Source organism: Pseudomonas synxantha, from assembly GCF_900105675.1.
In the GTDB taxonomy this organism is placed as follows: domain Bacteria; phylum Pseudomonadota; class Gammaproteobacteria; order Pseudomonadales; family Pseudomonadaceae; genus Aquipseudomonas; species Aquipseudomonas synxantha.
Genome location: NZ_LT629786.1, coordinates 6393659 through 6450956 on the forward strand (window position 1 = coordinate 6393659; position 57298 = coordinate 6450956).

Below are 57298 nucleotides of genomic sequence, written 5' to 3' on the forward strand. Positions count from 1 at the left end.
CCGCCGAAACGCCTGCGCCTGCCAGCAAGGGCGACAGCGCCAGTGGCCAGTTGGAAACCGTCACCGTGACCGCCAGGCGGCGCACCGAAAGTGCCCAGGCCGTGCCGACGCCCATGAGTGTGGTTGGCGGCCAGGCGCTGGAGACCCAGCGGGTGTACCGGATCCAGGATTTGCAGCAACTGGTGCCCAGCGTCAACGTCGCTTATATGCATGCGCGTCAGTCCAGCGTGTCGATCCGCGGCCTGGGCAACAACCCGGCCAGCGATGGCCTGGAAGGCAGCGTGGGGCTGTATATCGACAACGTCTACCTCGGGCGCCCGGGCATGGCGGTGTTCGACCTGATGGACATCGAGCAGCTTGAAGTCCTGCGCGGCCCCCAGGGCACTTTGTTCGGCAAGAACACCACCGCCGGGGTGATCAATATCAGCACCCGCGCACCGAGCTTTACCCCCGAACGCAGCATTGAAACTTCCTTGGGCGAGGACGGTTATTTCCAGACCAAGGGCACGATTTCAGGCCCACTCAGCGATGACCTGGCGGGGCGTTTCTCGGCCTATCGCACGCGCAGCGACGGCGATATCAAGAACGAACACGACGGCCATGACCTGAATGGCGGCTCGCGCCAGGGCTTTCGCGGGCAATTGCTGTACAAGCCCAACGAGGCCTTCAACCTGCGCTGGATCGGTGACTACAACGAAGAAGATTCCAGCGCCGGCACCCGCGTGTTGTACAGCACCGGGCCGACCATCAATGGCACCAACCTGTATCAAGCCCGGGCCAATGCGGCGGGGGCTATCCTGGTGGATGGCACCCATCGCAAGGTCAACCTGGACAACGACCAGCACGTCACCGTGTTCCAGGGTGGCACCTCGCTGGAAGCCAACTGGACGCTGCCGAGTGACTTCACGCTGACCTCGGTGAGTGCCTACCGCTGGTGGAATTTCACCCCGCGCAATGATGACGGTCTCAACGTACCGGCGTCTTACAACGCCGGGGTGTCGGTGGAAGACAAGCAGTGGTCCCAGGAATTTCGCCTGGCATCGCCTACGGGGGGCTTCTTTGATTACGTGCTCGGCGCCTACTACTTCGGTTCCGACCTGGATAACAAGTCCTTCGCCTATTACGGACCCAAGGCCGACATCTGGAATGGCACGCCAACTGGCGCGTTGAACAATGTCAGCAGCATCGGCAACGGGCATATCCGCACCGACAGTTTTGCGCTGTTCGCCCAAGGCACCTGGCACCTGACCGAGCAGCTGGATTTTACCGCTGGCCTGCGCGGCACCTATGAGGAAAAAAGCGCCTGGGTCACGCGCAATGCCCCGGTGGGCGGCGCCGCCGTGACCGGCGGTGCGGCCACGGCGCGGCGTGGGCGTACCGGGGCCTATGACTCCGGCGACCTGACTCAGTACAGCACCACCCCGTCGGGGCTGCTGAACCTCAGTTATCACTTCAATGAAAGCTTGCTGGGCTACGCAACGCTGTCCCATGGTGAGAAGTCCGGCGGGGTCAACCTGGCGGTGGGGTCTGCCCCGACGGCCGGGGCCGACTCGCTGCTGATCGGCACCGAGCGCGCCAACAATGCCGAGCTGGGTTTCAAGAGCACCTTGTGGGACCGCCGTCTGCAACTCAACGCCAACCTGTTCTGGACCCAGGTCAACGGCTACCAGACAAACGCCTACGATCAGGACAACCGCGTGCAGTACCTGACCAACGCCGGCTCTGTACGCTCGCGGGGCGTGGAAGTGGAAAGCACCCTGGTGCCGATCAAGGGCCTGACCCTGAATATCAACGGCTCGTTCAATGACGTGAGTTACCTGTCATACAAGGATGCGCCATGCCCGCCGGAAGTCAGCCTGCGCCCGGGTGCGCCGGCGTCCTGCGACTTGAGCGGCCATCAGGTGGTGGGGGCGTCAAAGTGGATCGCCAATGCCAACGGCGAGTACAAGTGGAACCTGGCCAACGGCTTCGAACCCTACGTCACTGCCAGCTATGCGTTCCGCTCCAAAGCGGTGGGTACGGTGGAAGATTCCGACTACGGGCAGATCCCGGCCTATGCGGTGGTCAACTTATCAACCGGCCTGCGCGGCAACTATGACCAAGGGCAGTGGGATGTGTCGCTGTGGCTGAAAAACGCCTTCGACAAGACCTACTACACCACGCTGTGGACCGGCGGTAACGGCGGCTATGAAGGTTTGCTGGGCACGCCGCGCACCCTAGGCGTGACTGGGCGCTACGACTTCTAGGTCAGTGCGATAGGTGGCCGGGCTGAACACCCGTGTCACCAGCAGCATCGCCACCACCGTCACGGTCAACACCACCCAGGCGCTGATAAACGTGCCGGTGAGTTCGCGCAGCCAACCGGTCAGCCATGGCGAAATCGCATTGATCAAAAAGCCCACGCCTTGCACGAACGCCGCCAGTTGCCCGGCTTGGCGAGGGTCGCGATGGTGGTCGAGGGTCAGCAGCAGGCTCAGGGCAAAACACGCACCCAGGCCAAAGCCGATCAGCGCCACCCACAAATGCGGGAATTGCTGCGGCGCCATCAGCAGGCCGAGGTAGCCGACAGTTTGCGCCAGCAGGCTGATGCCCAGCAGTGGGCGCCGGTCGATGCCGCGTTGCGCCAGCACCGGCATCAGCAGTGCGGCAATTACCTGGAAGATGGTCATGAAGGCCAGCAACGAACCGCTTGGCAGCACACCCCAGCCCAGTTGCTGATAGTAGGCGGGCAGCCACGCCACCATGCTCATGTAGCCGCAGTTAACCAGGCCGAAATACAGCGCCAGCAGCCAGGCGCGACGGTTGCGCAAGCCCTCGAACGCGGGCGCCTGCTGCAGATTTCTGGCGGCGCCCAGCGGCAGCCAGGCCCACAACAGCAACGCCCCCAGCGCCGGTAGGAGCCACACGCCAAGGCCTGCCTGCCATTGCTGGAAATGCGTGGCCACCACCGGGCTGAGCAGCGCCGCCAGCCCACCGCCGGCCATCAGCGAGGCCGAATACACGCCCATCGCCACCGGCACGCGGTGATGGAATTCGCGCTTGATCATGGCCGGCACCAACGCCTGGATCAGTGCCACCCCCGCGCCGCCGAGCAAGGCGGTGACCAGCAGCGCCGACGCCTGGCCCATCAGCCAGCGCGCCAGGCACGCCAGCAGAATCATCATCAAGCCCAGGGCGATGCCGCGACGTTCGCCCAAGCGGGCTTCCACGCGCACGCCCACCAATGCCACCAGGCCCATGCATATCACCGGCAGGCTGGTGAGCAGGGCGCTGCTCTGGAAGCTCAAGCCGGTGGCCTGGCGAATCTCGCCGAGCAAGGGGCTGATGGAACTGAGGATGGGGCGCAGGTTCAAGCCGAGCACCACCAGCAGGCCCCAGCCAGCGAGGGATTTATTCAGGGTCATGCAAGGTTTTCCACTGGTGATACAGCGCGGTCATGCTGGCGTCGGGCAGGTGCTGAATGGGCAGGCGTTGCGACTCAATGGGCAGGCCGACCTGTTGGCTGATAGCCGCAGTGGACAGGCCGAACGGTTCGGCCATGGCGTTGCTGGCGGCAAACACCACGCGCTCCACACCGCACAGGTACATGGCGCTCAGGCACATTGGGCAAGGCTGACCGCTGGCGTAGATCACGCAGCCGTCCAGGCGTGCGCCGAGTTGCCGGCTGGCGGTGCGGATCGCCAGCAGTTCGGCGTGGGCGGTGGGGTCTTGGGTCAGGTGGATCTCATTCACGGCTTCTACCAACACCTTACCGTGGCGCGTGAGCACCGCGCCGAAGGGCCGGCCGCCCTGGACAACATTGGCGCGGGCCAGAGCAATGGCGCGTTGCAGGTGTGATTGATCGTTGGTCATGCAAGCCCCCGAGTTTGCTGAAAAATGAAGTATGGTCAGCCGACGGGGTATGCTGAAATTAAATATAAACATGCCAATCAGTGGCAAACGTAATGGTGATGCCTGTGTTCGATCCCGTGTTGTTGCGCAGCTTTGTCGCCGTGGTGGACTGCGGCAATTTCACCCGCGCCGCCGAGCGCCTGCATTTGACCCAGTCCACCGTCAGCCAGCAGATCCGCCGCCTGGAAGACGCGGTGGCGTGCCAGTTGCTGGACCGCGACCAGCGCCACGTGGTGGCCACCGCCGAGGGCGAGCGCTTGCTCGCGTATGCGCGCCGTATCCTGGCACTGCACGAAGAAGCTGCCGACGTGTTGATCAACCAGCAGAGCGACGGTGTGCTGCGCCTCGGTGTGCCGGAGGATTTTGCCGCCGAGCGCCTGATGCCGCTGCTCTCGGCGTTTGTCGTGGCCTATCCACGGGTGCGATTGGAGGTCACCAGTGGCCTCGGCCCGGAATTGCAGCGCCAGTACCGGGGTGGGGAGTTCGATGTGTTGTTGGTCAAGCAGATGGGCGACAGCGACGACTGTGTGGCGTCGTGGCCGGAACCCTTGTATTGGGTCGACAGCCTGAGCACGCCGGCGCTAGGCCGCGACCCACTGCCGCTGGTGGCCTTTCCAGTGGGCGGCCTATACCGCAATGACATGCTCCATCATCTCGAGCGCTGCGGTTGGCGCTGGCGTATCGGCTACTCCAGCGCCAGTCTGGCCAGCGTGTGTTCGGCGGTGGCGGCAGGCCTGGGCATCAGCCTGTTGCCGGAGCGGGTGCTGCAACCCGGCCATCGCATCCTCGGCGCCGAGAGTGGCTTGCCCGCCGTTCACGGTGTGCGGCTGGCGCTGTATGGCCGCAGTGGCCTGGGTGCGGCGGGGCAAACGTTGTTGACTCAATTGCTGGCGTTGTGTGCTGGAAACCCGCACTGAACCATACCTTTGCTGAATATTTTGCATGCCTTCAAAGCATTGGAAAACAATGGCTTGGCGCCAGGCCACAGCGCGCGTGGGTTCGGCGTTGAAGGGTGTTTCGTTTATTCAATTTAGATCTATGTATAACTTTAAAGATTACTTTAAGAGATAAGCGTCTGGCGTCGATGATTCAGCCCTCGACGGCCGCTCCTGCAGGTCCGTCGGTTGTTCAAAACCGTAGGGAGTGAATCAATGGGCAATGTCCAGACCGCCGCCAGTGCACACGAGGCGCAATGGCGCCAGGCACCGAGTGGTGAGTTGGTCGACCTTGGCCGACCGCACCGCGCGCCGTTGGGGCAATTGCGCCTGCAGAAGACACCGAAGCGTTTCTCGAGCCGTCGTGAAGGGCTTTTGCTCGGGTTACTGGTGTTGGCGCTGCACGGCGCGGTGATCTATTGGGTGAGCCAGAAACCTACCCCGGTGCTGCCGATTGTGCCGCCGGAAATTCCGCCGATGACCATTGAGTTTTCCCAGCCGGCGCCGCCGGTGGTTGAGCCGCCACCGCCCGTACCACCACCCCCGCCGCCACCCGTGGTCGAGCCACCGCCGCCGGTCGTGGATGAATTGGCGGCCAAACCGGCGCCGCCCAAACCGGTTCCAAAACCCAAGCCCAAGCCGGTGCCTAAACCAGAGCCCAAGCCGCTACCCAAGGTCGTCGAACAGCCACCTGCACCGCCTACGCCAGCGCCACCTGCTGCGCCCGTACCAGCGGCACCAGCCCCGGTAACGCCCGCGTCGGCCAACGCCGCGTACCTGAAGAACCCGGCGCCGGAGTACCCGTCACTGGCTCAGCGGCGCGGCTGGGAAGGCACGGTGTTGTTGCGGGTGCATGTGTTGGCCAGTGGCAAGCCGGGTGAGATCCAGGTGCAGAAAAGCAGTGGTCGCCAGCAACTGGATGACGCCGCATTGGCGGCCGTGAAGCGCTGGAGTTTCGTGCCGGCCAAGCAGGGCGATGTGGCCCAGGACGGCTGGGTCAGCGTACCGATCGATTTCAAGATTCATTAATTATTCGGCTGCGGTGTGCATGCGCCGCGACCTGCACAGAGGGAAAACATCATGGCATTAGCATCTCCACTTGAATCCATCGAAAGCGCGGTGATCTGGCTGCTGGTGGCCTTTTCGGTTGCCACCTGGGGTTTGGCCTTATTGAAGGGTGTGCAGTTCGGTCGCCTCAAGGCCCAGGATCGCAAGTTCCACAAACAGTTCTGGGCGGCGTCGAGCCTCGACTCGGCCGCTGAACTGGCCGAGACCCAACCGGGTGCGGCCGCTCGCGTAGCCCAGGCCGGTTATGCCGCCATCCAGGTGGGCGACTCCACCCACGCTGCGGATTTAAGCCAGGCGATCAACCATCAGGACCGCCTTGAACGCGCGCTGCGCCAGCAAATCGTACGTGAACGTCGCTCCCTGGAAACCGGTCTGGCGGTGGTCGCCAGTATCGGCAGCACCTCGCCGTTTATCGGCCTGTTCGGCACCGTATGGGGGATCATGGAAGCCCTGAAGGGCATCAGCGCTGCCGGGTCCGCCAGCCTGGAAACAGTGGCGGGCCCTATAGGCGCCGCGCTGGTGGCGACCGGCGTGGGGATCGCCGTCGCCGTGCCTGCGGTGCTGGTCTACAACTATTTCCTGCGCCGCCTGAAGCTGACGGCGGCAGACCTGGATGACTTTGCCCACGACTTCTACAGCCTGGCGCAGAAGCACTCGTTCCGCGTGCTGCTGCATCCGGCATTGACCAAGGCCAGCGCCGCCAGCCCGCAGAAAGTCAAGGAGGCGTCCTGAGATGGCCTTCTCCACGCAAGACAGTGATGAGGTGCTGAGCGAGATCAACGTCACGCCGCTGGTGGACGTGATGCTGGTGCTGCTGGTGGTGTTTATCGTCACCGCGCCGCTGTTGACCAATTCGATCCCGATCAACCTGCCCAAGACCCAGGCCGTGGCGCCGGTGGAGCAGAAAGACCCGCTGGTGGTGAGCATCGACGGCGCCGGCAAACTGTTTATCAACAAGCACGAAATCCAGCCGGACCTGCTGGAATTCAACCTGCAGGCGGCCAAGGCCAAGGACCCCGATGTGCGCGTGCAATTGCAGGCTGACGATGGGGTGAACTACGGCGAAGTGGCACGCGCCATGGCATCGATTGAGCGCGCGGGGATTACCAAGCTGTCGGTGATTACCGCTCGTTAGTTTCAACCCGCCGCGACAGTTTTTTGGGCCGTTTCCTTGGCAGGGTGCGGCCTTTTTTTTGCCTGAAATTTAACCTCTGCCGCCAAATCCTAATTTCAATCTCCTAAAGAGTTGAGTTTTTGGTTATTAATAAATAGCTTCTTATTCCTTAACGAATATATCCCCCGTCCCTATACTGACCAGCAACGTTAAACGCTGCAGGAGGGCACACCCATGCACAGCGAGTCGATTCGTTACCTGATCGTGCCGGGCTGGCAAGGATCGCCAGAGGATCATTGGCAAACCCATTGGCAGCACAGCCTGCCCAATAGCGCCCGCGTGGAGCAGGCTGATTGGCTGACGCCGCGCCGCGAGGACTGGGTAGCCGCACTGGCCGAGGCGATTGCCGCCGACAGCACGCCGGTGATTCTGATCGCCCATAGCCTGGGTTGCATCACCGTCGCGCACTGGGCGGCTACTGCGCCGGTGCATTGCCTGGGTCAAGTGCGCGGCGCGTTGTTGGTGGCGCCGGCGGATGTCGAACGCCCGGCCTGTGCTCCCGCTTTGCGTAACTTTGCGCCAATTCCCACCGACCTGCTGCCGTTTCCCAGCCAGGTGGTCAGCTCCGACAATGACAGCGCCGTCAGCGCCCCCCGGGCCCTGGAGCTGGCGCGCCAGTGGGGCGCCGAGGCCGGCATTTTGTCCGGCGCCGGGCATATCAATGTGAAGTCCGGCCACCGTCGATGGGAGCAAGGTTTCGCTTATCTCTATCGCCTGCAAAACCGCCTCGAGCATCATGCTCGGCGCAGTGCCTGATATTTTTTCAACGCCCCGTCCCTGAGTGGATTGGGGGCGGGAGCCTGCCATGAGTCAAGAAACCTTCGGCCAGCCGCTGCTGACCTTTCCCGACGCCGAAAAAAGCCCGCTGAGCATCCGCGCCAAGGCGCTGGTATTTGTCGACCCACGCTCACGTCAATTGCGTGAAGAGCTGGAAAGCCTCGCCCCGCGTGCCTTGCCCGTGTTGATTCGCGGTGAAACCGGTAGCGGTAAGGAGCTGCTGGCGCGACACATCCACCGTGGCAGTGATCGCACCGGCTTGTTTGTCTCGGTCAATTGCGGCGCGATCAGCCCGACTTACGCCGACGCCGAATTGTTCGGCTACACCGCCGGTAGCTACAGTGGTGCCGCCAGCAGCCGCGCTGGCTGGTTCGGCTCGGCCAATGGCGGCACCTTGTACCTGGATGAGATTGGCGACTTGCCGCTGCCGATCCAGGTGAAATTGCTCGCGGCCCTGGAAAACCACGAAGTCACCCGCGTCGGCGCCCATCAGCCAAGCCCGGTGGATGTACGCCTGGTGGCTGCCACCAGCATCGACCTGGCCCAGGCGGTGGCGGTGGGTAAATTTCATGAGCGCCTGTTTCATTACTTGAGCGAAGGCCAGTTGGAGCTGCCGGCGTTGCGTGAGCGGGTAGGGGATATTTTGTCCCTGGCCGAATATTTCCTTGGTATCTACAGCCAGCGCCTGGATCTGCCGGTGCCGCTGATCAGCGATGCCGCCCAACGTGTGCTGGAACACCACGCGTGGCCGGGCAATACCCGTGAACTGGAAAACGTCATTCACTTTGCCTTGCTGGTGAGCAGCGGTGATGAAATCCTGCCCGAGCATTTGAACTTGCCGGTGACGGGTTCACCGCTGGAGCAGGTGCGGCGGATCTATGCCAGTGCCAGCCCAGCCGAGCAGGCATTACTGCGTAAATTCCTAAATGAACAAAATGGAATATCAACGTGAATAAAAGATATTGTTCGGGAATAAAAAATCTAGGTATTGTCCCTCCCACGCCGCGATAGCACTTCGCTGGCACCCCACATAAAAACGGTCGTTATAAAAGGACACTGCATGAAAAAGGTTCTGTTGTTTACCGCACTGGCGGCTGCCCTGACTGCCGGCTTCGCCCAGGCCAACGAGAAACTGGTGGTGGCCGCCACGCCGATCCCCCATGCGGAGATCCTCGAGCTGATCAAGCCGACCCTGGCCAAAGAAGGCGTGGACCTGGAAATCAAAGTCTTTACCGACTACGTACAGCCCAATACGCAGGTTGCCGAAAAACGCCTGGATGCCAACTACTTCCAGACCCTGCCGTACCTGGAAAACTTCAACAAGGGCAAAGGCACCAACCTGGTCACCGTAGTCGGTGTGCATGTTGAACCCATCGGTGGTTACTCGAAAAAGATCAAGAAAATTGAAGATCTGAAAGACGGCGCCACCGTTGCCATCCCCAACGAAGGCTCCAACAGTGGCCGTGCCCTGCTGCTGCTGCAAAAGAACGGTCTGATTACGCTCAAAGACCCGACCAACGCCTTGTCCACGCCAAAAGACATCAAGGAAAACCCCAAGCACCTGAAATTCAAGGAGCTGGAGTCGGCCTTGCTGCCACGGGTGCTCGACCAGGTTGACCTGGATGTGATCAACACCAACTACGCCCTGGAAGCGGGCCTGAACCCGGCCAAGGACGCGTTGATCATCGAAGACGCCAAGTCGCCGTACGTGAACTTCCTGGTGGCGCGTCCGGACAACAAGGACAGCGATGCAATCCAGAAACTGTCCAAGGCCCTGACCAGCCCGGAAGTCAAAGCCTTCATCGAGAAGAAGTACAACGGCGCAGTGGTGCCGGCGTTCTGATGTAGCTCAAAACCCCCTTCAAGGTTTGAACGCCGACGGCTACTACAGCGTCGGCGTTTTTTTATGTCTGAACCTTGGAATGCGGTTAAAGGTGAGGCTTGCTCCCGATAGCAGTGGTTCGGTCAGTGCATCTGTGACTGACATACCGCTATTGGGAGTAAGCCCCCTCCCACATTTGATCTCCATCTCATATTTGATCTTCAGTGTGTCAGAGCGTGCGGCTCTCAATCGCACGGCGCAACGCCACCAACCATTTCACCAGATCCTGCGGATCAATCGGTTTTGCTTCGTTCATCGTTCATTCCCTCGAAACACAGACCCCTGCAACCATAGTTCGCACCCGAACTCCGGGGTTATCTTTTTGGGTGATATCCATATGCTATTTAGGTATTTAAATTTTACTTTTTATAGCTTTAAAGTTCGCGCTACCCGACGTTATCCCTGTCGGAACGGACTGCGCTCGCTGCATTACCCCTGCGGCGTCATGGACTCACGATGACCTTCGATTTCGCTTTTATCCTCAGCACCCTGCCTGCCTTCCTGCAAGCCGTGGGCGTGACGCTGCAAGTGGGCCTGATCGCCATTGGCACCTCGTTGCTGATAGCGCTGATCAACGCGGCGCTGCTGGTGTTTCGCACGCCATACCTGTCGCGCCTGGTGGCGTTGTATGTGGAGCTGGCGCGTAATACGCCGCTGCTGATCCAGCTGTTCTTCGTGTACTTCGCGTTGCCGGCCCTGGGCGTGAATATCTCCGGGTTCTGGGCGGCGATCATCACCATGACCTTTCTTGGCGGTGCCTACCTCACCGAAGTGCTGCGCGCCGGGGTGGAAGCGGTGCCGCTGGCGCAGATCGAGTCGGGCAAGTCCATTGGCCTGTCCGATTGGCAGCTGCTGCGCCACGTGATCCTGCCCCAGGCCGGCATTCTCAGCCTGCCGGCGTTGTTCGCCAACTTCATTTTCCTGCTCAAGGAGACCACTGTAGTTTCCGCCGTGGCGGTGCCGGAGATTCTCTACACCACCAAGAGCTATATCGCCCTTTACTACAAGACCTACGAAATGCTCGCCGTGCTGACGCTGATCTGCGTACTGCTGTTTTTGCCGCTGTCGCTGCTGCTCAGCCGCCTGGAAAGGAGGCTCCAGCATGGCCAGTTCGGGTCTTGAGTTGTTGTGGGTGTCGTTGCCGCAACTGGGCAAGGGCGCGGCGCAAACCCTGTCGATTTCGTTGCTGAGCATCGCGTTCAGCACGCTGGGCGGCGTGTTGTACGGCGTGCTGCGCACCTTGGGTAACCGCTTGGTCAACGTGGTGCTGCGGGTCTACCTGGAGCTGTTCCGCGCGATTCCGGTATTGGTGTGGTTGTACCTGTTGTTTTTTGGCCTACCGATTTTCTTTGGCCTGAGCATCCCCAGCTTCTGGTGTGCGGTACTGGTGCTGTCGTTGTGGGGTGCCAGCGAGGTGGGTGAAGTGGTACGTGGCGCGTTGCATTCGCTGCCCCGTGGCCAGCGCGAGGCGGGCTTGTCGATTGGCCTGTCCGACCCGCAGTTGTACGGCTATGTGCTGCTGCCCCAGGCCCTCAAGCGCATGACCCCGCCGACCATAAACGTTTACACACGCATCATCAAGACCAGCTCCCTGGCGGTGCTGATCGGTGTGGTGGATGTGATCAAGGTCGGCCAGCAAATCATCGAGCGTACCTACGAATCGGTACTGATCTACGGCGCGCTGTTCCTGTTTTTCTTCTTTATCTGCTACCCGTTGTCGGCCGCCTCCAAGGTGCTGGAACGGCGCTGGGCCCAAGCATGAGCGCATTGATCGAGTTCCAGGGTTTCAACAAATTCTTCGGCGAACAGCAGGTGCTCAAGGGCATCGACCTGAGTGTGCAAAGCGGCGAAGTGGTGGTGATCCTCGGCCCCAGCGGCTGTGGCAAAAGCACCTTGCTGCGTTGTCTCAACGGGCTGGAAGTCGCACACAGCGGCAGCCTGCGTTTCGCCGGCAACGAGCTTTTGAACAAAAGCACCGATTGGCGACAGGTGCGCCAGGACATCGGCATGGTGTTCCAGAGCTACCACTTGTTCCCGCACATGAGTGTGCTCGACAACATCCTGCTCGGCCCGTTGAAGGTGCAAAAGCGCGACCCCCGCGAGGCCCGTGAGCAGGCGCAGAAACTGCTGGAGCGCGTAGGCCTGGCCGACAAGCGCGACGCCTTCCCGCGCCAGCTCTCTGGCGGCCAGCAGCAGCGCATCGCCATTGTTCGCTCGTTGTGCATGAACCCGCAGGTCATGTTGTTTGACGAAGTCACTGCGGCCCTCGACCCGGAGATGGTCAAGGAAGTGCTGGAAGTGATCCAGGACCTGGCCCGCGATGGCATGACCCTGCTGATCGTCACCCATGAAATGGCCTTCGCCCGCGCCGTCGCCGACCGCGTGGTGTTCATGGAGGCCGGCCGTATCCTCGAACTCAACACCCCCGAGGCATTCTTTACGAACCCGCAGACCGCACGCGCGCAGCAGTTCCTGGAGAAGTTCTCCTTTGTTTCAACACTGCCCAAGAAGATCAAGGAACTGGAGCTGATATGAAAAAGTTACTGCTGCCGCTGTTTGCCGTCGCCTTACTGGCCGGCTGCGATAAAAAGGCCGAAGAGCCTGTCAAACCTGTTGCTGCTGCGAGCTATATCGACAAGATCAAGGCACGGGACAAGCTGATCGTCGGCGTGTTTACCGACAAGCCACCGTTTGGCTTTGTCGATGAAGCCGGGCGCTATATCGGCTTCGATACCGACATCGGCCGCCAATTCGCCAAGGACCTGCTGGGCGACGAAAACAAGGTTGAATTCGTGGCCGTGGAACCGGCCAGCCGCATTCCGTTCCTGCAAAGCGACAAGGTCGACTTGATCCTCGCCAACATGACCGTGACGCCTGAACGCAAGGAAGCGGTGGACTTCACCAACCCCAACCTGAAAGTCGCGGTACAGGCCCTGGTGCCCAATGACAGTTCGGTCAAAAACCTGGCTGACCTGGCGACCCGTACCACTATCGTGACTACCGGCACCACCGCCGACATCTGGCTGACCAAGAACCACCCGGACTGGAAGCTGCTCAAGTTCGAGAAAAATTCCGAGTCGTTGCAAGCGCTGTCGGCGGGGCGTGGTGATGCCTATGCACAAGACAACCTGGTGCTGTTCAGCTGGGCCAAGCAGAACCCGGGCTACCGCGTGCTGGAAGAAAAACTCGGCGATGAAGCGCCGATTGCCCCGGCGGTGAAGAAGGGCAATATCGAACTGCGCGACTGGGTGAATGCCGAGTTGGCGAAGTTGGGTGAGGAGAAGTTCCTGCTCAAGCTGTATGACCAATACGTGCGCAAAGAGCTGAGCGATGACACCAAACCTGAAAGTGTGATTGTTGAAGGCGGGAAGTGGCAGGGCTGATCTCTGGACTTTGTGTTGGCTGTCCTGGCCTCATCGGGGGCAAGCCCCCTCCCACATTTGAATGCATTCACAGTTCAAAAGGTGGGAGGGGGCTTGCCCCCGATGAGGCCAGCACAGCCACCGCCTACTCCGGCCAATGCCAAGCCGGCCCATCCAACATCCCCTGCCCGACGATCCGCGTCTCGCCCATCACCTTCTCCAGCACAATCGAATTACACCCCTCATCCTGCTGCAACGCCGCAATCAAGCGGCTGGCGTGGGACACCACCCACACCTGGCAATGAGCCGACGCCTGGACAATCAAGCGCGCCAACGCCGGCAGCAGATCCGGATGCAGGCTGGTCTCGGGTTCGTTCAGCACCATCATGGTCGGTGGCCGTGGCGTCAGCAGCGCGGCGATCAGCAGCAGATAGCGCAAGGTGCCATCCGACAACTCTGCCGCCGACAAGGGGCGCAGCAGGCCTTCCTGATAAAACTCAATTGCAAACCGCCCGCCCTGCAAGGGTTGGATATTCAGGCGTGCGCCCGGGAATGCATCGCTGACGGCGTGCTGCAATGCCTCGGCGTCGCCCACTTCGCGAATGGTCTGCAACGCTGCGGCCAGATCCCGACCGTCGTGATGTAACACCGGTGTGCGGGTGCCCAATTGGGGTTGGCGCACCGGCGCATCCACATCACTGCGAAAGTGATCATAAAAACGCCAGCCACGGATACTCTCGCGTAGCAGCAACACTTCCGGCGAGCCACGCAGATTGCCCACCTGATCGAACAGGCTGTGATAGTTGGGTGTGTGCTGGGCCAGTACATCCCAGGCGCGGCCGTCACGCGCCCGCACCATTGGCCCGGAACGCTGGACCAGCAGGCTGGCCGGGCGGTAGAGGGGGCCGGCCCAGATACATTCCTTTTTGATTTCCGGGTCCAGTTTGAATTCGCTGCCGGGAACCGGGATGGGCAGGCCCAGGGAGATGGCGTAGCTGAAATCCTCCCCGGCAAACCCCAGGCGCAGGCGTTTGACGCCTTGGGCCGCGGTGGCCTCCACCGGCACTTCGCCGCTGCGCATACGCCGAGTGATGGTTTCCGGCCCGGCCCAGAAGGTCGAGTCCAGCCCACCCTCACGGGCCAGAGCGTTGATGACCCCGCCTTGGGCGGTTTCGGCCAGCAGGCGCAGGGCCCGATACAGGTTGGACTTGCCGCTGCCATTGGGCCCGGTCACCAGGTTCAGCCGGTCCAGGGGCACTGCCAATTTGTTGATCGAGCGGTAATTGGCCACCGCGAGGGTTTTCAGCATGTGTATTTAGCCGGCATGGGAACCATTGGAGTATGGGATCCTCCATGCAGATAAGGAACCCTGATCTAAGCTCACAGTCGCATACACACTTGCACCTCGCGTCGCGCAAAAGGAGCCTGCATGGGCGGTCGCACTTCGACATTTATTTTCAGCCTTGGCCTCCTGGCGCTATTGAGCGGCTGTGGCCAAGACAAAGCCGAGCCCAAGCAGCATTCCCGGGTGTTTGTACAAACTGTACAGTCGGCGGATTTCGCCGCAGCGGTAACACTCACCGGGGATATCCAGGCGCGGGTACAGACCGACCTGTCCTTTCGCGTGGGCGGCAAGATCATCCAGCGCATGGTGGATGTGGGCGACCGCGTAAGCGCCAAGCAAGTGCTGGCCAAGCTCGATCCCAAGGATCTGCAGACCAATGTCGATTCCGCCCAGGCCCAGGTCGTGGCCGAACAGGCGCGGGTCAAGCAGACTGCTGCCGCCTTTGTGCGCCAGGAAAAACTCTTGCCCAAGGGCTACACCAGTCGCAGCGAATACGACGCCGCCCAGGCTGCGTTGCGCAGCAGCCAAAGCGCCCTGGCCGCTGCCCAGGCGCAACTGGCCAATGCCCGCGAACAGTTGGGCTACACCGCGTTGGTCGCCGATGCGCCGGGGGTTATCACTGCGCGCCAGGCCGAAGTCGGCCAGGTGGTACAAGCCACGGTGCCGATCTTCAGCCTGGCCCGGGATGGTGAGCGTGATGCGGTGTTCAACGTCTATGAATCGCTGCTGGTGGAGCCACCATCGGATGCGCCGATCACCGTCAGCCTGCTGGATAACCCAAGCATCAAGGCCGTGGGCAAGGTCCGTGAAGTGACCCCTGCCGTGGCCGCCAATACCGGCACCCTCCAAGTGAAGATTGCCCTGCAAAGCCTGCCCAAGGGTATGGAGCTGGGGTCGGTGGTGAGTGCCACAGCCAATGGCCCGGCCAAGGCCAGCATCGAGCTGCCTTGGGCCGCGTTGACCAAAGACCTCAGCGAACCCGCCGTGTGGCTGATTGACGGCGACGGCAAGGCGCAGCTGCACAAGGTCACGGTGGCGCGCTACCTCACCGGCAAAGTGATCATTGATGACGGTCTCAAGGGCGGGGAAAAAGTCGTGGTGGCCGGTGGTCAATTGCTGCACCCCGGCATGCAGGTCGAGATCGCCCAACCGGGAGCCCAGCCATGAAGCGCCTGACGGTTGTACTCGCTGCCAGCCTGGTGCTGGTGGCCTGCTCCAAGGAAGAAGCCCCGCCTGAACCAGTGCGCCCGGTGCTGTCCATGGAAGTGAAGGCTGAAGACCAGGAACAACTCGGCCGCTTCGCCGGCACCATCCAGGCCCGCTACGAAAGCAACCTGGGGTTCCGTGTGTCGGGCCGCATCGCGCGCCGCGCCGTGGATGTGGGCGCCGAAGTGGAGAAGGGCGCCTTGCTTGCCGTGCTCGACCCCACCGACCAGCAGAACCAATTGCGCGCCGCCCAGGGCGACCTGGCCCGCGTGCAGGCGCAGTTCATCAATGCCCAGGCCAATGCGCGCCGCCAACAAGAGCTGTTCAATCGGGGCGTGGGCGCCCAGGCCCAGCTGGACGTAGCCCAGACCGACCTGAAAACCACTCAGGCGACCCTCGACCAGGCCCGTGCTTCGGTCAACCAGGCCAAGGACCAACTCAACTACGCCGAGCTGCGCACCGACCACGCCGGCATCGTCACCGCCTGGAATGCCGAGGCCGGCCAGGTGGTCAGTGCCGGCCAGCAGGTGGTGACCCTGGCGCGCCCGGATATCAAGGAAGCGGTGATCGACCTGCCCACTGGCCTGGCCGAGCGCCTGCCGGCGGATGTGGTGTTCCTGGTTGCCGGGCAACTGGACCCCAGCGTGCATACCACCGCCGTCGTGCGCGAGATTGAACCCCAGGCCCAAAGCGCCACGCGCACTCGCCGCGCACGCCTGAGCCTGGCCGAAACACCGCCCGCGTTCCGCCTCGGCACGGCGATCAGCGTGACCCTGAGCTCTGCCATCGCTCCACGCATCGAACTGCCCCTGAGCGCCCTGCAGGAAGGCGACGGCAAGACCCGCATCTGGTTGCTCGATACCCAGAGCCAGACTGTGCAGCCCCGCGAGGTCAGCGTCCTTAGCCGCAGCGCCAACAGCGTCTTGCTCAACGGCAGCGTCAAACCCGGCGAGCGCATTGTCATCGCTGGCGTGAACAGCCTGGAGCCTGGGCAGAAAGTCAAAATCGACGAGGACAGCCCGCGATGAAAGGGAGCTTCAACTTATCCGACTGGGCCCTCAAGCATCAGTCCTTCGTCTGGTACCTGATGTTCGTCGCGCTGCTGATGGGCGTGTTTTCGTACATGAACCTGGGCCGTGAGGAAGACCCGTCGTTCACCATCAAGACCATGGTCATCCAGACCCGCTGGCCGGGTGCGACCCAGGAAGAAACGCTCAAGCAAGTCACTGACCGCATCGAGAAAAAACTCGAAGAACTGGACTCCCTCGACTACGTGAAAAGCTACACCCGGCCCGGCGAGTCCACGGTGTTCGTGTTCCTCAAGGACACCACCAGCGCCAATGCCATTCCTGACATCTGGTACCAGGTGCGCAAGAAGATTGATGACATCCGCGGCACCTTCCCCCAGGGCTTGCAGGGACCATCGTTCAACGATGAGTTTGGTGATGTATTTGGCTCGGTGTATGCCTTTACCGGTGACGGTCTGTCGATGCGCCAGTTGCGCGACTACGTGGAGCAGGTGCGCGCCGAGATCCGCTCTGTGCCGGGGCTGGGCAAGGTCGAGATGATCGGCCAGCAGGACGAAGTGATCTATCTGAATTTCTCCACGCGCAAACTTGCCGCATTGGGCATCGACCAGCGCCAGGTCGTGCAAAGCCTGCAATCGCAGAACGCCGTGACCCCGGCCGGGGTGATCGAGGCCGGGCCGGAGCGCATATCGGTGCGCACCTCAGGGCAGTTCGCCTCGGAGAAGGACCTGGCTAACGTCAACCTGCGCCTCAATGACCGTTTCTATCGGTTGGCGGATATCGCCGACATCAGCCGTGGCTACGTCGACCCGGCGCGGCCAATGTTCCGCTTCAACGGCAAGCCAGCCATCGGCTTGGCCATTGCGATGCAGAAGGGCGGCAATATCCAGTCGTTCGGCAAGGCCCTGCACCAGCGCATGGACGAGCTGACCGCCGACCTGCCGGTGGGCGTTGGTGTGCACAAGGTTTCTGATCAGGCCGAGGTGGTGGAAGAGGCCGTCGGCGGCTTTACCAGCGCGCTGTTCGAGGCGGTGATCATCGTGCTGGTGGTGAGTTTTATCAGCCTGGGCATGCGTGCCGGCCTGGTGGTGGCGTGCTCGATTCCGCTGGTGCTGGCGCTGGTGTTCGTGTTCATGGAATACAGCGGCATCACCATGCAGCGTGTGTCGCTCGGCGCGTTGATCATCGCCCTCGGCCTGTTGGTGGACGATGCGATGATCACCGTCGAGATGATGATCACGCGCCTGGAAAAAGGCGAAACCAAGGAGCAGGCGGCGACCTACGCCTACACCTCCACCGCGTTCCCGATGCTTACCGGTACCCTGGTGACCGTGGCCGGTTTTGTGCCGATTGGCCTCAACGCCAGTTCGGCGGGCGAGTACACCTTTACCCTGTTCGCGGTGATCGCCGTGGCGATGCTGGTGTCGTGGGTGGTGGCGGTGCTGTTTGCGCCGGTGATTGGCGTGCATATCCTCAGTACCAATGTGAAACCGCACAGTGCCGAGCCAGGGCGCATCGGCCGCGCCTTCAATGGCGGCATGTTGTGGGCCATGCGCAACCGTTGGTGGGCCATCGGTATCACTGTGGGCCTGTTTGCGGCCTCGGTGTTTTCCATGCAGTTTGTGCAGAACCAGTTCTTCCCGTCATCGGATCGCCCGGAAATCCTGGTTGATTTGAACCTGCCGCAAAACGCCTCGATCAACGAGACACGCAAGGCTGTCGACCGCCTTGAAGCGATCATCAAGGACGATCCGGATATCACCCGCTGGAGCACCTATATCGGCCAGGGTGCGATCCGTTTCTACCTGCCGTTGGACCAGCAGTTGGAAAACCCGTATTACGCGCAGTTGGTGATTGTCAGCAAGGGCCTGGAAGAACGTGGTGCGTTGATCGCCCGCTTGCAACAGCGCCTGCGCGATGACTTTGTCGGTATCGGTAGCTACGTGCAGCCACTGGAAATGGGCCCGCCGGTGGGGCGGCCGATCCAGTACCGCGTGTCCGGCAAAGACATCGACCAGGTGCGCAAGCATGCTATCGAACTGGCGACCTTGCTCGACCAGAACACCCACCTGGGCGAGATCATCTACGACTGGAACGAGCCGGGCAAAGTCCTGCGGGTCGACATTGCCCAGGACAAGGCGCGGCAACTGGGGCTGTCGTCGGAAGACGTGGCGCAGTTGATGAACAGCGTGGTCAGCGGCGCATCGGTGACCCAGGTGCACGACGATATCTACCTGATCAACGTGGTCGGCCGCGCCGAAGATGCCGAGCGTGGCACCCCGGAAACCTTGCAGAACCTGCAGATCGTCACGCCCAACGGCACCTCGATTCCGCTGCTGGCATTCGCCACCGTGCGTTACGAGCTGGAGCAACCGCTGGTATGGCGCCGCGACCGCAAGCCGACCATTACCATCAAGGCTGCGGTGCGCGATGAGATGCAGCCCACGGATCTGGTCAAGCAGCTGGCGCCGACCATCGAGAAATTCGGCGCTGATTTGCCGGTGGGCTACAAAGTCGCCACCGGCGGCACCGTGGAAGAAAGCGGCAAGGCCCAGGGGCCTATCGCCAAGGTGGTGCCGTTGATGCTGTTCCTGATGGCCACCTTCTTGATGATCCAATTGCACAGCGTGCAGAAGATGTTCCTGGTGGCGAGTGTCGCGCCGCTGGGGCTGATTGGCGTGGTGCTGGCGTTGATTCCCACGGGCACGCCCATGGGCTTTGTGGCGATCCTGGGTATCCTGGCGCTGATCGGTATCATCATCCGTAACTCGGTGATTCTGGTCACGCAGATCCACGAATATGAGGAGGCCGGCTACACGCCGTGGGATGCGGTGGTGGAAGCCACTGAACACCGGCGCCGGCCGATCCTGCTCACGGCCGCTGCGGCGAGCCTGGGCATGATCCCCATCGCCCGCGAAGTGTTCTGGGGGCCGATGGCCTACGCGATGATCGGCGGGATTATCATTGCCACCTTGCTGACGCTGCTGTTTTTACCGGCGCTGTATGTGGCCTGGTACAAGATCCGTGAGCCAAAGCAAGAACAACAGAAAAAACACGGTTAAGAAATGTGGGAGGGGGCTTGCTCCCGATGGCGTTGGTTCAGTCAGTGCGGCTGTGCCTGGCCCACCGCCATCGGGAGCAAGCCCCCTCCCACATTTTGATCTTCATGGCACTTGGAACTGTGGGAAGCTTCCGAAAAGCCCGCTTGCGGTCCCGGCCGAGCGCTGCATGGCTTACCCTCTCGACCTCACCCTTCACCCAGGTCGATCCCTATGCCTTGCCTGCGCTCCACCGTGCTGCTCTGTGCGCTCCTGTTGTCGCCGCCGACCTTTGCCGCCACCGTGCTCGAAAACACCCTTTGGCGCATCGAGCTCGACCCTGCCACCCTGGCCCTGCGCGTGACGCCATCAGGCCAGGCCTCGGTGAACGTCTCCAGCGGCATCACTGCCCATAGCGTCAGCCAAGTGCAGAACAGCTCCGACCAGGCCAGCTGGCAATGGGACAGCGGCGCCTATCGCCTGACCGCGCGCCTTGAACAGCGCGACCTGGCCTTGACCATCAACGCCAGTCAGCCTGGCGAGTTGCCGCTGCTGCGCCAGCCCGCCTCCGCCATGGGCCAAGGCTTGCTCTGGCCCTTGGCCGAAGGGCATTACGTACCCGCCGGCAATGCCATATGGCAGGCTTTCCTGCTGGAGCAGGGCGCGCTCAATACCACCCAGGACCTGAGCCTGCCGTTATGGGGCATGGATCATGGCGCCTTTACGCTTAACTGGCTGTTGACCAACCCCTACAACAACCGCCTCCAATGGCAGGCGGACGGCAAAGGCCTGGCGCTGTCCCTGGCCCATGAGTTCACCACGCTGGATCCCAGCGCACCGATGACGTTACGCCTGCACCTGGGCGACGCCAACCCCTTGGCCGGGGCCATGCGCTACCGCCAGTGGCTGGTAGAGCAGGGCAAATATGAGCCGTTGGCGGACAAGCTGCGCCAGACCCCCGAGGCCGAAAAACTGGTGGGTGCCAGCCATGCCTACCTGTGGGGCAATGACCTGCTGGCGCTGGACGATGTGCGTGATTGGCCGAAGTTGGTCGAGCGGCTGCGCGGTCATGCGCTTGCTGCCCTGTTGGATAAGGAAGCGGCCAAGGTGCTGGCGCAGACCACGGCGTTGAGTCGTTATGAGCAGGCGGCGCTGTTGCGTGGCCTTAACGCCGCAATCAACAAGCAGGCGCGCCAGGCGTGGCAAGTCGAGGAGCCGGACATGACGCGACTCGCCGCCCGCTATGGTGAACTGCGCCAGGAGCTGGCGACAGCATTCGCCGGAGCCTTGGGCGGCAGCCCTGAAACCTGGGGCAGCAAGACTATCCAAGGCCTGCGCGATGCCGCCCTGCCTCGTCTGCTGTTGACCCTGGGCGAAGGCTGGGAAGGCGGCCTCTGGCATCCCGAAGCGATTCGCGCAGGTGTCGACGCGGGATTCCTGATCGCGCCCTACGATTCCTACGAAACCGCTTTGTCCGCGGCCGAGAACCCGGACTGGACTACGGCCCACCAGGGCGACCAGGCTTACCGCAACTGCGCAATCATGCTCAAGGACGGCAAGTTGAAAACCGGCTTCCAGCAGTCCGGCCACTACACCGACCCCCGCTGCGTGCGGCCGTTACTGGAGGCGCGGGTGCGGGCCGTGCAGGCCAAGGCCGGCTTCAACGCCTGGTTCCTCGACGCCTATGCCACCGGCATGCTGTTCGACAGCTACCGGGACGGCGCGTCCATGACCCAGGCGCAAAACGCCGCGGGCAATATCGATGCGTCCCGCTGGCTCAACAGCGTGCTCAAGGTACCGGCCGGCTCCGAAGACGGCAACGCCACTACTGCCCAGGGCATTCTGTTTGCCCACGGTATGCAGACGCCGGTCATAGGCTGGGGAGATCGGCAGATGACCCAGGACAAGCAGTCGCCCCACTACCTGGGCAACTGGTTCCCGCCGGAACAACCGACAACGTTCTTCAAGCCGGTGCCGTTGAAAGAACCGTTTCGCACGCTGTATTTCGAGCCGAGCATGCGCCTGCCCTTGTACCAGGCGGTGTTCCACGGTTCAGTGATCACCACCCATCACTGGATGTTCGATAACCTCAAGTTGAGCAATGTGCGGGTTGAGAACGAGTTGACCCAACTGCTCTATAACGTGCCGCCGTTGTATCACCTGAGTGCTGCAACGCTTAAAGAGCGCTTGCCGCTGATTCAACGCCAGGACCGGTTTTTCCGACCGCTGCATCAACGCTTGGCGACCCAGGCGATGACGGATTTTCGCTGGCTGACAGCGGACAAACAGCTGCAGCAAACCACCTTTACCGATGGGACGCGGTTGGTGGCGAATTTTTCGGCCATGGAAAAAGAAGGGTATGCCGGGCGCAGTGTCACAGCGCTGGTGGAAGGTGAAAAACCGGCGGTGTATCAGGTAGATCAGCAACGCCATTGAGACCATCGGGAGCAAGCTCCCTCCCACATTTAAATGTGGGAGGGGCGGTGCGACGGTTCGACTTGCCCCCGATAGCGTCAGACCAGGCAATAAATCACTTAAGACCGTCGCCACACACTCGCCAACCAAGGCTGCTGCTCACGAGGCAACCCGGCCGGGCGGTAGTAATGCTCCAGCTCTTCAAACCCCGCCTCAGCCAGCAATGCCCGCCATGCCTCCAGGTCGTGATAGGACCCATACCGCGGCCCATTCCAACCTTCCTGGTTGTCACCCCTGGGGTTGGAACTGAACAACACGCCGCCGGGCTTCAGCGTGCCATGCAGTTGCTTGAGAACCCGTGGCAGTTCCTGCTTGGGAATATGAAACAGCACCGCGTTGGCAAACACCCCATCGAAGCGTTGGGCGGGCAGGTCCAGCTTGAGAAAATCCTGCTGCAACACTTCGCAGCCACTGTCGTCCCGCGCCATCTGCGCGAAACGCTCGGAGCCATCCAGCCCCACGGCGATATGCCCCATGCGCGTAAAAGTCTGCAAATCCCGCCCCGGCCCGCAGCCGAAATCAAGTACGGTAAACGGCGGCGTGCCCTGGATATGCCGCAGCAGCGCGTCGATGTTCTGGCTCACATCGTGATCGCGGGTGCCTTCGCGGAAGTCTTCGGCCACCTTGTTGTAATGGCCGAGGGTGGTGGCGGTGATCTGGTTGAGGTCGTCGGGTTCGAGTTTCATGACATGGCGCACGGCTGCGGCTGAGGTTGGTGAACTATACCTCAGCGCTTGTTCAACACCCGCGCCAATCGATCACCACCCAACTGGATCACCGCCACCAGGACCACCAACAGCACAATCACCGTCAGCATGATCTGCGTATCGAAGCGCTGGTAGCCATAACGATAGGCAATGTCGCCCAAGCCACCGGCGCCAATTGCCCCGGCCATCGCCGATGAGTTGATCATGGTCACCAGGGTGATGGTGAAGCCGCCGACGATCCCCGGCAGCGCTTCCGGCAACAGCACGTGCCAGATGATGTGCCAGCGTCGGCAACCCATGGCCTGCGCGGCTTCGATCAGGCCGTGGTCGACTTCGCGCAGGCTGACTTCGGCGATGCGTGCAAAGAACGGCGTGGCGGCGATAGTCAGCGGCACCACGGCTGCCCACACGCCATAGGTGGTGCCGACGATCAGCCGGGTAAAGGGGATCAGCGCCACCATCAGAATCAGGAACGGAATGGAGCGGAACAAGTTCACGAACGCCCCCAGCACGCGGTTCAGGGCTGGCGCCTGATAGATGCCGCCCTTGTCGCTGGTGACCAGGAACACCGCCAGGGGAATCCCTACCAGCAAGGCGATCAGCGATGACACGCCGACCATTAACAGAGTGTCGATGGCGCCCTGCACTAAACGATCAAACCACATAACCCAGCACCTCCACCTGTTGCGCCCAATTGCTGGCGCGGTTGCGCAGTTCTTCGGCGTTGTGCGGCGAGCCATTCACCGCCAGCAGCAATTGCCCCAGGGCGTGCCCCTGGATGCGCTCCACGCCGCCTTGCAACAAGCGCACGCGCCCGCCGAGGGCGCTGAACAGAGCGGCGAGGTCCGGCTCATCACTATCGCTGCCTGTGAACTGCAAGCGCAGCACCAGCGCCGCGCCCGCCGAGGATTGTGTGGGTTGCAGGCGGCTTTGTAATTCAGGCGGCAAGCCGTGTTGCAGCGGTGCGAGCAGGGTCTTGCTGACCTCATGCATGGGGTTGCCGAACACTTGCCACACCGGCCCTTGCTCGACGATTCGCCCGTGTTCCAGCACCACCACGCGGTCGCAGATTTCGCGGATTACCGCCATCTCGTGGGTGATCAGCACGATGGTCAGGCCCAGGCGTTGGTTGATCTCGCGCAGCAGGCCGAGGATCGATTGGGTGGTTTCCGGGTCGAGGGCCGAGGTGGCTTCGTCGCACAGCAGAATCTCGGGGTCGTGCACCAGCGCGCGGGCAATGCCAACGCGCTGTTTTTGCCCGCCAGAGAGCTGCGCCGGATAGGCGGTGTGCTTGTCCTGCAAACCCACCAGTTCCAACAGCTCACGCACCTTTTGCTCACGTTGGGGCTTGGGTACGCCGGCAACCTTGAGCGGCAACTCGACGTTCTGCCACACGGTCTTGGCCGACATCAGGTTGAAGTGCTGGAAGATCATGCCGATGCGCCGCCGCAGCGCCACCAGGTGGTCTTCGTCGAAGCCGCCGATGTCGACTTGATCAATCAGCACCCGCCCACTGCTGGGTTGCTCCAGGCGGTTGATGGTGCGGATCAGCGATGACTTGCCGGCGCCGCTGCGGCCGATGATGCCGAACACTTCGCCACGCTGGATCGCCAGGTCGATGCCTTGCAGGGCGTGTACCGTGCCGTCGTAGGTCTTGCCCAGGTTGATAAAACGCACATGGGCACGGTTGAGGTCCGGATGCAGTTCAGTCTGCTCGGCGTCCCTGGGCGCATGGCCCAGGTCACGCAGTTGGGCGTTGGCGGCGGTCATTTTTTATCTTCCCAACCGACTTGGTAGAGCTTGCCGAGGGATTTATCCAGCGCCGCACGCACCACTGGCGAGTGCTGGTAGATGTCGACGAACTTGATTACCCGAGGGTCGGTTTTGCTCTTGGGTTGGATGACGAACTGGATCACGTATTCCGGATGGTCGAGGCCGTCAAATAGCAGCGCCGACTCTGCATCGAAGGTCTTTGACAGGCGGATATACGCGGGATATCCCTGCACCAGGTCGGCATCGTCATAGGCGCGCACCAGTTGTACGGCTTCCACTTGCAGGATCTTGATCTTCTTCGGGTTGCTGACGATATCTTCTTCGGTGGCCTTGTAGCCCACCCCCGGCTTGAGCGTGATCAACCCGGCCTTGGCCAGCAGTTGCAGGCCGCGCCCGCTGTTGATCGGGTCGTTGGCAATCGCCACGCTGGCGCCCTCGGGCAGATCGTTAATGCTTTTGTACTTTTTCGAGTACAGCCCGATGTTATTGATGATGCCCGGCGCATAGGGCACCAGGTCAAAGCCGGCGGCGGCCTTGGCGTTTTCCAGGAAGGGGATGTGCTGGAAGTAGTTCACGTCGATATCGCCTGCCGCCAGGCTGACGTTGGGAGCGATCCAGTCGGTGAACTCCACCAGCTCGACTTTCAGGCCTTGTTTGCCGGCCTCTTCTACGGCCGCTTCCAGGGGAATGGCGAAGGCGGCGGTGGTGCCGATTTTCAGTGGCGCATCGGCGCCGAATACTACCGAGCTGAACAACCCGAAGGCCAGGGCCAGTGCTTTGACTGGGTGGGTGAGCAGTATCTTTTTCATAATCAATTTCCAGTCATAAGATATTGGTACAAACAATGGAGATCCAATGTGGGAGGGGCTTGCCCCCGATAGCGGTGTGTCAGCAAACCAATCCGGTGACTGATCCACCGCAATCGGGGGCAAGCCCCCTCCCACATGTTTGATCAGTGGCGGTAGGTGGCGCCGGTGTGTTGTTCGGGTAGTCGAGCGGCGCCGTGGAAAACCTTTTCCCGCAACGTGCCCTGCTCATAGGCGGTTTTGTACGAGCCACGTCGTTGTAATTCCGGTATCACCAAGTCGATGAAATCCACATAGCTCTCCGGCGTGACAATGCGTGTCAGGTTGAAACCATCCAGTCCGGTTTCGCTGATCCAGGATTCCAGTTCATCCGCCACCTGTTCAGGCGAGCCCACCAAGGTGATATAGCGCCCACCCAGGGCGTGCTGGTCGAGCAATTTGCGCCGGGTCCAGTCGTTGTTTTGCAGGTTCTTGGTGGCCGACTGGATTGCGTTGCTCTTTACGTACTGGATGGGCTCGTCCAGTTCGTATTGGGAGAAATCAATCGCCGTCGAGGCCGAGAAATGCGCCACGCCGGCTTCCGCGCTGGCGTAGCTGAGGTACTCGGCATGCTTGCGCCAGGCCAGCTCTTCGGTGGCGCCCACGATCACATTGAGGCCCATGAACACCTTAATATCGTCCGGGTTGCGCCCCGCCTCCACCGCGCTGGCGCGCACCTTATCCACCTGAGTTTTGGTCGAGGCCTTGTTCTGCCCGCTGATAAACACGCACTCGGCATGCCGCCCGGCGAACAACAAACCACGCTCGGAACTGCCGGCCTGAAACAGCACCGGCGTACGCTGCGGCGACGGCTCGCAGAGGTGATAACCCTCTACCTGATAGAACTCGCCGTGGTGCTCCACCTTGTGCACCTTGCCCGGTTGCGCATACACCCGCGCCTGTGGATCGTTGAGCACCGCATCGTCTTCCCAACTGCCCTCCCAGAGTTTGTACAGCACTTCCAGGTACTCATCGGCCTGGTCGTAGCGCCGGTCATGCTCGACCTGTTCGTTGAGGCCCATGGCCTTGGCAGCGCTGTCGAGGTAGCCGGTGACGATGTTCCAGCCGACCCGGCCACGGCTCAGGTGATCCAGCGTGGACATGCGTCGGGCGAACAGATAAGGCGGCTCGTAGGTGAGGTTGGCGGTCAGGCCAAAACCCAGGTTGCGGGTGACGGCGGCCATGGCCGAGACCAGCAGCAACGGGTCGTTGACCGGCAGTTGGATCGACTCCTTGAGCGGCACGTCAATCGAGTTCTGATACACGTCGTAGACACCGACGATGTCGGCGATAAACAAACCATCGAACAACCCGCGTTCGAGGATCTGCGCCAGCTCGGTCCAGTATTCGAGGGTCTTGTACTGGGTCGAGTTGTCCCGTGGGTGAGTCCACAGGCCGTGGTTGATATGCCCGATGCAGTTCATGTTGAAGGCATTGAGCAGGATCTTCTTTTTGCTCATCAGATGGTCCCCCGCAGCGGCGGGTTTTCATCGTTGAGGTAGTAGTTGCCCACGGCGTGGTACTTCCAGCGCACCGGGTCGTGCAGGGTGTGCACCCGGGCGTTGCGCCAGTGGCGGTCCAGGCCATGTTCAGCGAGCGTCGCCTGGCTGCCGGCCAGTTCGAACAAGGTGCTGCCGGCCGCCAGGGAGATCTCGGTGCTCAAGGCGCGCACTTCGGCCACGGCAATGGAAGCAGCGGCGACGGTCTGGGCATTGCTGTCAGCCTGGGCGCGGTCGAGGAATTCCCCAGAGCGCTCCAGCAAGGCCTCGGCAGCGTGCAACCGAATACTCAAGTGGCCGAAGCTTTTGAGGGTCAGCGGGTCTTCGGTGGCTTTGTCGTTGCCGGAATCGATCCAGGGACGGGTCTTGGTGCGCACAAAGTGCAAGGCATCTTCAAAGGCGGCGCGGGCAATGCCGGTGTCGATGGCCGCGTGGAGGATCTGCGCCAGCGGGCCGACGGTGGTCGGGCGTTCGAAGGCGCTCTGGAACGGGATCACGTCCTGTGCCGCTACCCATACGTTATCGAATACCACCGAGCCGCTGCCGGTGGTGCGCTGGCCGAAGCCGCTCCAGTCGTCGATTACCGTCAGGCCCGCGCTGTCGCGGGGCACGAAGGCCAGCTGCTGGATGCCATTTTCATCCACCACCGAGGTGGGGATGCGTTGCGCATAGATGGCTCCAGTGGCGTAGAACTTGCGCCCGTTGATGCGAAAACCATCGCCGTCGCGGGTGAGGCTGGTCACGCGGTCATGGGCGGTCTTGGTGCCCAGCTCTGCCAAGGCATTGCCAAAGCGCTGGCCGGCCAGTACCTCGGCGTACAGGCGCTGCTGTTGTTCGAGGCTGCCGTTTACGCGCAGTACTTCGAGGGCGTAGAAATGGTTCTGCGGGATCTGGCCCAAGGAGCCATCGGCCTGGGCAATCAGCGCGATGACCTTGGCCAGGGTGACGTTGGACACGCCCGCGCCGCCGTAGGCCTTGGGCACGCTGATGCCCCACAGGCCGGAGCGGGAAAACACGTCCAGTTCGGGCAATGGCAGGCGCCGTTCACGGTCGCGTTGGGCGCTGTCGCGGCGCAAGTCATCAGCGAGGTCGCTGGCGACAATAAGGGCGTGTTCGTCGCTGGTGATAACCGCGACGTGGTGAGAAAGGGTCATGAGTTTCTCCAGAAGCTCGTGGAAAAAGTGTTCTGGTCGGTTAAATCCAGGAGTGACGCGCCGGTAAAGTGCCGTTCAAGCGATAGGCGCCGATAGCGTGGTACTTCCAGCGCACCGGGTCGTGCAGGGTGTGCACCCGGGCGTTGCGCCAGTGACGGTCGAGGTTGAATTCGGCGAGGGTGGCGCGGCTGCCGGCCAGTTCGAAGAGCTTCTCGGTGACCAGCAATGACACTTCAGTGGTCAGCACTTTCGCTTCGGCCACCGCGATTGACGCACGCGCGGCAGATTGCGCGGTGATTGGCGCGGCGCTGACGTCGTCGAGCACCTGGCCCGCCTTGCGCAGCAGCGCTTCGGCGGCGTGCAGTTCGATCTTCAATCTGCCGATATCGGCGATCACATACAGGTCGTCGCTGGCCCGTTCGACCTTGGCGTCGATCCAGGGGCGCGAACGCTCACGCACGAAGGCGATGGTGTCGTCCAGGGCCCCACGGGCGATGCCGGCGTCGATGGCGGCCTGGATCAACTGCGACACGGCACCCTGGATGTTCGGGCTTTCGCCCAGGCGCCAGTTGTCGATAACCAGCTCCGGATCCACCGGCACCCGGTCGAGCAGCACGGTGCCGCTGGCGGTGGTGCGTTGGCCAAAACCCGACCAGTCATCGATGATGCGCAGCCCTTCGCTGCCGCGCCTTATGAACGCCATGACTTGCTTGCCGTCATCGTTCAGCGCCTTGATCGCGACCCAGTGGGCAAACAGCGCGCCAGTGGAGTAGAACTTCTGGCCGCTGACCACCAACCCGTTACCTTCGGCCGTGAGGCGCGCCTTGAGCTCCAGGGTGTTTTTGGTGCCGCGTTCCGGGCCGCCGTTGCCGATGCGCCAGCCGTCGAGCACGCTCTGGAACAGCTGCTTTTTCTGGCGCTCGGTGGCGGTGTTCTGCAACACCTGCAGGATGCCGAAATGGTTCTGCGGAATCTGCCCGAGGGCCGGGTCGGCCGCGCTGATGATCGCGAACACTTCGGCCAGGGTCACGAACGACACCTGCGGGCCACCGTATTCGCGGGGAATAGAAATACTGCCCAAGCCGCTGCGGGTGAATTGTTCGAGCTGTGCCCACGGCAGTTTGCGTTGCTGGTCGCGCTTGGCGGCCTGCAAGCGTGCAGCCTGGGCCAGCTCGTGGGCGGCGCTCAGCGCCTGGGCGTCGTCGCGCAGCACCGTGGCTGGGAACAGCAGGGGGGCTACGTCCAGATCACTCTGGGTGGGTGTTAGAGCCAAGTTAGACATCAGCGCCGCTCCTTGGCTGCACGCAATGCCCTGGCGTTATGCACCGGGGTAATTCTGACCATACCGACCTCGCATTCAATGAAATAAAAACTGAAAAATCAGGAATGTCCGGTGGTCCGGTGCATATACCCTAAGCGTGTTAATTCGTTAAATAAACTAACTTTTAGGAATATGCATAGAAGGGCTGTCACCCCGGTTCACAAGGTGAGCCGAAACGACGCGGTTGATAGCCTGGCGCGGGGGAGGCAGACCGGGTCGGTGCTGCCGATGCACAGGCGGCGATACGCAAAGTGCGGGCGGGTGCCCAGCGGGAATTATTACCGACGCGATCAAGGATGCAGTAGGTGACGTCTAACCGGCAGTCGTCGCCCGCTTCGATAATCACCTGGGAGGGCACCCACACCTGTACCGCCAGACCTACGTTCCTGGCTTGGATTTTCGGCAGGTCCAGACGTACGTCACCCCAGCGCAGGGTAATGGCATCGCCGCTGCTCATGTTCAAGTAAGGCTCGATCGTCAGCGGAATGCCGCGTCGTACCTGGCAGCTGTTGACGCCATAGCGGCGGATGGTTTCAGGCAGGCCCACGGGGGCGAGGTTCTGGTTTTCATCACCCCTTTCGTGGTTCAGAAGAGACGAGGGCAGGCCGCCGGGGTAGTTGGTCTTGACCCGCACCAGGGTCGCGGCCGAGCGCATGGGCCCATGGCCGATCTGCAGGACCTGGTAATGGACGCGCGCGGGGCCGTCCTGCACAAAGCTCTCCGGTACCCACAGGTGGGTGAACGTGCCGATCTTGCCAGCGGTCACCTTGCGCGAGGCGGCGAAGCAGTTGTTCCAGAACAGTTCGATCAGGTCGCCTTCTTCCATGCCTGGGTAGGGTGAAATATCGACTTGCAAGTGCGTAGAGGCCAGGGCGCTGATGCCGCTTCCAATCGCTTGGGGCAACTTGGGGGCAGTGAGCGTGGCCGGGGTTTGGGTGTGTGTCATCAGTAATCTCCTTGATGCAGCCAGCAGCAATCGTTCCGAGCCCCCGGCGCACAGGCGCAAGGCGGTTCGAAAGGAACGATTCAGTCAGTAGCCGGGATAGGATCCAATCCTCAAGGCGCTAGATAAGAGGGTTGGCCGCAGAGCGTCAATGGAGGCAAAAGGCTAAACGGCGGGTTTGAAGATATTCAGAAGGGTCTGACGGGGAGGGGGATTTTAAGCTCGTTACGGCGGGGTATTTTAAGCGCTGGAACGGTAACCCGTTGTAGGAGCGAGCTTGCTTGCGAGGAACGTCAACGATAACGCGGTGAATCAGATTGACCGAGTTGCCTGGGCGTTTTTCACGAGCAAGCTCGCTCCTACAGGGGGTGGGTCAATGGGCGAGGAATTTGCTGAGAAACTGTCTGGTTCGCTCTTCCTTGGGGTTGGCGAACAACGCCTTGGCTTCGCCCTGTTCGACGATCACGCCCTTGTCGAAAAAAATCACCCGGTTGGCCACATCCCGGGCAAAGCTCATCTCGTGGGTAACGATGACCATGGTGCGGTTTTCTTCGGCCAGGCTGCGGATGGTCGCCAGCACTTCGCCCACCAGTTCCGGGTCAAGGGCCGAGGTGGGCTCGTCGAACAGAATCACCTCCGGCTCCATGGCCAGCGCCCTGGCGATCGCCACGCGCTGTTGCTGGCCGCCGGACAACCGCCGTGGATAGGACGCTTCCTTGCCTGCCAGGCCGACCCTGGCCAGTAGCTTGCGCCCCAGCTCGGTCGCCGCTTCCCGCGGCATCTTCTTGACCACGATCGGCCCTTCGATGACGTTTTCCAGCGCGGTGCGGTGCGGGAACAGGTTGAAGTTCTGGAACACGAAGCCCACATGCTGGCGCAGGCGCCGCACCAAGCCCTGTTGCTGGTTAAGCGGCTTGCTGCCGTCGATCTCGATGTCACCGACCTTGATGCGGCCGCTGGTGGGTTCTTCGAGGAAATTCAGGCAGCGCAGGAAGGTGGTCTTGCCGGAACCGCTGGGACCAATGATGGCGACTACTTCGCCTTCCTTGACCTCAAGGTCGATGCCGTTGAGCACCACCTGGCCGTTGAATTGCTTGGTCAGTTTTTCAACCACGATCATGCTTCAAGACTCCAGGTCATGCCGGTTGACCCGGTCTTCCAGACGGTTTTGCAGATGCGCCAGGATACTTGCCAGGATCCAGTAGATCAGGGCCGCGGACAGATACATGGTGAAAATTTCGAAGGTACGCGCCGACACCAGTTGGGCCTGGCGGAACAGCTCTGGCACTTGGATGGTGGCGGCCAGCGCAGTGTCCTTGACCAGCGAGATAAAGCTGTTGCCCAGGGGCGGCAGGGCTGTACGCATGGCCTGTGGCAGGATGGCCCGGCGCAGGGTCTGCGCACGGGTCATGCCGATACTGGCAGCGGCTTCCCACTGGCCACGCTCGATGGAGGCGATGGCGGCCCGCAGGATTTCACAGGCGTAGGCGGCCATGTTCAGCGAAAAGCCGATCATGGCCGCCGGGATCGGATCCAGCTCGATGCCCACTTGCGGCAACCCGTAGTAGATCAGGAACAGCTGCACCAGCAACGGCGTGCCGCGAAAGAACGACACGTAGACCCTGGCCGTCCAGCTGAGCAATTTGAAGCGCGACAGGCGCATCAGCGCCAGGCCGAAGCCCAGCAGCAAGCCGAAAAACATCCCGCCAAGGCTGAGGATTACCGTGTAGTACGCGCCCTTGAGCAGAAAGGGCGCGGAGTCCAGCGCGAGTTGGAAACCTGCTTCCATTATTGAGTGACGTCAGCGTTGAAGTACTTCTCGGACAGCTTCTTCAAGGTGCCGTCGGCGCGCAGTTTGTCGAGGGCCGTGTTCACCGCGTCGAGCAGTTCAGGCTCGCCTTTGCGCAGGGCAATCCCCGACTCCTGGCGTGAGAAGGCGTTGCCGGCTGCGGCGGTGTCCTTGGCTTTCTTGGCGTATTCCAGGGCGGCCAGGCGGTCGATCAGGATCGCGTCGATACGGCCGATGCGCAGGTCCTGGAACTTGGTCGGGTCATCGTTATAGGTCTTGATAATGGCTTTAGGCTGGTTGTCCTTGAGCCATTGTTCGTAGTTGGTGCCCAGGCCTACGCCGACTTTTTTGCCGGCCAGGTCGTCGGCAGTCTTGATGGTGTCGACGTTCTTCGCCAGGGTCAGCGCCTGGATACCGGAAACGGTATAGGGCTTGGAGAAGTCGTACTTCTTCTTGCGCTCTTCGGAGATGGTCACTTGGTTGACCACGGCGTCCAGGCGCTTGGATTCCAGGGCGGCGAGGATGCCGTCCCATGGCGTCGCTTGCAGCTTGACCTTGACGCCCAACTCTTTGGCCAGGGCTTCGGACAACTCCACCTCGAACCCGCTGAGCTTGCCGCTTTCATCGACGAAGCTGAAGGGCGGGTAGGTGCCTTCCAGGCCGATCTTGATCTCGCCGGCCTTCTTGATGTTGCCCAACTGCTCGCCGGCAACCGCCTGGCCCAGCCAGCCAGCGCCAAGCGCCAGGCCCAATGTGCCAACCAGCAGCGTGCGACGCAATACAGAAATAGTCATGGAGAGCCCCTGTGTTTTTATGGTGAGCGAAGCAGGTGACGCGGTAGTCGTATCCTGCCTTAAAGCGCGGTGCGCGTCTTCGCCTGCGGCGCGATGATAAAGCGGGTTTTTAAGACTTGAAAATAATAAAAAATTAATTTCATATGCTATTTTTGACTATGAAGACTATCCAATGTGGGAGGGGGCTTGCCCCCGATAGCGGTGTATCAGTCATCTCATCTGTACCTGACACTCCGCCATCGGGGGCAAGCCCTCTCCCACATTTTGGTCTGTGTCCATTTAGTTGAAGGCTGAATTGTAGGCAAACAACGCCGGCGCCCCACCGGTATGCAGGAAAATGATTGGCCCTTCTTCAAGGCGCTGACGCCCGATGCCGTCCAGCAACCCGGCCATGGCCTTGCCGGTATACACCGGGTCCAGCAGCAGACCTTCCTGTCTGGCTAAAAGTTTGATCGCGGATAGAGTGCCGGCGTTTGGCTCGCCATAACAGGGGCCGAAATACTCGTCCCACAGGATCACTTTGAAGGCTTCGGGCAGATTCATGCCGAGCAACTCGGCGGTGCGTTCGGCCAGGCCCTGCACCTTGGGGAACTGCGCTTCTTCGGTGCGCGACACCGTAATGCCGATCACCGGCAACTGCGGCTGCACTTCGCTCAACGCCAAGGCCAGGCCACTGTGGGTACCGGCGCTGCCTGAGGCGAGCACCACGGCGGCGAATTCAATTCCACTTTCTTCAATCTGCGCAGCCAACTCCAGCCCGGCACGCACATAGCCCAAGGCGCCGAGGGCATTGGAGCCGCCGATCGGCACCAGGTACGGTTTCTTGCCATTGCTGCGCAGGCGGTCGGCGAGGGCGATGAGCTGGTCGTCGGCGTTGTCGAGGTTTTCCACCAATTCCACTTTGGCGTCGAACAGGTCCAGCAGCAGGCGGTTGCCATTGCCCAGGTAGTTGAGGTTTTCGGTGCCGGTGGGGTTTTCCAGCAGGGCGACGCAACCCAGACCAAGCTTGGCAGCCAGCGCGGCGGTCTGGCGTACGTGATTGGATTGAATGGCGCCGGCGGTGACCAGGGTGTCTGCGCCCTGGGCGATGGCGTCGGCTGCCAGGTATTCGAGTTTGCGCAGCTTGTTGCCGCCCATGGCCAACGGTGTGGTGTCATCGCGTTTGACGTAGATGTCCCTGCCCAGCCAGGCCGACAGCCGCTCGAGCTTTTCCAAAGCGGTAGCACCGCCCAGCAGTTCCAGACGGTTAAAACGGTCAAGCTGTTGTTTGATCATGGCTACGCACGGTGACTGAGTGATGTGGGGGACTATAGGCAGGCACTTTTCATCGGGCAACCGCCAATTGCTTATGAACAATAGTTCTTAGTCTCATACCATTGGTTCTTAAGCGCCGCCAGGTCCATACCGTAAAGTGATGGCCATTTCGTCAGGAGTGAATACCGTGAGTGAGCGTTCCAGTCATTGGCAATTGCAGACCATCGTCAGCCAGCTGCGCGGCGCCCGCGACCAGTGGCGAACGCGCAACGGGCGCTTGAGTGGCGAGCATGGTGGCCGTGAGTTGCCGTCCCGCGAGGCAGTGGCGCAGATCCTTGAAGCCTTGTGCGGTGCGCTGTTCCCCATGCGCCTGGGCCCGGTGGACCTGCGCGAGGAAAGCGAAGATTTTTATGTAGGGCACACTCTCGACGTGGCGCTCAATGCCTTGCTTGCCCAGGCGCGCCTGGAGTTGCGCTACGCCGCACGCCAGGTCGGTGAGGATGCTGGTGAAGTCGATGCCCTGGCCATTCGCCTGATCCAGGATTTCGCCCTGGCGCTGCCGTCCCTGCGCAGCCTGTTGGACACCGACGTACTCGCCGCCTACCACGGCGATCCGGCCGCGCGCAGTGTGGATGAAGTGCTGCTGTGCTACCCGGGCATCCTGGCGGTTATTCACCATCGCCTGGCTCATCATCTATACCGGGCCGGTTTGCCGCTGCTGGCGCGAATCAGCGCGGAAATCGCCCACTCGGCGACCGGCATCGATATCCACCCCGGTGCGCAGATCGGCCCGAGCTTCTTTATCGACCACGGCACGGGCGTGGTGATTGGCGAGACCGCGATCATCGGCGAGCGGGTGCGCATCTACCAGGCCGTGACACTGGGCGCCAAGCGCTTCCCGGCGGACGAAGATGGGCAGTTGCAGAAAGGCCATCCACGGCACCCGATCGTTGAGGATGACGTGGTGATTTATGCCGGGGCGACGATCCTGGGGCGGATTACCATCGGCAAGGGTTCGACCATTGGCGGTAATGTGTGGCTGACCCGCAGCGTGCCGGCGGGGGCGAATATCACCCAGGCGAACTTGCAGCATGATGATGGGGCGCAGAAGTAACCGCGCACTCAGGCACTACACAAAACCAATGTGGGAGGGGGCTTGCTCCCGATAGAGGTGGATCAATCAGCTTATCTGTAGCTGACCCACCGTAATCGGGAGCAAGCCCCCTCCCACATTGTTTAATCGCATGTTCAAATTCACATGTCATCACTGAACGATTTGTCATTTAGATCCGTCATACCAATCCTTGAGCTAGTGTAGAAATCACCTACCATTCGGCCCTGCAATTAGTCCCAGACCGCCTATTCATGTTTAACTTGAATGTTCGTTCAAGTTAAACCGGTGGTTCGCTGCCCGCTCACAACAGGAGGCTTACCTTTGCTGAGTCCGTTATTTACAGCCACATCCCACACCCCAGGGGTGCATCGTTAATGAGTGCATCGTCCACCCCATCCAGCGGCCTGGTGCGCATGAATGCGCCCGTTTTCTACTTTGCCGCGACTTTTATCCTGCTGTTTGGCATTACCGTCATCGCTATCCCGCAACAGGCCGGCGCCTGGCTGCTGGCGGCGCAAAACTGGGCGGCCAATACGGTCGGCTGGTACTACATGCTGGCGATGACCCTGTATCTGGTCTTCGTGGTGGTCACCGCGCTATCGGGCTACGGCAAGATAAAACTCGGTGCCGACCACGACGAGCCCGAATTCAGTTACCTGTCCTGGGCCGGCATGCTGTTCGCCGCCGGGATCAGCATCACGCTCTTCTTTTTCTGCGTCTCGGAGCCGTTGACCCACTTGGTGCAACCGCCCCAAGGCGAAGCGATGAACGCCGATGCGGCGCGCCAGGCCATGCAGGTGCTGTTCCTGCACTGGGGCCTGCACGGCTGGGGCGTGTTCGCGTTTGTCGGCATGGCCCTGGCGTATTTCGCCTATCGGCATAACCTGCCTTTGGCATTGCGTTCGGCGCTATACCCGCTGATCGGCAAGCGCATCAATGGTCCCATCGGTTACGCGGTGGATGGTTTCGGCATCATCGCCACGGTGTTCGGCCTGGGCGCCGACATGGGCTTTGGCGTGCTGCACCTCAACTCCGGCCTGGACTACCTGTTTGGCATTGCCCACACCCAGTGGATCCAGGTGGGCCTGATCACCCTGATGATGGGCGCGGCGATCATTGTTGCCGTGGCCGGTGTCGACAAAGGTGTGCGGGTGATGTCCGACATCAACATGCTGCTGGCCTGTGCGCTGCTGCTGTTCGTGTTGTTTGCCGGGCCTACCCAGCACCTGCTCAACACCCTGATCCAGAACATCGGTGACTACCTGGGCGCATTGCCCACCAAGAGTTTCGATGTGTATGCCTACGACAAGCCGAGCGACTGGCTGGGCGGCTGGACCGTGTTCTACTGGGCCTGGTGGATCGCATGGTCGCCATTCGTGGGCCTGTTCATCGCACGTATTTCCCGTGGTCGCACCATCCGTGAATTCGTGTTCGGCGTGTTGTTGATCCCGCTGGGCTTCACCCTGGCGTGGATGTCGATCTTCGGTAACAGCGCCATCGACCAGGTGCTCAACCATGGCATGGCGGCGCTCGGTCAGTCGGCCATCGATGATCCGTCGATGAGCCTCTACCTGCTGCTGGAAACCTACCCGTGGAGCAAGACCGTCATCGCGGTCACGGTGTTTATCAGCTTCGTGTTCTTCGTGACCTCGGCGGACTCCGGCACTGTGGTGCTGTCTACCCTGTCGTCCAAAGGCGGCAACGCCGATGAAGACGGGCCGAAGTGGCTGCGGGTGTTCTGGGGCGCGATGACCGCGCTGGTCACCAGTGCCTTGCTGTTTGCCGGCAGCATCGATTCGCTCAAGTCAGCGGTGGTACTGACCTCGCTGCCGTTCTCGCTGATCCTGCTGCTGATGATGTGGGGGCTGCACAAGGCGTTCTATCTGGAGTCGCAGAAGCAGATCGCCCAGCTGCATTCGCTGGCGCCAATTTCGGCTTCGCGCAAAGGCCGTGGCGGTTGGCGCCAGCGCCTGAGCCAGGCCGTGCACTTCCCGTCGCGCGATGAGGTGTATCGCTTTCTCGAATCGACGGTGCGCCCGGCCATCGAGGAAGTGACGGCGGTGTTTGTCGAGAAGGGCCTGAATGTGGTCACTCAGCCAGACCCCTCCAACGACAGCGTCAGCCTGGAAATCGGGCATGGCGAGGAGCATCCGTTTATCTACCAGGTGCAGATGCGCGGCTACTTCACGCCGTCGTTCGCCCGCGGTGGCATGGGCTCCAAAGAGATCAACAACCGCCGCTATTACCGGGCGGAAGTGCACTTGAGCGAGGGCAGCCAGGACTACGACCTGGTGGGCTACACCAAGGAACAGATCATCAACGACATCCTCGACCAGTACGAGCGGCACCTGCAGTTCCTGCATCTGGTGCGCTGAGTAATATGCGGTAAACCGTTCCTCTCAAGTAGGCCTTTGCTGTAAAAGGAAGAGGCAGACTTAAGCGATTCAGCTGCTTAAAAGGCCTGGGAATATTGATATTCCCAGGCCTTATTTGCCCCAGCTCAAGAGAGGATTCGATGACTTACATTGCTGCCGAAAACCGCTATGAATCTATTCCTTATCGCCGCGTAGGTCGCAGTGGATTGGTGCTGCCAGCACTGTCCCTGGGGCTGTGGCACAACTTTGGCGACAGCACCCCGATCGACACCCAGCGCGCCCTGCTGCGCACGGCGTTCGACCTGGGCATCAACCATTTCGACCTGGCCAACAACTACGGCCCGCCCTATGGCAGCGCCGAGATCAACTTTGGCCGCTTGCTGCGCGAAGACTTCAAGCACTATCGCGACGAATTGATCATCTCCAGCAAGGCCGGTTGGGACATGTGGCCCGGCCCGTACGGCCAGGGCGGTGGTTCGCGCAAATACGTATTGGCAAGCCTGGACCAGAGCCTGCAACGCTTGGGCGTCGACTATGTGGATATCTTCTACTCCCACCGTTTCGACCCCGACACACCCCTGGAAGAAACCGCCAGCGCCCTCGCCACCGCCGTGCAACAAGGCAAGGCGTTGTATATCGGCATCTCCTCCTACTCCGGTGTGAAGACCCGCGAAATCGCAGCCTTGCTCAACGAGTGGAAAGTGCCGCTGCTGATCCATCAGCCAGCCTACAACCTGCTCAACCGCTGGGTGGAAAAAGACCTGCTCGACACCACCGAAGAGCTCGGCGCAGGGGTGATCGCTTTCACGCCGCTGGCCCAGGGCTTGCTCACTGATAAATATCTCAACGGTGTACCGGCCGATGCGCGGGTCAACCGCCCGGGTGGCGGCTCCCTGCAAGCCCAGCACCTGTCCGAAGCCAACATCGCCCACGTGCGCGCACTGAATGAAATCGCCAAGCGCCGTGGTCAGAGCCTGGCTCAATTGGCCCTGGCGTGGACCTTACGGGATCCACGGGTGACAAGTGCGCTGATCGGTGCCAGCCGGCCGGAGCAGATCATCGAGAATGTCGGGGCGTTGCAGAACCTGAGTTTCAGTGCTGAGGAACTGGCGGAGATTGATCGGTTTGCGCAGGAAGGTGGGATCAACCTGTGGGAAAAGCCATCCACTGCTGAATAACTGACACAACGGGGTCAAAAATGTGGGAGGGGGCTTGCCCCCGATGGCGGTAGGTCAGTCACGAATAATTTGACTGAACCACCGCTATCGGGGGCAAGCCCCCTCCCACATTTGATCTCCTATGTTTCTCAAATTTGGTCTGTTGTTAGAACGGCACATCCCCAAGAATCGTCGCCCGGTGCATCACCCGTCGCTGTGGCCGGTAGTCATCCACTGCGTAATGCTGGGTCACGCGGTTATCCCAGAACGCCACGTCATTTTCCTGCCAGCGCCAGCGGAGGGTGAACTCCGGGCGTGTCGCGTGAGCAAACAGGAATTTCAAGATTGCTTCACTCTCCGCCGGCTCAAGCTCATTGAGCTTGGTGGTAAAACCATCATTCACAAACAGCGACTTACGCCCGCTCACCGGATGCGTGCGCACCACGGGGTGCGACAGCGGTGGGTTTTTCCGGCGGGTTTGTTCCCAACGCGCCAGGTCTTCGGCGCTATTGCCGAAGCGCTCCAGCGGGAAGGACTTGGTGAAGTCGTGGGTGGCGGTCAACCCAGTCAGCAGTACCTTCAATGGCTCGGACAAGGCTTCGTACGCCGCAATACCACTGGCCCACAAGGTATCGCCCCCGAACGCCGGCAATAGCTTGGCGCTGAGCACCGCGCCGAGGGCCGGCGTCGGCAGGAAGGTCACGTCGGTGTGCCACACCGCGTTGTCGCGCACGTCGGTGACGGCGGTGTCGAGGATCAGCACTTCGGGCTGTTCCGGTACGTTGGGGTAGATCGGGTGGATGTGCAGGTCGCCGAAGTGCGCCGCGAACCGCGCTTGCTGCTGCGGGGTGATTGCTTGGCCCCGGAAGAACAGCACCGAGTAGCTGAGCAGCGCCTGCTCGATGGCATCGCGATGTGCCTCGCTCAGCGGCTGGGTGATATCGACGCCACTGATCTGGGCGCCCAGGGCGGTGCTTAATGGGGTAACGGTCAGGCTGCTCAATGGAGTTCTCATCACTTAGTGTGCCTGGCCGTGCCATGGCACTAATTTACGCTGCAGGGCGCGCAGGCCCATTTCCATGGCAAAGGCGATCAGGGCGATGACCAGGATCCCCAGCACCACCACATCGGTGACCAGAAACTGCGCCGCCGACTGCACCATGAAGCCCAAGCCGCTGGTGGCTGCAATCAGCTCGGCGGCGACCAGGGTCGACCAGCCCACACCCAGGCCGATACGTACCCCGGTGAGGATGTCGGGCAAGGCGCTGGGCAGGATCACATGGCGAATCAGTTGTGCACGGGTGGCGCCCAACGACTGAGCGGCCCGCAGCTTGGCCGGGTCGACGGTACGCACGCCGGTTGCAGTGGCGATGGCAATCGGGGCGAAGATCGCCAGGTAGATCAGCAGCACCTTGGACAGCTCGCCGATGCCGCACCAGATCACGATCAGCGGCAGATAGGCCAGGGGCGGAATCGGCCGGTAGAACTCGATCAGCGGATCGAGAATGCCACGGGCGATACGGTTGGCACCGATGGCAATCCCCACCGGTACGGCGGTCAGCACCGCAAAGCCCAGGCCCAGGCCGATACGGCTGAGGCTCGCGCCCAGATGCTGCCACAAGGTGGAATCCATGTAGCCGGTGGTCGCCAGCAGCCAGCCTTTTTGCAGCACGGCGGACGGTGGCGGCAGGAACAGAGGTTCGATCAAGCCCGTGGCGGTCACCGCCCACCAGAGGGCGAGCAGGGCGACCAGAGTCAGGACGCTGATCCAACGCGTGCTCAGGCTGCGGCGTACCGGGACAGTGGCGTGCGCCACCGGCTTGCTGGCCGTGGCGGGAAGTTCGTAGCTGCTCATGCGTACACCTGCCGTTGGGAGAACACCTTGCCCAATACGTGCTCGCGGGTTTCGATAAAGCGCGGGTCGGACTTGATCGCCCGGGCCGACTCCCCGGCGGCATAGCGTTGGCCGAAATCCAGCTGCAGGCGTTCGACGATCTGGCCGGGGTTGGGTGCCAGCAGGATCAGGTCCGTGGCGAGGAACACCGCTTCTTCAATGTCATGGGTAATCAGGAATACCGGCTTGGCGGTGCGCCGCCAGACTTGCAGCAGCAGCTCCTGCATCTGTTCGCGGGTAAAGGCATCCAGGGCGCCGAAGGGCTCGTCCATCAGTAATACCCGTGGGTCTGCCGCCAAGGCACGGGCCAGGCCGACGCGTTGCTTCTGGCCACCGGAGAGTTGCCAGATGCGGCGGCTGTCGAAGCCGGCCAGGTCAACAAGGGCGAGCATTTCGCGAGCGCGGACTTCGCGCTGCGCCTTGGGCACGCCGGCCAGTTCGAGGCCGAAAGCCACATTGGCGAGCACGTCCTGCCAGGGCAGCAAGGCATCGTCCTGAAACACCACGCCGCGTTCGGCGCTGGGGCCTTTGACCGGCACACCGTCAAGGGTGATGCGCCCGGCAGACGGTTCGACGAAGCCGGCGATCAGGTTCAGCAGTGAAGTCTTGCCACTGCCGGACGGGCCGAGGGCGACCAGCAGTTGCTGGGGCCCGAGGTCCAGGGATATGTCAGACAGTACCGGTTCCGGGGCGCCTGGGTACTGTGCGCTGATGCGCTCCAGTTGTAGCAAGGCCATCGCGATCAACTCCTGAATCAGTGGGTGATGAACTGGGCGCTGACGTAAGGGGCGTAGTCCGGCAGCACGGCGTCGACCTTGCCTTGTTCCTTGAGGAACGCAGCGGTGTCGGTGACGGCCTGGATGGTCGGTGCGCCCAGCAGGGTGACCTGGTCAGCGGCCAGCGGGTAGACGTTGCCTTGCAGCAGCAAGGGGATATCGCTGGGCTTGGCGCCGGAGAGTTTCACCAGTTTGTCGACGTTGCCTGTGTCGGCGAGCCAGGCTTGTGGGTCTTTGCGGTAGGCGGCGTAGGCATCCAGGGTGACCTTGGCGAAGGCGGTGACGATTTCCGGGTGCTTCTCGGCGAAGTCTTTGCGCACAATCCAGGCATCGAAAGTCGGCGCGCCGAACTTGGCCAGCTCGCCGGAGGTGATCAGCACCTTGCCGTTTTCCTTGGCTACGCCCAGGGCGGGGTCCCACACGTAGGTGGCGTCGATATCACCGCGCTTCCAGGCGGCGATGATGGCCGGCGGGGCGAGGTTGAGGATGGTGACTTTGGCCGGGTCGATGTTCCAGTGTTTCAGCGCAGCCAGCAGGCTGTAGTGGCCGGTGGACACAAAGGGCACGGCGATCTTTTTGCCGATCAGGTCCTGGGGGCTGCTGATCCCCGAACCGTTACGCGCCACCAGCGCTTCGGCGCCGCCGATCTGGGTCGCGATGAGGAAGGTTTCTACTGGGACTTTGCGGGTTATCGCGGCGGTCAGCGGGCTGGAACCGAGGTAGCCGATCTGCACGTCGCCGGAGGCGATAGCGGCAATGATGTCGGCACCGTTATCGAATTTGCGCCAGTCGATCTTGGCATGGGTGGCTTTTTCATAGGCGCCGTCGGCTTGGGCGACTTTGGCCGGGTCGACGGTGGTCTGATAAGCAATGGTCACGTCCGCCGCCTGGGCAAACAGGCTGGCACCGGCCAGGGACAACGCGGCCAACAGGCGCAGAGGGGTCAGCAGTTTCAAGGGGAAGCTCCTCATTCAGGCGGCCGAGGGTCGGCGTGTGAGGAGACTAAATGATCTAAGAACTACAAAATAAATAACTTTTTAGAATTAGCTTATGAAGCAAATTCTGCGCATGCGAGGGACCAATGTGGGAGGGGGCTTGCTCCCGATAGCGCAATGACAGTCACTGGATGATTGACTGAAAGACCGCCATCGGGAGCAAGCCCCCTCCCACACAAGCCATCAGTTGCTGATGGCGAGGATACTGGCCTGGTACGACCCGACAAACACATCGAAATCGCCCACTTCGTTCTGCTCCAGCTCCGCCTGCTGTGCCAGCGATGTGCGGGCCTGCTCTTCGAAGCGCGCCTGCTCTTGGGCAGCCAACGGCTCACGGCGGAAATACTCGGCATGCACCTCGCTCTGATGCAGGGAGAATTGCGCAAAACTCTCCTTGCGCTCGGCCATCGCCGCCAGCACCTGGGCCGAAGGCGTCAGGGACGAATCCTTGACCTTGGCCAACTGGGCATCCAGCGCCTCGCTGTGTTCGGTGATGCCGTGACTCTCATCGAGCAGGGCGGCCAGGGGGGCAATCTTCTCCAGCAACTCGCCAGCCCACTCCTTCATGTCCACCGCCTGACCTTCGCGCTGCAATTGCAGGCCCGGACGGCGACCTTCCTTGACCACGCTGAGGAAGTTGGAGGTGGCATTGCCACATTCGTTATTGGCGAACAGCGGGCTGTCGTTCAACGCGCAATACAGCAGGAACGCGTCGAGGAAACGCGACTCCGGCAGGTCGATACCCATCGGCAGGAACGGGTTGATATCCAGGCAGCGTACTTCGATGTACTGGATACCGCGGGCCATCAGCGCCTGGATCGGCCGCTCGCCGGTGTAGGTCACGCGCTTGGGACGGATGTTGGAGTAGTACTCGTTTTCGATCTGCAGGATGTTGGTGTTGAGCTGCACCCACTCACCATCCTTGTGCGTGCCGACTTCGACGTATGGCGCGTAGGGCGTTGCCACCGCTTCGCGCAGGCTGTCGGTGTAGCTGGCCAAATCGTTGTAGCACGGCGTCAGGCCGGCCTGGGCGTTGCTCTGGTAACCCAGGTCGCTCATGCGCAGGCTGGTGGCGTAGGGCAGGTACAAGGTTTCGGCGTCGAGCACTTCCAGCTGGTGCGAACGCCCGCGCAGGAAGCCGGCGTCCAAGGCCGGCGAGGCACCGAACAGGTACATCAGCAGCCAGCTGTAGCGACGGAAATTGCGGATCAGCGCGATATAGGCGGTGGACTGGTAGTCGCGGTCGGTGCCGACAAATCCATCGGCTTCCTTGAGCAACGGCCACAGCTGTTCGGGCAGGGAAAAGTTGTAGTGGATGCCGGCGATGCACTGCATGGTCTTGCCGTATCGCAGGGCCAGGCCCTTGCGGTACACGTACTTGAGCTGGCCGATATTGGAGGTGCCATAGTAGGCAATCGGAATATCTTCCTCGGCCGGCAACGGGCACGGCATCGAGGGGCTCCACAGGTATTCGTTGCCCAGCTTGCTATAGGCAAAGCGATGGATCTTGTCCAGGCTGCCCAAGGTATCGGCCGGGTCGGGCAGGGCTGGGGTGATGAACTCCAGCAGCGATTCCGAATAGTCGGTGGTGATCTGTTCGTTGGTCAACGCAGCGCCCAGGGCTTCAGGGTGCGGCGTTTGCGCCAGGCGACCCTCGCTGGTGACGCGCAGGCATTCACGCTCGATGCCGTGCAAGCACTGCTCTAGCAGGGAGAGGTGTTCGCGCTTGCCGAGCAGGGCCAGGCGGCGGTTGAGAAGTTCGCTCAAGTTGGATTCCTTCACGCGTCAGTCGCCCCAATATGGGGGTGGGCAGGACGGTCTACAAGGGTGAAGTTGAAACTGGCGTGATCGCCTGGTTCTGAGTCGATTTAACCCGCTCTGAATATGCCTACTTCACTCAATGAATTGGGCTACAGCGCAGCGAGAAAATTCCGACACTGTTATCGCAGCGCCGAAATTAACTCAAATCGAGGGTGAGGAGCTATAGGACAGCGAACGTGCCCTGCGCTTTTGCGACAAGTCTTTCGCCTTGGTACACGTCGGCTTCGACCACCAAAGTGCGCCGCCCGGTGTGGATCACCCGGCTGGTGCAAAGCACCTCACCTTCCTCCACGGCGCGGATATAGTTGATCTTGCATTCGATGGTGGCGCTCTGTTGGTCGAACCCGTGGGCGCTGGAACAGGCCAGGCCCATCGTAATGTCCACCAGGCTGAAAATCGCCCCGCCATGGAGCTTGCCTGCGCGATTGCGCAGGTGCGGCTCCAGGGTCAGGGCCACCTCGGCAACGCCCTCGTCCAGGCGCTGGAGGCGGCAGCCGATCAGTTCGCTGAACGCGCTCTGGGTCAAACCGGCCGGGATTTGCATCAGCGTTTCTTCAGCTGTTTGGCGTTGGCAAACAACGATGCCATAGCATTGTTGCTCGGTGCGGCCGTCGCGGTTTCCTTGCGAGGCGCGTTGTTCTGCGACTGGCGCGGTGCCGAGCCCGGACGCGCGCCACGGGCGCCGTCGATTTTCTCGCCAGGGGTGTCGCTCATGCGCATCGACAGGCCAACGCGCTTGCGCGGGATGTCGACTTCCATGACCTTGACTTTGACCACATCGCCGGCTTTCACCGCTTCGCGTGGGTCCTTGATGAATTTCTCCGAAAGCGCGGAGATGTGCACCAAGCCGTCCTGATGCACACCGATATCCACAAACGCGCCGAAGTTGGTCACGTTGGTCACCACGCCCTCGAGGATCATGCCCGGTTGCAGGTCCTTGAGGTCTTCAACACCGTCCTGGAACTCAGCGGTCTTGAACTCCGGGCGTGGGTCGCGGCCGGGTTTTTCCAGCTCTTGCAGGATGTCGGTGATGGTCGGTACGCCGAAGGTTTCGTCGGTGTACTTCTTCGGGTCCAGGCGCTTGAGGAACGCGGCGTCGCCAATCAGCGAGCGGATATCGCGGTCGGTCTCGGCGGCAATGCGCTGCACCAGCGGGTAGGCTTCCGGGTGAACTGCCGAGGCATCCAGCGGGTTGTCGCCATTCATCACGCGCAGGAAGCCGGCAGCCTGTTCAAAGGTTTTTTCACCCAGGCGTGCGACTTTTTTCAGCGCAGCACGGGTTTTGAACGCGCCGTTCTCGTCGCGGTGGCTGACGATGTTCTGCGCCAGGGTCGCGTTGAGGCCGGAAATGCGCGCCAGCAGCGCCACGGAAGCGGTGTTCACGTCCACGCCGACGGCGTTTACGCAGTCTTCCACGACGGCATCCAGGCCGCGTGCCAGTTTCAGCTGCGATACGTCGTGCTGGTACTGGCCGACACCGATGGATTTAGGGTCGATCTTCACCAACTCGGCCAACGGGTCTTGCAGGCGACGGGCGATGGAGACAGCGCCACGGATCGACACGTCGAGGTCCGGAAACTCCTTGGAAGCCAGCTCCGACGCCGAGTACACCGAAGCGCCTGCCTCGGAGACCATGACCTTGGTCATCTTCATGGCTGGGTATTTCTTGATCAGTTCGGCGGCCAGCTTATCGGTTTCACGGCTGGCGGTGCCGTTGCCGATGGCGATCAGGTCCACCGCGTGCTTGGCGCACAGGGCGGCGAGGATCGCCAGGGTCTGGTCCCATTTGTTATGTGGCACGTGGGGGTACACGGTGGCGTGATCCAGCAGCTTGCCGGTGGCGTCGACCACGGCGACCTTGCAACCGGTACGCAGGCCCGGGTCAAGGCCCAGGGTGGCACGCGGGCCGGCCGGTGCAGCCAACAGCAGGTCGTGCAGGTTGTGGGCGAACACGTTGATCGCCTCGGTTTCGGCGCCGTCGCGCAGTTCGCCGAGCAGGTCGGTTTCCAGGTGAGTGTAGAGCTTGACCTTCCAGGTCCAGCGCACGACTTCACCGAGCCACTTGTCCGCAGGACGGTTCTGATTTTGGATGCCGAATTGTTGAGCGATCATGCCTTCGCACGGGTGCATGGCGCCCGGTAGGTCGTCGCCGACTTTCAGCGAGGAGCTGAGAATACCTTCGTTGCGACCGCGGAAAATCGCCAGGGCGCGGTGGGACGGCATGCTTTTGAGCGGTTCGTCGTGCTCGAAGTAGTCGCGGAATTTGGCGCCTTCTTCCTCTTTGCCGGCGATAACACGGGCGCTGAGGACGGCTTCCTGCTTCAGGTAGGTACGCAGTTTTTCCAGGAGGCTGGCGTTTTCGGCGAAGCGCTCCATCAGGATGTACTTGGCGCCTTCGAGGGCGGCCTTGACGTCGGCGACGCCTTTTTCAGCGTCGATGAAGCGAGCGGCTTCGCTTTCCGGCGTCAGCGACGGATCGTTGAACAGGCCATCGGCCAAATCACCGAGACCGGCTTCCAGGGCGATTTGACCCTTTGTACGACGTTTCTGTTTATACGGCAGGTAAAGATCTTCTAGGCGGGTCTTGGTGTCCGCCAGCTTGATGTCGCGTTCCAGTTGAGGGGTCAGCTTGCCCTGTTCCTCGATACTGGCGAGGATGCTGATACGCCGTTCGTCGAGTTCTCGCAGGTAGCGCAGGCGCTCTTCCAGGTGCCGCAATTGGGTATCGTCGAGGCTGCCGGTCACTTCTTTTCGGTAACGGGCGATGAAAGGCACCGTGGAGCCTTCATCCAGTAGAGCGACGGCCGCCTCGACCTGTTGTGGGCGTACACCGAGTTCCTCGGCAATGCGGCTGTTGATGCTGTCCATAAAACCACCTGAAATTCTTAAAATCAGCTCGCCAGCCCGTAAAAACAAGGCCCGACAAGGCTGGTTGAGCGGCCCGACTGGCGCCGCTGCCTGGGTCAAGAGGCTGCCTATTGACCCTCGAAATCGAAAAAGTCACGACAAGCGGGTAAAAAAAGCCCGGCAGCAAACGGTAACGATCTGACGTTGCCCTGCACGGAGGCGCCGCATTATAACCAGCGTTCTGCCCTTGGGGGCTACTGCGCCGCAGCTGGTAGGGGCGTGGGTTCGCTGGCAGTAGATGAAAAATCTGCTAACAATGCACACGGTGCGTATAACGGCAGCTACGCCATAATGCGCGCCGAGATAAGAGGAGCATCCAATGAGCAGCACCGCACAAACTGCTGAAGGCGAAAAAATTCTCATCGTTGATGACGATCCGGGGCTGAGCAGCCTCCTGGAGCGGTTCTTCAACTCCAAGGGCTACCGTGCCCGCGCGGTGCCGAACACCGAGCAGATGGATCGCCTGCTGGGGCGTGAAGTTTTCAACCTGGTGGTACTTGACCTGATGTTGCCCGGCGAAGACGGCCTCACTGCCTGCAAGCGCCTGCGCGGTGCGAACAACCTGATTCCGATCATCATGCTCACCGCCAAGGGCGATGAGCTGAGTCGTATCAAGGGCCTTGAACTGGGCGCTGACGACTACCTGGCCAAGCCGTTCAACCCTGACGAGCTGATGGCGCGGGTCAAGGCTGTATTGCGTCGCCAGGCAGCACCTGTGCCGGGCGCACCGGGCAGCGAAGACGAAAGTGTCACCTTTGGCGACTACGAGCTGTCTCTGGCCACCCGTGAGCTCAAGCGCGGCGAAGAAGTGCACATGCTCACCACCGGCGAATTCGCGGTGCTCAAGGCCCTGGTGATGAACGCTCGCCAGCCGCTGACCCGTGACAAGTTGATGAACTTGGCCCGTGGTCGGGAGTGGGACGCCCTGGAGCGTTCCATCGACGTACAGATCTCCCGACTGCGCCGGATGATCGAGCCGGACCCGTCCAAGCCGCGGTACATCCAGACGGTGTGGGGTGTGGGTTATGTGTTCGTGCCGGATGGCACCGCTACCAAGTGACCGATGATTTGCAGGGGGCGGGTATCCTGACGTTTGACTCCATGAGGGTCGACGGGATGCCCGGCGTCTGCAATTCTGCGAGCGCCGTTCGTTCCTGCAAGGTGTGCAGCTTTCATCTATGAAAACCCCGCTGTGGTTCCCGCAAAGTTTCTTTTCCCGCACCCTTTGGCTGGTGCTGATCGTCGTTCTGTTTTCCAAGGCGCTCACGCTGGTTTATCTGTTGATGAACGAAGACGTGCTGGTGGATCGGCAGTACAGCCATGGCGTCGCCCTGACGTTGCGTGGTTATTGGGCTGTAGACCCTGAGAACCGGGAAAAAGTGGCCAAGGCGTCGACCTTGACCCGGGTTGACGGGGCCGGCGTGCCGGAAGGCGAGCAACATTGGCCTTACAGCGAGATCTACCAGCGCCAGATGCAGGCCGAACTGGGAGCCGACACCGAGGTGCGCCTGCGTATGCATGTTTCGCCTGCACTGTGGGTACGAGCGCCGAGCCTGGGGGATGCCTGGATCAAGGTTCCGCTGTACCCGCACCCGCTGCGTGGGCAGAAGATCTGGAACGTACTGGGATGGTTCCTGGCCATCGGCTTGCTTTCAACAGCGTCCGCGTGGATTTTCGTCCGTCAACTCAACCAGCCTCTCAAGCGCCTGGTGTTTGCCGCCCGCCAATTAGGCCAGGGGCGCAGCGTGCGCCTGCCGGTCAGCGATACGCCCAGTGAAATGACCGAGGTGTACGGCGCCTTCAACCAGATGGCGGAAGATGTCGAACAGGCTGGGCGCGAGCGGGAGCTGATGCTGGCGGGGGTGTCCCATGACTTGCGTACGCCGTTGACGCGACTTCGCTTGTCCCTGGAGTTGATGGGCGACCATACCGACCTGACCGATGACATGGTCCGTGACATCGAGGACATGGACGCCATTCTCGACCAGTTCCTGGCGTTTATCCGCGATGGGCGTGATGAGGTGGTGGAAGAAGTCGACCTGACGGACCTGGTGCGTGAGGTGGTTGCGCCCTATAACCAGAACGGCGAGCAGGTTCGTATGCGTCTGGAGCCGATCCAGCCATTCGCATTGCGCCGGGTATCGATGAAGCGCCTGCTGAACAACCTGATCGGCAATGCCTTGCATCATGCCGGTTCCGATGTGGAAGTGGCGGCGTATGTCTCTGGTGACAGTACTGCACCTTACGTAGTGCTGAGTGTGATGGACCGGGGCGCGGGGATCGACCCGGCTGAACTTGAGGGGATCTTCAACCCCTTTACCCGTGGCGACCGCGCCCGGGGCGGCAAGGGCACGGGCTTGGGCCTGGCGATTGTGCGGCGAATTGCCTCGATGCATGGCGGTAATGTGGAGCTGCGCAACCGTGAAGAAGGCGGTCTGGAAGCGCGGGTGCGCTTGCCGCTTGGGCTGATGTTGCCTAGAGATGCGGTCTGACTGATGACATAAATCAAATGTGGGAGAGGGCTTGCCCCCTCCCACATTGGTTTTATGTCGGGCCTAAATAGGCTTTTAGCCCTTGCCCTTGGTCCGAGTCATATTCGGCCCACCATTCTTCTCCAAGTGCTGAATGATGATCCCTGCCACATCCTTGCCGGTGGTGGTCTCGATCCCTTCCAGGCCGGGCGATGAGTTCACCTCCATCACCAGCGGCCCATGGTTGGAACGCAGGATATCCACGCCCGCTACACTCAAACCCATCACCTTGGCTGCCCGCAGCGCAGTCATGCGTTCTTCCGGGGTGATCTTGATCAGGCTGGCGCTGCCGCCACGGTGCAGGTTGGAGCGGAACTCACCGGGCTTGGCCTGGCGCTTCATGGCTGCAATCACCTTGTCGCCCACCACGAAGCAGCGGATATCCGCACCGCCGGCTTCCTTGATGTATTCCTGCACCATGATGTTCTGCTTGAGGCCCATGAATGCCTCGATGACTGACTCCGCCGCCGTCGCAGTTTCACATAGCACTACGCCGATGCCCTGGGTGCCTTCCAGCACCTTGATCACCAGTGGCGCGCCATTGACCATCTCGATCAGGTCGGGGATGTCATCCGGGGAGTGGGCAAACCCGGTCACCGGCAGGCCGATGCCCCGGCGCGACAGCAGTTGCAGCGAACGCAGTTTGTCTCGCGAGCGTGCAATGGCCACGGATTCATTCAGGGGAAACACCCCCATCATTTCAAACTGGCGCAATACCGCGCAGCCATAAAACGTTACCGAGGCGCCGATACGCGGAATCACCGCATCGAAGCCTTCCAGGGGTTTGCCCCGGTAGTGGATCTGCGGTTTGTGGCTGGCAATGTTCATGTAGGCACGCAACGTGTCGATCACCACCATTTCATGGCCACGTTCGGTGCCGGCCTCGACCAGGCGGCGGGTGGAATACAGACGCGGGTTTCGCGACAGCACAGCAATCTTCATGCAGCACCTGGGGCAGAAATAGTGGAGACCGGGAACACCGGCTTGTCTTGAACGTACTTGACGCCGGGGCTGACGACCAATTGGCCGTCAATCAAGGCTTTGGAACCCAGCAGCAGGCGATAGCGCATGGCCTTGCGGCAGGCGAGGGTGAACTCCACCCGCCACACCCGATCGCCCAGCGCCAGGGTGGTACTGATCACGTAGCGCACCTGCGCATGACCGTTGGAGCTCTTGATGGTTTTCATCGTCACCAGGGGCGCTTCGCAGCGGCGGTGACGCAACTGCACCACGCTGCCCAGGTGCGCGGTAAAGCGCACCCACTGTTCACCGTCGCGCTCGAAGGGCTCGATATCGGTGGCGTGCAGGCTTGAGGTACTGGCACCGGTGTCGATCTTCGCGCGCAGGCCCGCCACTCCCAGGTCGGGTAGTGCCACCCACTCACGCAGACCCACAACGGTCAAATGGTCAAATGTCTTCAATATGGGTAACCGGTTAATTCGCCCAGGCCTGAGGAGAAACCTCGGCCAAGGCCTTGAATGCGGGCCTGGCGAACCAGTAGCCCTGCATCAGAAATATTCCACAGTCGAACAGGAAGTCGCGCTCGCCGGCACTTTCGATACCTTCGGCGATGACAGTAACCCCCAACTGCTCACAGATTGTGACAATCCCCTGGACGATCACCTGGCGGACACGGTCCTGATCGACATCGCGGATCAGTGCCATGTCGAGCTTGATCAAGTCAGGTTGGAAATCAGCCAGCAGATTCAGCCCCGAATAGCCCGCGCCGAAATCGTCGATGGCGGTCATGAAGCCGAATTCGCGGTATTCACGCAGAATATTGGTCAAATGGCGATAGTTATCTACGTGCTCGTGTTCCAGGGTCTCGAAAATCAGCCGGTCCAAAGGAAAGTTATGCGCCCGCGCCGCCTCCAGGGTACTGCGAATACACAGCTCAGGCCGGTATACGGCATTGGGCATGAAATTAATGGACAGGCGGGTTTGCATCCCCAGGGCAGAAGCCCCGGCAATAGCCTGGGTGCGGCAGCGCTGGTCGAAGCGATACCGATTGCTTTCATTGACCCGCTCCAGCACCGACAGCGCGCCTTCGCCTAGCGTGCCCCGCACCAGGGCTTCGTGGGCGAAAATAGAGTGATCCCGAAGGTCTACGATAGGCTGGTAGGCGAAAGCGAAATCAAAGCCCAGGGGCTCGCTTTGCTGGCAACCCACGCACCGCTGGTCAGGCGAGGTGAGTGAAGCGGGAAAGTCGGTCACAGCGGAACCTCGCGAAATCAGGGTACTACCTGGCGTATCTTAGGTGAGCCTTGGGGTTTATGCGTCGAAGGGTTTCAACGGTAAAGTTGCGACATTTTTCAGAGCGAGGAATTCAAGTGGCTCAAAAGCAGGAAGAGGAAGAAAAGGTCCGGCTGGACAAGTGGTTGTGGGCGGCGCGGTTCTATAAGACTCGTGCCCTTGCCAAGGCCGCTATCGAGAGTGGCAAGGTGCACCATCGAGGCGAGCGCTGCAAACCGGGCAAAGAGCCGCGTATCGGTGATGAGTTTCAGATTCGTACAGGTTTTGATGAAAAGACTGTCGTGGTGCAGGCGCTTTCTGCCGTGCGCCGTGGGGCACCCGAAGCGCAGGCGCTGTACACCGAGACCGAAGCGAGTATCGCCAAGCGCGAAAACGCCGCGGCCATGCGCAAGGCCGGGGCGACCGGCATGACCACCGATGGCAAGCCAAGCAAGAAGCAGCGCCGTGATCTATTCAAGTTTCGCGGCAGCGGTAACGACGACTGATTACACCAATCTCCAACTCGAAGGGGATCAAAAATGTGGGAGGGGGCAAGCCCCTTCCACATTTAGCCTTCGGTGTTAAAAGGGTGTGCGCATGACACTCAATCGCCCGATCACCGGCAGTTTGCCCAGCAACCCGAACACCGGCGCAGTTATCCGCAACAGGAACTCCGACACCTTCGCTGCAAACGGCGTGTAATACCCCCACCCCAGCGCCAACAGCGCCAGCAGCACCCCACCGATGTAGTCATCCTGGCCCCAGTGTGCGCCGGCAACCAGTCGCGGCGTCATGAACAACAGCGCCAGGCCCCAGATCACCAGCACCTGGCTGACGCGCTTGGTAAACACCGTCATGAACATCCCCCAGATCAACAGCACCGAAGCGTGATCGCCGGGGAAGCTCTGGCTTGAGCGGTCCTTCAACTCCCAGGTTTTTTCCAGCCCAGGGAAAAAATCACTCATTTGAATCGCGCCGCTGATCACCATCGACGGGCTACTGTGTTGCCAGCCCATTTGGGCCGCGAGCTTGGAGAACAGCATGCGGATAAACAGCAACAGCAGCAGAATGCCTAGAAAACCAAAAAATGCCTGGCGCACCTGCACGGCCTTGAACACCCAATCGCCGCGAATCAGCAACGCCAGCAAAATCACGCCGACCACCGCATCAAATGGCCGCAGGCTGGCCACGGCCCACACATGCAACCAGGTCGAGCTGGTCGCCAGCGGATCATTGAGCAGATGAAACAGCCACTCGTCGAAAATTACACAGAGCATCTGGCCCGTGGGCCAGAGCCAAAAACACAGCAGTCCGATAGCGAGTAGATTGCAAAGAGCCCATCGCCGGAGGTTCCAGTTGGCTTGGAACAAACCCGGATTGTTCATAAACTGTCCCTCATCGCTCTATTAAGCTCCTTGTTTTCAGGAGAAGTCGCACCAACATGGTGCTAAAGCGTTTAATTTTATAAACCTTGTAATCATTTTGTCATCACTTCAGATACCCAGACCTATGACCGATCTACCGGATACCGACTTCACCCAACGCTTTATCTTCGATGAGAGCGACGCCCGCGGCGAGATGGTCTCGTTGGAGCGCAGCTATGCCGAAGTCCTCGCTAAACATGCCTATCCGGAGCCGGTCGCGCAGTTGCTCGGCGAGCTGATGGCCGCTGCGGCGCTGCTGGTTGGCACGATGAAGTTCGACGGCTTGCTGATCTTGCAGGCTCGCTCCGAAGGGCCGATTCCCATGCTGATGATCGAGTGCTCCAGCGAGCGCGAAATCCGCGGCCTGGCCCGATATGAAGCGGACCAGATCGCTGCGGACGCCACCCTGGCCGACCTGATGCCCAACGGCGTACTGGCCCTCACTGTCGACCCGACCGAAGGCCAGCGCTACCAGGGCATCGTCGACCTTGATGGCAAAACCCTGTCGGAATGCTTCACCAACTACTTCGTGATGTCCCAGCAAGTGGGCACCAAGTTCTGGCTTAACGCAGACGGCAAGCGCTCCCGTGGCTTGCTGGTGCAACAACTGCCGGCCGACCGCATCAAGGATGACGATGATCGCGCTGAAAGCTGGCGGCATATCATCGCCCTGGCCGACACGTTGAAGGCCGAAGAGCTGCTGGGCCTGGACAACGAAACCATCCTGCACCGCCTGTACCATGAAGAGGCCGTGCGCCTGTTCGATGCACAGGGGCTGCGCTTCAATTGCAGTTGCTCGCGCGAGCGTTCGGCCAATGCCTTGGTCAGCCTGGGCCTGGAAGATGCGCAAAACCTGGTGGTGGAACATGGCGGCCATATCGAGATCGACTGCCAGTTCTGCAACGAGCGTTATCTGTTCGATGCCGCGGATGTAGCCCAATTATTCGCCGGAGCAGGTATCGACACCCCTTCCGACACCCGCCACTAAAACGTTTAAGCACAGGTAAATTACCTGTCGAATGCCGGATTAGAGGCGTTCTGACGGGAGGGCCCTACTCTTTTTGGGCTTTTCTGGCATAATCCGGCCCACTTTTTTCGCGGTAGTAGTGCGCAACTTTCTACTACAAAACGTTTGGAGCACTCGGCCATAGGCCGACGGGGAACCTCATGACGCAAGCCAATAACGCCGTATACACCGATCTGAGTGTTGACGATCTGGTCAAAGAAGCCCTGCAGCGCGGTGAAGGCGTGCTTGCCGATACTGGCGCGCTGGTCGTAGAAACCGGTCATCGTACCGGGCGTTCGCCGGTTGACCGTTTCATCGTTGAAGAGCCTTCCACCCAGGACGCCATTGCCTGGGGCCCGATCAACCGCAAGTTCCCGGCCGACAAGTTCGATGCCCTGTGGGCTCGCGTCGAGGCGTTCAACAACGCGCAAGAGCATTTTGTGTCCCACGTGCATGTAGGTGCTTCCGAAGACCACTACCTGGCCGTGAAAATGACCACCCAGACTGCCTGGCAGAACCTGTTCGGTCGTTGCCTGTTCATCAACCCGGCCCAGTACAACCCGGCCGGTCGTGAAGAGTGGCAAGTGCTCAACGTGGCCAACTTCGAGTGCGTGCCAGAGCGTGACGGCACCAACTCCGACGGTTGCGTGATCCTCAACTTCGCCCAGAAAAAAGTGCTGATCGCCGGCATGCGTTACGCCGGTGAAATGAAAAAGGCCATGTTCTCGGTGCAGAACTTCCTGCTGCCGGCCTCCGACGTATTGCCGATGCACTGCGCCGCCAACATTGGCGAAGCAGGCGACGTGACCCTGTTCTTCGGCCTGTCCGGCACCGGCAAGACCACCCTGTCCGCCGACGAAAGCCGTTACTTGATCGGTGACGACGAGCACGGCTGGGGCGAAGGTGTGGTGTTCAACATCGAAGGCGGTTGCTATGCCAAGTGCATCGACCTGTCGGAGAAGAACGAGCCGGTTATCTGGAAAGCCATCAAGCACGGCGCTGTGCTGGAAAACGTCGTTATCGACGAGGCCAAGCACGCCGACTACGCCGATGTCAGCCTGACCCAGAACAGCCGTGCCGCCTACCCGCTGGAGCACGTTGCCAAGCGTTCCGAGCACAACCTGGGCGGCGAGCCAAACGCGGTGATCTTCCTGACCTGCGACCTGACCGGTGTACTGCCGCCCGTGTCGATCCTCAGCGAAGAACAAGCGGCCTACCACTTCCTGTCCGGCTACACCGCGTTGGTGGGCTCGACTGAAATGGGTTCCGGCAGCGGTATCAAGTCGACCTTCTCCACCTGCTTCGGCGCGCCGTTCTTCCCACGCCCAGCCGGTGAATACGCAGAGCTTTTGATCAAGCGTATCCGTGGTTTCGGCTCCAAGGTCTACCTGGTCAACACCGGCTGGACCGGCGGCGGCTACGGCGTCGGCAAACGCTTCAACATCCCGACTACTCGCGGCGTGATCGCCGCGATCCAGAGCGGCGCGTTGATCGGTGCGCAGACTGAACACCTCGACACCATCAACCTCGACGTGCCATTGGCCGTACCGGGCGTTGAAACCGGCCTGTTGAACCCACGTAACACCTGGGCTGACAAAGCTGCCTACGACGAAGCCGCGAAGGCGCTGGCTGGTCTGTTTATCGAGAACTTCAAGAAGTTTGAAGTGAGCGATGCGATCAAGGCGGCGGGTCCTAAGTTGTAAGACTTAGCTGTTGTGAAAAAGCCGCCTCCTACAGGCGGCTTTTTTGTGCGCGCAGGGTTAGTGGGCGATGTGCAGCAGCACCGCGCCGACCAGCACCAGCACAACCCCGAGCACCTGTACCGCCGACAAGCGCTCCTTGAAAAACACAAACCCCAGGATCGCCGCAATACCGCCCGATAGTGTACTGATCACCGTCACCACCGATACCGACCCCGCCATCGCACCCCACGAAAACGCCGAGAACCCGCCGAGGTTCATCAGGCTCGCTCCGGTCAACGTCGCGCAATTTTTCAGCGGTGGGATCTTCAGGCCGTCCTTGATCTTCAGCACCATCACCACCAGCACGCATAGGCCCACCAGGTACCCCAACCACAACATCGTTATCGGCCCCAGCGCCGGCAGTGTGTAGCGACCTTGCAGCCAGAAACTGGTGCCGTACAGCGTTGCTGCGAGCATGGCGTAGGCGATGGACAGGCGCGGGTTGTTGTGGGGCGTGCCGTTTTCCTTGTGGATGCTGGACAGGACCACGCCAATCACGCACAGGGCGATGCAGCCCAGTTGTATCAGGCTGATGTGCTCACCGCTGGCCCAGGACAGCAGGGTGGTCACTACACCATAAGAAGTGACCAATGGCGCGACGATGGCGGCTTTGCCCAAGGCGAACGCCTTGGACAGTGCGAGGGCACCGGAAACGGTCAGCAGGGCGGCAGCGATGCCCAGGAGCCAGACGCTTAACGGAGCATCGAGGGATTTGAAAAGGTAGGTCGGGAATATGACCAGCAGCAAAGTCATAATCAGAAAGCCGAGGGCTTGGCCGAAATACACCGCGCGTTTAACGCCAACGGCGCGGGCATTGAGGCCCACCAGAAAGTCCGTGCCACCCCAGAGCAGGGCGGCCAGCAGGCCCATTAGTACGTCCATGTAAGGTCCTTGTTATGCATACCGCTCGCCAGATTAGCGCAGAACCAATGTGGAAGGGGGCAAGCCCCCTCCCACATTTGGATCTCAGTGCTCTTGGGATCAGCTCAGGTTTTCCAAGGTCTGCGTGTCCCACCTGAGGGTCTTGCTCGCCAGGTAGAGCATGCCGATGGTCAGCGGTATTT

52 protein-coding genes (2 of these 52 cut by a window edge) are annotated in these 57298 nt (G+C 61.1%); 24 read left to right on the top strand and 28 right to left on the bottom strand.

All coding sequences use genetic code 11. The annotated features are described in order from the left end of the window. On the top strand, positions 1-2246 hold the 3' portion of the coding sequence (locus BLU48_RS29480) for a TonB-dependent receptor (RefSeq protein ID WP_057024796.1). It extends 70 nt beyond the left edge of the window; only the last 2246 of its 2316 coding nucleotides appear in the window; its start codon lies beyond the left edge, outside the window; its stop codon occupies positions 2244-2246. Here the strand turns inward: BLU48_RS29480 and BLU48_RS29485 are convergent. Together BLU48_RS29485 and BLU48_RS29490 are read right to left on the bottom strand one after the other, a co-directional pair. Further along, positions 2217-3404: a CynX/NimT family MFS transporter gene (locus BLU48_RS29485; RefSeq protein WP_057024795.1), complete on the bottom strand. Its 1188-nt coding sequence runs from the start codon at positions 3402-3404 to the stop codon at positions 2217-2219. The two genes, BLU48_RS29480 and BLU48_RS29485, sit on opposite strands and share 30 nt — an antisense overlap. Continuing rightward, positions 3391-3852 (bottom strand): nucleoside deaminase, encoded by a 462-nt coding sequence (locus BLU48_RS29490; RefSeq protein ID WP_057024794.1) that lies wholly within the window; start codon positions 3850-3852, stop codon positions 3391-3393. Before BLU48_RS29490 ends, BLU48_RS29485 begins: the two co-directional genes overlap by 14 nt. A 104-nt stretch (positions 3853-3956) precedes the next feature. Here BLU48_RS29490 and BLU48_RS29495 point away from each other — a divergent pair, with 104 nt between their 5' ends. The 11 genes from BLU48_RS29495 (at position 3957) to BLU48_RS29545 (ending at position 13110) form a co-directional block, all read left to right on the top strand. Beyond that, on the top strand, positions 3957-4808 hold the full coding sequence (locus tag BLU48_RS29495; protein WP_057024812.1) for a LysR family transcriptional regulator: 852 nt from the start codon (positions 3957-3959) through the stop codon (positions 4806-4808). Between the two features lie 234 nt (positions 4809-5042). After that, on the top strand, positions 5043-5855 hold the full coding sequence (locus BLU48_RS29500) for an energy transducer TonB (RefSeq protein WP_057024793.1): 813 nt from the start codon (positions 5043-5045) through the stop codon (positions 5853-5855). A 48-nt stretch (positions 5856-5903) separates the two neighbouring features. Further along, on the top strand, positions 5904-6626 hold the full coding sequence (locus BLU48_RS29505; RefSeq protein ID WP_124356358.1) for a MotA/TolQ/ExbB proton channel family protein: 723 nt from the start codon (positions 5904-5906) through the stop codon (positions 6624-6626). A 1-nt stretch (position 6627) separates the two neighbouring features. Beyond that, entirely contained in the window at positions 6628-7029 is a 402-nt protein-coding gene (locus BLU48_RS29510; RefSeq protein WP_057024791.1) for an ExbD/TolR family protein, read from the top strand. Between the two features lie 213 nt (positions 7030-7242). Next, positions 7243-7824 carry an alpha/beta hydrolase gene (locus BLU48_RS29515; protein ID WP_057024790.1) on the top strand — a complete coding sequence of 194 codons (582 nt, stop codon included), beginning with the start codon at positions 7243-7245 and terminating at the stop codon, positions 7822-7824. Between the two features lie 49 nt (positions 7825-7873). Next, positions 7874-8797: a sigma 54-interacting transcriptional regulator gene (locus BLU48_RS29520; protein ID WP_057024789.1), complete on the top strand. Its 924-nt coding sequence runs from the start codon at positions 7874-7876 to the stop codon at positions 8795-8797. A 108-nt stretch (positions 8798-8905) separates the two neighbouring features. Continuing rightward, the gene (locus tag BLU48_RS29525) at positions 8906-9688 is read left to right on the top strand and encodes a MetQ/NlpA family ABC transporter substrate-binding protein (RefSeq protein ID WP_043050835.1); all 783 of its coding nucleotides are present in this window, start codon (positions 8906-8908) and stop codon (positions 9686-9688) included. Between the two features lie 495 nt (positions 9689-10183). Then, positions 10184-10849, top strand: coding sequence for an amino acid ABC transporter permease (locus tag BLU48_RS29530; RefSeq protein ID WP_057024788.1), 666 nt, complete (start codon positions 10184-10186; stop codon positions 10847-10849). Further along, positions 10830-11489: an amino acid ABC transporter permease gene (locus BLU48_RS29535; protein ID WP_057024787.1), complete on the top strand. Its 660-nt coding sequence runs from the start codon at positions 10830-10832 to the stop codon at positions 11487-11489. The genes BLU48_RS29530 and BLU48_RS29535 overlap by 20 nt, the downstream gene beginning before the upstream one ends. After that, positions 11486-12262 (top strand): amino acid ABC transporter ATP-binding protein, encoded by a 777-nt coding sequence (locus tag BLU48_RS29540; protein ID WP_057024786.1) that lies wholly within the window; start codon positions 11486-11488, stop codon positions 12260-12262. Before BLU48_RS29535 ends, BLU48_RS29540 begins: the two co-directional genes overlap by 4 nt. Then, the gene (locus BLU48_RS29545; protein ID WP_057024785.1) at positions 12259-13110 is read left to right on the top strand and encodes a transporter substrate-binding domain-containing protein; all 852 of its coding nucleotides are present in this window, start codon (positions 12259-12261) and stop codon (positions 13108-13110) included. The genes BLU48_RS29540 and BLU48_RS29545 overlap by 4 nt, the downstream gene beginning before the upstream one ends. 124 nt (positions 13111-13234) lie before the next feature. Here BLU48_RS29545 and BLU48_RS29550 read toward each other — a convergent pair whose 3' ends face one another. Continuing rightward, a complete protein-coding gene (locus BLU48_RS29550; RefSeq protein ID WP_057024784.1) occupies positions 13235-14398 on the bottom strand; it encodes an AAA family ATPase in 1164 nt (387 codons plus the stop codon). 120 nt (positions 14399-14518) lie between these two features. Between BLU48_RS29550 and BLU48_RS29555 the strand changes: the two genes are divergently transcribed. The 4 genes from BLU48_RS29555 (at position 14519) to BLU48_RS29570 (ending at position 22142) form a co-directional block, all read left to right on the top strand. Next, positions 14519-15601 carry an efflux RND transporter periplasmic adaptor subunit gene (locus BLU48_RS29555; RefSeq protein WP_057024783.1) on the top strand — a complete coding sequence of 361 codons (1083 nt, stop codon included), beginning with the start codon at positions 14519-14521 and terminating at the stop codon, positions 15599-15601. Next, positions 15598-16668, top strand: coding sequence for an efflux RND transporter periplasmic adaptor subunit (locus BLU48_RS29560; RefSeq protein ID WP_057024782.1), 1071 nt, complete (start codon positions 15598-15600; stop codon positions 16666-16668). Before BLU48_RS29555 ends, BLU48_RS29560 begins: the two co-directional genes overlap by 4 nt. Beyond that, the gene (locus BLU48_RS29565; protein ID WP_057024781.1) at positions 16665-19730 is read left to right on the top strand and encodes an efflux RND transporter permease subunit; all 3066 of its coding nucleotides are present in this window, start codon (positions 16665-16667) and stop codon (positions 19728-19730) included. The genes BLU48_RS29560 and BLU48_RS29565 overlap by 4 nt, the downstream gene beginning before the upstream one ends. A gap of 210 nt (positions 19731-19940) precedes the next feature. After that, a complete protein-coding gene (locus BLU48_RS29570; RefSeq protein ID WP_057024780.1) occupies positions 19941-22142 on the top strand; it encodes a glycoside hydrolase in 2202 nt (733 codons plus the stop codon). A 98-nt stretch (positions 22143-22240) separates the two neighbouring features. On the opposite strand, the gene BLU48_RS29575 is transcribed toward BLU48_RS29570, so the two are convergent. The 12 genes from BLU48_RS29575 to BLU48_RS29630 all read right to left on the bottom strand — a co-directional run bounded on the left by BLU48_RS29575 (position 22241) and on the right by BLU48_RS29630 (position 34281). Continuing rightward, positions 22241-22867, bottom strand: a complete 627-nt coding sequence (locus BLU48_RS29575) for a class I SAM-dependent methyltransferase (RefSeq protein ID WP_057024779.1) — start codon at positions 22865-22867, stop codon at positions 22241-22243. A gap of 41 nt (positions 22868-22908) precedes the next feature. After that, a complete protein-coding gene (locus BLU48_RS29580; protein ID WP_034117212.1) occupies positions 22909-23553 on the bottom strand; it encodes a methionine ABC transporter permease in 645 nt (214 codons plus the stop codon). Further along, positions 23543-24658, bottom strand: a complete 1116-nt coding sequence (locus BLU48_RS29585) for a methionine ABC transporter ATP-binding protein (protein ID WP_057024778.1) — start codon at positions 24656-24658, stop codon at positions 23543-23545. The genes BLU48_RS29580 and BLU48_RS29585 overlap by 11 nt, the downstream gene beginning before the upstream one ends. After that, the gene (locus BLU48_RS29590; protein WP_057024777.1) at positions 24655-25470 is read right to left on the bottom strand and encodes a MetQ/NlpA family ABC transporter substrate-binding protein; all 816 of its coding nucleotides are present in this window, start codon (positions 25468-25470) and stop codon (positions 24655-24657) included. Before BLU48_RS29590 ends, BLU48_RS29585 begins: the two co-directional genes overlap by 4 nt. Before the next feature lie 143 nt (positions 25471-25613). Further along, positions 25614-26966, bottom strand: coding sequence for an LLM class flavin-dependent oxidoreductase (locus tag BLU48_RS29595; protein WP_057024776.1), 1353 nt, complete (start codon positions 26964-26966; stop codon positions 25614-25616). After that, positions 26966-28159 carry an SfnB family sulfur acquisition oxidoreductase gene (locus tag BLU48_RS29600; RefSeq protein WP_057024775.1) on the bottom strand — a complete coding sequence of 398 codons (1194 nt, stop codon included), beginning with the start codon at positions 28157-28159 and terminating at the stop codon, positions 26966-26968. Before BLU48_RS29600 ends, BLU48_RS29595 begins: the two co-directional genes overlap by 1 nt. Positions 28160-28199: 40 nt before the next feature. Continuing rightward, positions 28200-29441, bottom strand: coding sequence for an SfnB family sulfur acquisition oxidoreductase (locus BLU48_RS29605; protein WP_057024774.1), 1242 nt, complete (start codon positions 29439-29441; stop codon positions 28200-28202). Between the two features lie 187 nt (positions 29442-29628). Beyond that, positions 29629-30426, bottom strand: coding sequence for a hypothetical protein (locus BLU48_RS29610; protein WP_057024773.1), 798 nt, complete (start codon positions 30424-30426; stop codon positions 29629-29631). 370 nt (positions 30427-30796) lie between these two features. Next, on the bottom strand, positions 30797-31543 hold the full coding sequence (gene tcyN, locus BLU48_RS29615; protein WP_057024772.1) for an L-cystine ABC transporter ATP-binding protein TcyN: 747 nt from the start codon (positions 31541-31543) through the stop codon (positions 30797-30799). Between the two features lie 3 nt (positions 31544-31546). Next, a complete protein-coding gene (gene tcyL / locus BLU48_RS29620) occupies positions 31547-32212 on the bottom strand; it encodes a cystine ABC transporter permease (protein WP_003187646.1) in 666 nt (221 codons plus the stop codon). Continuing rightward, positions 32212-33006 (bottom strand): cystine ABC transporter substrate-binding protein, encoded by a 795-nt coding sequence (gene tcyJ, locus BLU48_RS29625; protein ID WP_043047400.1) that lies wholly within the window; start codon positions 33004-33006, stop codon positions 32212-32214. Before tcyJ ends, tcyL begins: the two co-directional genes overlap by 1 nt. Before the next feature lie 279 nt (positions 33007-33285). Next, positions 33286-34281 (bottom strand): D-cysteine desulfhydrase, encoded by a 996-nt coding sequence (locus BLU48_RS29630; protein ID WP_057024771.1) that lies wholly within the window; start codon positions 34279-34281, stop codon positions 33286-33288. A 166-nt stretch (positions 34282-34447) separates the two neighbouring features. On the opposite strand from BLU48_RS29630, the gene epsC reads away from it, so the two are divergent. The 3 genes from epsC to mgrA all read left to right on the top strand — a co-directional run bounded on the left by epsC (position 34448) and on the right by mgrA (position 38927). Then, positions 34448-35374 carry a serine O-acetyltransferase EpsC gene (gene epsC / locus BLU48_RS29635; RefSeq protein WP_057024770.1) on the top strand — a complete coding sequence of 309 codons (927 nt, stop codon included), beginning with the start codon at positions 34448-34450 and terminating at the stop codon, positions 35372-35374. A 413-nt stretch (positions 35375-35787) separates the two neighbouring features. After that, positions 35788-37749 (top strand): choline transporter BetT, encoded by a 1962-nt coding sequence (gene betT, locus BLU48_RS29640; protein ID WP_164366000.1) that lies wholly within the window; start codon positions 35788-35790, stop codon positions 37747-37749. Positions 37750-37889: 140 nt separating this feature from the next. Further along, complete coding sequence (mgrA, locus tag BLU48_RS29645) at positions 37890-38927, top strand: L-glyceraldehyde 3-phosphate reductase (RefSeq protein ID WP_057024768.1); 1038 nt, start codon at positions 37890-37892, stop codon at positions 38925-38927. A gap of 145 nt (positions 38928-39072) precedes the next feature. Here the strand turns inward: mgrA and tauD are convergent, their stop codons facing one another. The 7 genes from tauD to BLU48_RS29680 all read right to left on the bottom strand — a co-directional run bounded on the left by tauD (position 39073) and on the right by BLU48_RS29680 (position 47260). Then, the gene (tauD, locus tag BLU48_RS29650; RefSeq protein ID WP_057024767.1) at positions 39073-39921 is read right to left on the bottom strand and encodes a taurine dioxygenase; all 849 of its coding nucleotides are present in this window, start codon (positions 39919-39921) and stop codon (positions 39073-39075) included. A gap of 3 nt (positions 39922-39924) precedes the next feature. Beyond that, entirely contained in the window at positions 39925-40761 is an 837-nt protein-coding gene (tauC, locus tag BLU48_RS29655) for a taurine ABC transporter permease TauC (RefSeq protein ID WP_046070415.1), read from the bottom strand. Continuing rightward, positions 40758-41537 carry a taurine ABC transporter ATP-binding subunit gene (gene tauB, locus BLU48_RS29660; RefSeq protein WP_032878412.1) on the bottom strand — a complete coding sequence of 260 codons (780 nt, stop codon included), beginning with the start codon at positions 41535-41537 and terminating at the stop codon, positions 40758-40760. The genes tauC and tauB overlap by 4 nt, the downstream gene beginning before the upstream one ends. Positions 41538-41554: 17 nt before the next feature. Beyond that, on the bottom strand, positions 41555-42532 hold the full coding sequence (gene tauA / locus BLU48_RS29665; RefSeq protein ID WP_057024766.1) for a taurine ABC transporter substrate-binding protein: 978 nt from the start codon (positions 42530-42532) through the stop codon (positions 41555-41557). Between the two features lie 222 nt (positions 42533-42754). Further along, positions 42755-44338 carry a glutamate--cysteine ligase gene (gene gshA, locus BLU48_RS29670; RefSeq protein WP_057024765.1) on the bottom strand — a complete coding sequence of 528 codons (1584 nt, stop codon included), beginning with the start codon at positions 44336-44338 and terminating at the stop codon, positions 42755-42757. 214 nt (positions 44339-44552) lie between these two features. Further along, positions 44553-44936, bottom strand: coding sequence for a PaaI family thioesterase (locus BLU48_RS29675; protein WP_057024764.1), 384 nt, complete (start codon positions 44934-44936; stop codon positions 44553-44555). Further along, positions 44936-47260: a Tex family protein gene (locus BLU48_RS29680; RefSeq protein ID WP_057024763.1), complete on the bottom strand. Its 2325-nt coding sequence runs from the start codon at positions 47258-47260 to the stop codon at positions 44936-44938. Before BLU48_RS29680 ends, BLU48_RS29675 begins: the two co-directional genes overlap by 1 nt. A gap of 358 nt (positions 47261-47618) precedes the next feature. Between BLU48_RS29680 and ompR the strand changes: the two genes are divergently transcribed. Both ompR and BLU48_RS29690 read left to right on the top strand, forming a co-directional pair. Further along, entirely contained in the window at positions 47619-48359 is a 741-nt protein-coding gene (gene ompR, locus BLU48_RS29685) for an osmolarity response regulator transcription factor OmpR (protein ID WP_043047388.1), read from the top strand. A gap of 118 nt (positions 48360-48477) precedes the next feature. Beyond that, on the top strand, positions 48478-49791 hold the full coding sequence (locus BLU48_RS29690; protein WP_043047387.1) for an ATP-binding protein: 1314 nt from the start codon (positions 48478-48480) through the stop codon (positions 49789-49791). Positions 49792-49866: 75 nt separating this feature from the next. Here the strand turns inward: BLU48_RS29690 and rimK are convergent, their stop codons facing one another. Genes rimK through rimA form a run of 3 tightly spaced genes read right to left on the bottom strand, consistent with a single transcriptional unit; the run spans position 49867 to position 52044 of the window. Next, a complete protein-coding gene (rimK, locus tag BLU48_RS29695; protein WP_003187674.1) occupies positions 49867-50772 on the bottom strand; it encodes a 30S ribosomal protein S6--L-glutamate ligase in 906 nt (301 codons plus the stop codon). Next, positions 50769-51251 (bottom strand): retropepsin-like aspartic endopeptidase RimB, encoded by a 483-nt coding sequence (gene rimB, locus BLU48_RS29700; RefSeq protein ID WP_043047386.1) that lies wholly within the window; start codon positions 51249-51251, stop codon positions 50769-50771. The genes rimK and rimB overlap by 4 nt, the downstream gene beginning before the upstream one ends. 13 nt (positions 51252-51264) lie before the next feature. Beyond that, a complete protein-coding gene (rimA, locus tag BLU48_RS29705) occupies positions 51265-52044 on the bottom strand; it encodes a S6 modification regulatory phosphodiesterase RimA (protein WP_057024762.1) in 780 nt (259 codons plus the stop codon). A 116-nt stretch (positions 52045-52160) separates the two neighbouring features. Between rimA and BLU48_RS29710 the strand changes: the two genes are divergently transcribed. Continuing rightward, positions 52161-52568 carry an RNA-binding S4 domain-containing protein gene (locus BLU48_RS29710; RefSeq protein WP_056847212.1) on the top strand — a complete coding sequence of 136 codons (408 nt, stop codon included), beginning with the start codon at positions 52161-52163 and terminating at the stop codon, positions 52566-52568. 75 nt (positions 52569-52643) lie between these two features. On the opposite strand, the gene BLU48_RS29715 is transcribed toward BLU48_RS29710, so the two are convergent. Further along, on the bottom strand, positions 52644-53447 hold the full coding sequence (locus tag BLU48_RS29715; protein ID WP_057024761.1) for a phosphatase PAP2 family protein: 804 nt from the start codon (positions 53445-53447) through the stop codon (positions 52644-52646). Positions 53448-53571: 124 nt separating this feature from the next. Between BLU48_RS29715 and hslO the strand changes: the two genes are divergently transcribed. Then, positions 53572-54474, top strand: coding sequence for an Hsp33 family molecular chaperone HslO (gene hslO / locus BLU48_RS29720; RefSeq protein ID WP_046070424.1), 903 nt, complete (start codon positions 53572-53574; stop codon positions 54472-54474). A 179-nt stretch (positions 54475-54653) separates the two neighbouring features. Continuing rightward, a complete protein-coding gene (locus tag BLU48_RS29725) occupies positions 54654-56195 on the top strand; it encodes a phosphoenolpyruvate carboxykinase (RefSeq protein WP_057024760.1) in 1542 nt (513 codons plus the stop codon). A 57-nt stretch (positions 56196-56252) separates the two neighbouring features. Here BLU48_RS29725 and BLU48_RS29730 read toward each other — a convergent pair whose 3' ends face one another. Together BLU48_RS29730 and BLU48_RS29735 are read right to left on the bottom strand one after the other, a co-directional pair. Then, positions 56253-57116, bottom strand: a complete 864-nt coding sequence (locus tag BLU48_RS29730; protein WP_231989006.1) for a DMT family transporter — start codon at positions 57114-57116, stop codon at positions 56253-56255. Between the two features lie 99 nt (positions 57117-57215). After that, positions 57216-57298 carry the end of a DUF1493 family protein gene (locus BLU48_RS29735; RefSeq protein WP_057024758.1) on the bottom strand. The gene runs 274 nt beyond the window's last position, so only the last 83 of its 357 coding nucleotides appear in the window; its start codon lies off the right edge, out of view; the stop codon is at positions 57216-57218.

What these genes read in the sequence shown, in the direction of transcription:
- BLU48_RS29725 (WP_057024760.1), top strand. Translation starts at nt 54,654, where the DNA reads ATGACGCAAGCCAATAACGCCGTATACACCGATCTGAGTGTTGACGAT.
- BLU48_RS29565 (WP_057024781.1), top strand. Translation starts at nt 16,665, where the DNA reads ATGAAAGGGAGCTTCAACTTATCCGACTGGGCCCTCAAGCATCAGTCC.
- BLU48_RS29530 (WP_057024788.1), top strand. Translation starts at nt 10,184, where the DNA reads ATGACCTTCGATTTCGCTTTTATCCTCAGCACCCTGCCTGCCTTCCTG.
- BLU48_RS29555 (WP_057024783.1), top strand. Translation starts at nt 14,519, where the DNA reads ATGGGCGGTCGCACTTCGACATTTATTTTCAGCCTTGGCCTCCTGGCG.
- BLU48_RS29680 (WP_057024763.1), bottom strand. Translation starts at nt 47,260, where the DNA reads ATGGACAGCATCAACAGCCGCATTGCCGAGGAACTCGGTGTACGCCCA.
- BLU48_RS29540 (WP_057024786.1), top strand. Translation starts at nt 11,486, where the DNA reads ATGAGCGCATTGATCGAGTTCCAGGGTTTCAACAAATTCTTCGGCGAA.
- BLU48_RS29690 (WP_043047387.1), top strand. Translation starts at nt 48,478, where the DNA reads ATGAAAACCCCGCTGTGGTTCCCGCAAAGTTTCTTTTCCCGCACCCTT.
- tcyN (WP_057024772.1), bottom strand. Translation starts at nt 31,543, where the DNA reads ATGATCGTGGTTGAAAAACTGACCAAGCAATTCAACGGCCAGGTGGTG.
- BLU48_RS29585 (WP_057024778.1), bottom strand. Translation starts at nt 24,658, where the DNA reads ATGACCGCCGCCAACGCCCAACTGCGTGACCTGGGCCATGCGCCCAGG.
- BLU48_RS29500 (WP_057024793.1), top strand. Translation starts at nt 5,043, where the DNA reads ATGGGCAATGTCCAGACCGCCGCCAGTGCACACGAGGCGCAATGGCGC.
- BLU48_RS29560 (WP_057024782.1), top strand. Translation starts at nt 15,598, where the DNA reads ATGAAGCGCCTGACGGTTGTACTCGCTGCCAGCCTGGTGCTGGTGGCC.
- BLU48_RS29730 (WP_231989006.1), bottom strand. Translation starts at nt 57,116, where the DNA reads ATGGACGTACTAATGGGCCTGCTGGCCGCCCTGCTCTGGGGTGGCACG.
- BLU48_RS29600 (WP_057024775.1), bottom strand. Translation starts at nt 28,159, where the DNA reads ATGACCCTTTCTCACCACGTCGCGGTTATCACCAGCGACGAACACGCC.
- tauD (WP_057024767.1), bottom strand. Translation starts at nt 39,921, where the DNA reads ATGAGAACTCCATTGAGCAGCCTGACCGTTACCCCATTAAGCACCGCC.
- tauB (WP_032878412.1), bottom strand. Translation starts at nt 41,537, where the DNA reads ATGGCCTTGCTACAACTGGAGCGCATCAGCGCACAGTACCCAGGCGCC.
- BLU48_RS29570 (WP_057024780.1), top strand. Translation starts at nt 19,941, where the DNA reads ATGCCTTGCCTGCGCTCCACCGTGCTGCTCTGTGCGCTCCTGTTGTCG.
- BLU48_RS29580 (WP_034117212.1), bottom strand. Translation starts at nt 23,553, where the DNA reads ATGTGGTTTGATCGTTTAGTGCAGGGCGCCATCGACACTCTGTTAATG.
- BLU48_RS29525 (WP_043050835.1), top strand. Translation starts at nt 8,906, where the DNA reads ATGAAAAAGGTTCTGTTGTTTACCGCACTGGCGGCTGCCCTGACTGCC.
- BLU48_RS29485 (WP_057024795.1), bottom strand. Translation starts at nt 3,404, where the DNA reads ATGACCCTGAATAAATCCCTCGCTGGCTGGGGCCTGCTGGTGGTGCTC.
- BLU48_RS29490 (WP_057024794.1), bottom strand. Translation starts at nt 3,852, where the DNA reads ATGACCAACGATCAATCACACCTGCAACGCGCCATTGCTCTGGCCCGC.
- tcyL (WP_003187646.1), bottom strand. Translation starts at nt 32,212, where the DNA reads ATGGAAGCAGGTTTCCAACTCGCGCTGGACTCCGCGCCCTTTCTGCTC.
- ompR (WP_043047388.1), top strand. Translation starts at nt 47,619, where the DNA reads ATGAGCAGCACCGCACAAACTGCTGAAGGCGAAAAAATTCTCATCGTT.
- BLU48_RS29545 (WP_057024785.1), top strand. Translation starts at nt 12,259, where the DNA reads ATGAAAAAGTTACTGCTGCCGCTGTTTGCCGTCGCCTTACTGGCCGGC.
- BLU48_RS29535 (WP_057024787.1), top strand. Translation starts at nt 10,830, where the DNA reads ATGGCCAGTTCGGGTCTTGAGTTGTTGTGGGTGTCGTTGCCGCAACTG.
- BLU48_RS29595 (WP_057024776.1), bottom strand. Translation starts at nt 26,966, where the DNA reads ATGAGCAAAAAGAAGATCCTGCTCAATGCCTTCAACATGAACTGCATC.
- BLU48_RS29515 (WP_057024790.1), top strand. Translation starts at nt 7,243, where the DNA reads ATGCACAGCGAGTCGATTCGTTACCTGATCGTGCCGGGCTGGCAAGGA.
- rimK (WP_003187674.1), bottom strand. Translation starts at nt 50,772, where the DNA reads ATGAAGATTGCTGTGCTGTCGCGAAACCCGCGTCTGTATTCCACCCGC.
- BLU48_RS29510 (WP_057024791.1), top strand. Translation starts at nt 6,628, where the DNA reads ATGGCCTTCTCCACGCAAGACAGTGATGAGGTGCTGAGCGAGATCAAC.
- tauC (WP_046070415.1), bottom strand. Translation starts at nt 40,761, where the DNA reads ATGAGCAGCTACGAACTTCCCGCCACGGCCAGCAAGCCGGTGGCGCAC.
- tcyJ (WP_043047400.1), bottom strand. Translation starts at nt 33,006, where the DNA reads ATGACTATTTCTGTATTGCGTCGCACGCTGCTGGTTGGCACATTGGGC.
- BLU48_RS29715 (WP_057024761.1), bottom strand. Translation starts at nt 53,447, where the DNA reads ATGAACAATCCGGGTTTGTTCCAAGCCAACTGGAACCTCCGGCGATGG.
- BLU48_RS29630 (WP_057024771.1), bottom strand. Translation starts at nt 34,281, where the DNA reads ATGATCAAACAACAGCTTGACCGTTTTAACCGTCTGGAACTGCTGGGC.
- BLU48_RS29575 (WP_057024779.1), bottom strand. Translation starts at nt 22,867, where the DNA reads ATGAAACTCGAACCCGACGACCTCAACCAGATCACCGCCACCACCCTC.
- BLU48_RS29590 (WP_057024777.1), bottom strand. Translation starts at nt 25,470, where the DNA reads ATGAAAAAGATACTGCTCACCCACCCAGTCAAAGCACTGGCCCTGGCC.
- mgrA (WP_057024768.1), top strand. Translation starts at nt 37,890, where the DNA reads ATGACTTACATTGCTGCCGAAAACCGCTATGAATCTATTCCTTATCGC.
- BLU48_RS29675 (WP_057024764.1), bottom strand. Translation starts at nt 44,936, where the DNA reads ATGCAAATCCCGGCCGGTTTGACCCAGAGCGCGTTCAGCGAACTGATC.
- betT (WP_164366000.1), top strand. Translation starts at nt 35,788, where the DNA reads ATGAATGCGCCCGTTTTCTACTTTGCCGCGACTTTTATCCTGCTGTTT.
- BLU48_RS29605 (WP_057024774.1), bottom strand. Translation starts at nt 29,441, where the DNA reads ATGTCTAACTTGGCTCTAACACCCACCCAGAGTGATCTGGACGTAGCC.
- BLU48_RS29610 (WP_057024773.1), bottom strand. Translation starts at nt 30,426, where the DNA reads ATGACACACACCCAAACCCCGGCCACGCTCACTGCCCCCAAGTTGCCC.
- BLU48_RS29520 (WP_057024789.1), top strand. Translation starts at nt 7,874, where the DNA reads ATGAGTCAAGAAACCTTCGGCCAGCCGCTGCTGACCTTTCCCGACGCC.
- hslO (WP_046070424.1), top strand. Translation starts at nt 53,572, where the DNA reads ATGACCGATCTACCGGATACCGACTTCACCCAACGCTTTATCTTCGAT.
- BLU48_RS29550 (WP_057024784.1), bottom strand. Translation starts at nt 14,398, where the DNA reads ATGCTGAAAACCCTCGCGGTGGCCAATTACCGCTCGATCAACAAATTG.